Below are 54872 nucleotides of genomic sequence, written 5' to 3' on the forward strand. Positions count from 1 at the left end.
GGTCGAACATCTAAAGGGCATGAATGGTGTCCTTTTTTGGTGTTCTTAAATGGTTATTACTAATAAATGGTATACAAAAATAAAGTTGATGGCAAAATACCTATCAACTTTATTTATCGTACAGCCAGAAAATTGGCTCAGATGTGAAATTATTCTTAGCAATTTATTGCTTAGAATAAGGCCGAACTTTAAGCCTTTTCCCGAACTTGGAAAAGGCTTAAAGTCGTGCCCACAACGTTTTCGCCAAATTTTCTTTGCTATGGAGGACGGCATACTACACTAACTTTTACTTAACGATGTTAGTTTCAATTCTATCTAAAGGAATACTTCTAGTAACGAGTTTCTCATTAGTTTGACCTAAAGTTAACGCGAAAACAGCTTTAAATCCGCTTGGTAAAACGCCACTAGGGATTGAACCTAAGCTGGACATATTATAATTAGCACCTAAACCTAAATTTTCAGCAGCTAATTCCATATTGTGAACGATTGCTCCGGCTGAAACATCTTCCATGGCTTCAGGATTCTTAGCAGAAACAACGATTACAGTTGGGGCGTCGTAAATACCGCTCATTTTATTGAGAACATCAGCCTTTTGAATAACTGTTAGACGATAGTTCTTGTATTCCCCCATACCGACAGGACCAGCGTTAGCAGCAGTTAAAATTTCATTCAATTGTTCGTCAGTGATTTGGCCACTGTATTGACGAATTGCTTTACGTGATTTGATTAAATCATATGCTTCCATAAATAAAACCTCCATTACCTTTGATATTTTAATCATAATCCAATCAATCAAAAGATGCATAAAGAATCATAAGCCTTTAAGAAGATATTTTATTGCCAAAAGTGCGATAATGTAATCGGAAACAATAATATTTCTATGAAAGGGGTTGATGTGATGGCAGGAAAACAACTGACTGTTGAGGAATTAAAAAAATTTAACGGGAAGGACGGTAATCCAGCTTATGTTGCAATTGATGGGATTATCTATGATGTTACTGATGTTGATCCTTGGAAAGGTGGAGAACACCATGGTCATGTCGCCGGTCAAGATCTATCGGAAGTAATTGATCATGCTCCACACAAGCGTTCTGTTTTAGCAGAGTTGACTGAGGTAGGAACATTAAAATAGATCATAAACAAAAAACATGAATTGAACTTTTGATTCATGCTTTTTTTGGGGGTACTTATATGGCAACAACAATTGTATTTGGCGCAGACAGTGGCGTCGGTTTAGAAATAGCAAAGGAATTTGGTCACAACAAGCAAAGAATCATTTTAGTAGCCAGAGATCAAGCAAAATTGACTAAGGCAACTGATGATTTAACAATGGATGGCATTACCACAACTAATTATGCTTGCGATGCTAATGATTTTTCAGCAATCAAAGAAATGATGGACGATTTGACCAAGCGTGACCGCAATATTGAAAATTTAGTATTCAATGTTGGCGATAAACACTTGGACGATGCATTATCAAGCGACACTGATTTGATTGAAAAAATCTTTAAGACCAATGTTCTTAGTGCAATTTTTACAGCCAAAGAATTTTTATCCCAGACTGATAAAAAAGCTCAGCGTTCTATAATTTTCACTGGTGGTGGCGCAGCGATTCATCCTTCTCAAAAAGCTTCAACTTTATCATTAACTAAGGCAGCTTTGAGAAGTTATGCTTATACTTTGCATGAAACAGTCAAAGATCAAAATGTTTACGTCGGATTAGTAACGATTCAAGGCATTATTGGAGATAGTCCCGAAATGGCACCAGAAAAAATAGCCCCAGTTTATTGGGACTTGCTTAAAAAGCGTGACGATGTTGAGGCTCTCTATCCGGAAAAGATATCTAAATCGGAATTTGATTAAAAGATAGTTTTAATAATGTCATTAATAATAGTAGAAACTTCCTGATCGGTTAAAATGAATTTTCCATTCAGCCAATCAGTCAAAACGCCAATGATCCCAGAAACCGAAAATGAAACAAAGGCACGATAGCGTGTATCTTTTTCATCTCCTTGTTCTTCGATCATTATTTTTTTGATAAAAATGTCTTTGATTGAATTGATGATGTCGCGTCCATGAGTATCGCGAATCAACAATTGAAAGACAGTTTTATGAGTCGAGATATAGCTGATTAGACTATTAGAGAGCGCTTGAAAATTAGGACTGTCCTGAGTATCAGGGTAATTTTCATCAAAAAGTTCGGTTAAATCATTGATGATTTTTGAGATGAGCTGATCATAAAGATCATAAGTATCTTTATAGTGAATATAAAAGGTGCCACGGCCAATATTAGCCTTGCGAGTAATTTCGGCAACAGAAATTTTGTTCATCGGTTTCTCTTTTAATAAATCAATAAAAATATTTGTAATGAGTTCTTGGGTCTTCTGGGTTCTAATGTCGGTCATATTAACTCCTGAACAATTTTAGACAAAGTGTCAATTAATGAACACTTGGCACTAAATTGTATATTGTCACATTAATTTTTTAATATTATAGTAGAGTATGCTGATTTTATCAACAGGTGTTCAGTAAAATAAAAATATTTATGAATTGGGGTCTTTATATTGAAATCTTTTAAGAATCCACGTCATATCTTAACGTTAATAGCTTGGATAATAATTGTCCTTGTAGCAATTTTTGCATTGCCAAATATTAGCCAGCTAGTTAAGGAAAACGGACAGATCACTGTTCCGGACTCTTATGAAAGTGAGGTAGCCAGTCGTGTAGGGGATAAATATTCCGGTACGAAAGCTACTCAACTGACACTGGTCTATCACAGTGATAATGCTTTAACTAATGGACAAAAGCATTCAATTAATAAAAAGGTTCATAAACTTAATAATAATAAGGGGAATCTACATATTGATTCCATTACTTCCGTGGCTGATAGTCCCGAAAGCAGTGCGCAATTAATTTCCAAAAATAAGAAAACAGAATTAGTTTTAGTGAATGTTAAGGGACGTTCTAATTTACAAACTAAAGCTAAAAAAATTGAAAATAAGGCTAAAGTATCCGGCTTAAAGACTTATACGACCGGTGAAGACCTACTTTCTGATGTTTTCTCTGATACAACTGAAAAGGGACTGCAAAAGACTGAGATAATTGCGGCTATCTTCATCTTTATCGTTTTGGTCTTAGTCTTCAGATCAGTGATTATTCCTATTATATCGCTTCTGACAGTAGGAGTTTCATTTATTGTATCTTTGAGTGTCGTTATGAATGCGGCTCAATACTTTAATTTCCCAATTTCTGACTTCACGCAAGTCTTCTTAGTTGTTGTTCTCTTTGGTATTGGTACTGATTACAATATCTTGCTATACAACAAGTTCAAAGAAGAACTAGCGACAAATGATGATGCAGATGCGGCCGCGATAACGACTCGTAAGACTGCTGGTAAGACTTTGCTTTATAGTGGTCTTTCAGTTCTAATTGGTTTTACAGTTCTCTCGCTTGCTAAATTCTCATTCTATCAATCAGCTGTCGGCGTTGCTATTGGTATCGCTGTCTTGATTCCAGTCTTGTTGACTTTGAATATCTTCTTCATGTCAGCTTTAGGCAAAAAGATGTTTTGGCCATCAAAGAACTGGGCTGAAAACAATAACAGTAAGTTATGGCATGGCCTATCCAGTGCTGCCATCGCTCGTCCAGTTATTTTAATGGGCTTGATTTTAATCATCGGAGCTGCTTTTGCTTTGACGAACAGTTCACAGCTCAATTTCAATACAGCTGATGAAGTTCCAAATTCTGACCCTGCAAAGCAAGGCTACTTACAAGTTCAAAAGGACTTTTCTAAGGGTATGGCTGGTCCAACGACACTTTATATCAAGAGTGATAAATCATTGGCTAACCAAACTGATTTGGGCACAATTGATGATTTAACTAGTTACATCAAAAAAGAACCCGGTGTTAAAAAGGTTATGTCTGTGACACAACCAATGAATAAGAAAATTGATGCTTTATATTTGAAGGATCAATTAAAGACGGTCAATTCTGGTTTGGCCAAATCTCAAAAAGGTTTGAAACAAATTTCTACTGGCTTGAACAGTGCTAACCAACAATTGACGGCTGCTGATGTTTCTGGCAACTTGTCACAAGTTCAAACTTTGGCTGATGGAACGCAACAATTAGCTAGCGGTTCAGCACAATTAGATTCTGGTATCGGTCAATACTTGAATGGCTCGACTCAAGTAAACTCCGGCTTAACGCAATTGCAAGCTGGTTCTGGTACTTTGCAAAGTTCAGTTAGTCAAATTGCTTCAGGCAGCAACCAACTAAACTCACAAATGTCTTCTGTTACAAGTCAAATCAGTTCATTGACTAGTTTGATGAGTCAGATGGAACCATTGTTGGCTCAATCTGGGTCTTCAGTTAACACAGCTCAAATGGCTCAATTGCCAAGCATGATCAGTCAATTCGAATCAGGCGTTTCACAATTGAACTCAGCTATCAATCAGTTGAATGCTTCGGTTCCAACTTTGACTAGCGGAATCGACCAAGCTGCTGCTGGTAGCAATCAATTAGTTGCTACAAATTCAGAGTTATCCAGTGCTTCTTCACAAGTAGCTAGCGGTGCTTCCACTGTTAATACTGGTGTTCAAACAATGAATACTCAAATGCAACAACTTGGAACACAAGTTACTCAATTACAAAGTGGCTTAAGTTCAGCTGTTGATGGTATCAACCAAGTTCAACAAGGTTCACAAACTGTTTCATCTTATCTAACAGGTTTGAAGAATTCTTACTTAGGCGACAAGCTTTACGTTCCTAAGGCACAAATCAAAGATGGCACTCTAGATGAATCATTCGACAATTACTTATCGAAGAATAAGAAGATTGCTCAAGTAACAATCGTCTTGAAAGATGATCCAGCTAGTCAGTCTGCTACTAAGGTTATGAGAAGACTTCGTTCAGATGTTAAATCGAAAGTGAAGAATACTTCATTATCAGATGACCAAGTTGTCTTTGGTGGACAAACTTCTTCAACAACTGACCTAGAAAAATTATCTCAATCTGACTTTAAGAGAACAGCTGTCATTATGATTATTGGTATCGGAATTGCTTTAATCTTCGTTACAAGATCGATTATGCAACCATTCATGATTATTTTGACTCTCTTGATTGCTTATATCACATCGTTAGGAATCACTAGATGGTTATCTGGCTTGTTCATCGGTAAGTCATTATTGACTTGGAATACGCCATTCTTCACCTTTATCATGTTAGTTGCTTTAGGTGTTGATTACAGTATTTTCTTGATGACGAGATATCGGGCTGAGTCGGCGAACCTGAATATGAAGGCGCGTGTTGCATGTATCCTTTCTGCAGCTACCTTCATTGGTACGGTTGTTATCTCAGCGGTAATTATCTTGAGTGGTACTTTCGCTGCTTTGATTCCATCAGGCGTTATGACTTTGATTCAAGTGGCAATCGGTGTAATTGTTGGTTTGATCATTATTCTTTTGACCTTGCCAATTATGATGTCTGCTTATATCAAATTGACTTACATGCCAGGTGGCAATAAGAAACAAAAGAAATCTAAGGATAATAGTTCTGATGTTTCTGATACTGATAAAAAGGTAACAGATTAAATTCCGTCCTCCGCAAGAAAGCCGATTTGGCTGGAGCGTAGTGGGCACGACTTTAAGCCTTTGCCAAATACAGGCAAAGTCTTAAAGCTCGGCCTTCTTCTAAGCAATAAATTGCTAAGAAGAATTTCACTACTGAGCCAATCGGCTTTCTTGCTCCGGACTGGTGAACTGGTTATTATCTGGATTTTTTTAAAGATAAGTTCATAAAAGATTTAAAAATATAGCATCTATTTAGAGTTCATTAAAATTCTGAATAGATGTTTTTTTGTTGTGTAGAATAAGTTTTTATTTTAGGTTTCTGCCATAAACTGCTTTGAAGGTTAAATCGTCCATTTTATAGATGTCGTCTTTGTGGTCTTTGATTAGGACTACTAGCCATTCGTTTTCTTGGAAATCTTGTGATTCGATGTATTCTTTGGCTGAATTTTGGTCATAATCGGTGCAGGTTACTAGTAGGTCGATTAGTTTTTTAGTGTTTCCATTTTGATATTGAGCGGCGAAGTATTTTGGTTGGTTATTTTCTGACATTTTTTGTCCTCCGAATATTTTTGTTTAGTTCTTCTCTTAATTGTATGCCAGTGTTATTTTAGTTCAAATCGCTTCCTTTTTATTGAAACCTTGATAACGTTAAGATTATAATTAATTAGAAGTAAATTAAAATATAATTAAAAGGGGAACTTATGACTGAAATAAAACGTTTTTATGATAAATTTCAACCAAGTCGCTATGATATTTTTCTTGATATCGATCGTGGTACTAAGAAAATTACTGGTAAAACAGTTATCGATGGTGACGCTAAAGAAGAATCCATTTCAATTCACCAAAAGTATTTGAAGATTGAAACTGTTCAAGCTGATGGCAAGGATGTTCCATTCACTACTGATGATGACAATGATGCTATCAACATTGAGTTATCTAAAGCGGGTGACACTACTTTAGCAATTACTTACCATGCTGCTTTGACTGATTCAATGATGGGTATTTATCCTTCATATTATGAGGTTAATGGCGAAAAGAAGCAGATTATCGGTACGCAATTCGAGACTACTTTTGCTCGTCAAGCTTTCCCTTGTATCGATGAACCTGAGGCTAAGGCTAAATTTGATCTTGCTATCAAGTTCGATGAACAACCTGGCGAAACGATTCTCGCTAACATGCCTGAAATCAGAACTGAAAATGGTATCCACTATTTCGATACAACTGTTAAGATGTCAACTTACCTTATTGCTTTTGCCTTTGGTGATCTTCAAAGCAAGATTACTAAGACTAAGAGTGGCGTTGAAGTTGGTGTCTTCGCAACTAAAGCTCATAAAGCAAATGAACTCGACTTCGCCTTAGATATTGCTAAGCGTGCAATCGAATTCTATGAAGACTTCTATCAAACACCTTATCCACTAGCACATTCTTGGCAATTAGCATTACCTGACTTTTCAGCCGGTGCCATGGAAAACTGGGGTCTTGTCACATATCGTGAAGCTTACTTGATGGTCGACCCTGACAACACAGCCCTTGATACCAAGCAACTCGTTGCCACAGTCATCACCCACGAATTAGCTCACCAATGGTTTGGTGATTTAGTAACCATGAAGTGGTGGGACAACCTTTGGTTAAATGAGAGTTTTGCTAACATGATGGAATACGTCGCTGCCGATGCTTTGGAACCTGACTGGCATGTTTGGGAGATGTTCCAAACATCTGATGTTCCAGCCGCTTTGCAACGTGACGCTACAGATGGTGTTCAATCGGTTCACGTTCAAGTTAATAACCCTGCTGAAATCGATGCTTTGTTCGACTCTGCTATCGTCTACGCTAAGGGTGCAAGAATGCTAGTTATGGTTCGGGCCTTGTTGGGTGACGACAACTTACGTAAAGGTTTGAAGAAGTACTTTGAAGCTCATAAATACAGCAATGCTCAAGGTGATGACCTTTGGGATGCCTTAGGCGATGCATCAGGTATCGACGTTGGTTCAATCATGCACTCATGGTTGGAACAACCTGGTTATCCAGTAGTTAACGCCAGTGTCGTCGATGGCAAGATTAAGTTGTCGCAACAACAATTCTTCATTGGTGAAGGCAAGGATAAAGGTCGTCAATGGCAAATTCCTTTGAACAGTAATTATGGTGCTGCTCCTAAGATTATGGCTGATAAAGAAGTTACCATCGATGACTATAAGAAATTACGTCAAGATAGCAATGAACCATTCCGCTTGAATGTCGGCAACAATTCTCACTTTATCGTTAAATACGATGATACATTGATGAAAGATATCTTAGATAATCTTGATTCAATTGATGCCATTTCACAATTGGGAATCTTGCAAGATCTTCGTTTGTTGGCTGATGCTCGTGAAATCTCTTATGCTTCGATTGTTCCATTGTTAGCTAAATTTGCTCAAAGTCATTCAACTGTTGTCAATGCAGCTTTGTATCGTGTTGCTAACAACTTGAAGAAGTTCGTCAAACCTGATTCTGCTGAAGAAAAAGCTTTGAGAGAACTCTTTGACAAGTTGAGTGCTGACCAAGTAGAACGTTTAGGTTGGACTCAAAAAGATGGTGAATCTAACGATGACCAATTGACTCGTCCTTATGTTTTGAATGCGGCTCTTTATGCTCAAAATAAGAAAGCTATCTCTGATGCCCATGATTTATTCACAGCTAACAAGGATAATCTTGGCGGCATTTCAGCTGACGTTCGTTTGTTGATTCTAAGAAATGAAGTTAAGAATTACGGCAATGCTGACTTATTCGACCAATTGTTGTCAGATTACCGCAAGTCATCAGACCCAAGTTATAAAGCTGATTTATCCGTAGCTTTGACAAGTACGCCTGATGCTTCGTTGATTAAGAAATTAATCAGCAAGTTTGAAGATGCCGACACGATCAAGCCACAAGATTTGCGTTCATGGTATCGTGGAACTTTGGCTAACGACAAGGCTCAACAAGCTGCTTGGGACTGGATTAGAAATGACTGGTCATGGCTTGAAGATACTGTCGGTGGAGACATGGAATTCTCAACTTACATCACAGTTACTTCCAATATTTTCCATACACCAGAACGTTTGCAAGAGTTCAAAGACTTCTTTGAACCTAAGGTCAATACACCTGGACTAACTCGTGAAATTCAAATGGATATTAGTATTGTTGAAACTAATGTTAAATTGATTGAAGACGAGAAAGACGCTGTGAATGCAGCTGTCAGTTCTGCTATCAAATAATTTATAAAATTATTAACCTCTGGGATTGCTAAATGGTTCTTTTATAAGTTAGGTTAGTGTAGGATGCCGTCGTCCGTTCTGCTTTGTGGACGCTGGAACGTACTGGACGCAACTTTAAGCCAATTCCAAAACCGGGAATTGTCAAAAAGTTCGGTCTTGTACTAAGCGATAAATCGCTAAGTACAATTTCAGTACTGAGCATCCACAAAGCTGCCACTCCCGACTGGATAACGTCATTTATTGTTTATTTCAAATAATTTTAAATCAAAATAACCTCCATTTAGATAATAGTTTATCGACTATATCTAAATGGAGGTTTTCTTTTTTTTTACTTGAGATGTTAAAAATAAAACCACAATTCAGTCCGGAATAGCAAAGCAAATTGGCTCAGATGTGAAATCATTCTTAGCAATTTATTGCTTAGAATGAGGCCGAGCTTTAAGACTTTTCCCGAACTTGGAAAAGGCTTAAAGTCGTGCCCACATCGTTCCAGCCATGCTATGGAGGACGACATATTACACTAACTCAGCTTAGTAATCCCAAAATTTCTTCATTAAATAGGTGTTTAAACAATATAGACAAAAAAAGGTAATCAAGGGGTCAATTCTCGGAATGAAAGCGTTCATATTATTTATTAATATATAAATAGGAAATAAAGTATCATTTATATATTTTTTATAACTTTAAGGGGGCGGGTACTATCAAACGTAAATTGGGATTAAATATAATTTTTATTTTTGGTAGTTTGTTATTTTTATTAGGTTTTAATAATTATACAGTCAAAGCAGCTATCGATGATCAGTCACCTTTGAGTACCGTCCTTTCAAACGATGCTAATAAAAATGGCGTCGATAGAACTGTTCCCAATGGATTGACTGATATTACACAGTGGTTCAATATCGCTGACGTAAAAAATAATAATGCGGTAATTTTACCAGCCAATACTGGTACTAATAAGGGTAGTTCTGATGTTATCAAATTGACTGAATTTGGCTCCACTCAAAAATCTGGCGCTATTTGGTCGAAGAGAAGTCAAAGCGATGCTAAAAACCAAAATTACATCGATATCAATAAGCAACAAACGATGTCGATGTGGATGTTCTTTGGTGGTGCCTATACTACTGGTGGTGCTGACACAGGTGACGGGATGGCTCTTGTTTTGCAAAATGTTTCCGACAATGCTTTTACTCAAATTTCAGGTGACAAGAGTGCTGGTGAAAGTCTCGGCGTTTGGGGCTCACCAGTTGATCCTGTCGATATCCAACCAGAAATCATGGCACAACGGGCTATTCAAAATAGTTGGGCTTTGGAATTTGATACTTATATGAATGCTGATGATAGTTACAACAGTAATTTTGATGCTAATGAAACGTCTTTGAATCATATTGCAAGTAACTATCCAGCCTTAGCCAGCACTTATTTAGCTAATAATAAAGGTCTTATTTTAAATCATGAAAATTCTATTACTAGCATGTCAACAACTGGTAAATCGAAGAACTTTTTAACTGATGATAGATGGCACCACATAACTTTAACTTGGGTCCCAGCTGCAAGTGGTTCAACTAAAGCCAAAATGATTTTAAATTATGACGACAAAAATCTCGATGGTACTCCTAAAATTGATAAGAATACTGGCAAAATCAACACTAAAGAAATGGAAGTCGATACCAGCAATTTCAATTTGAAGGACAGCAGTAAATTATACTGGGGCTTCACTGGTTCAACTGGTGACAGTTCAGAAAATAATTTGATTATCTTCGAATCGATTCCTTCAATCGCTGAAGCTGATGCTAAAGCAAGTATCATTGATGAGACTTCAGGCAATCGTGAATTGATCGAACCAACGACTGACAATCCTAATGCGAATGTCGTCCACAATAATGACAAATTAAGCGTTAATTACAATCTTTCTTATGACAGTGGTTCACAACCTTGGCAAGACATTGAGGCTAAAATTAAATTGCCAGAAAATATTGATTATCAAAGTGCTTTGATTACTTACACTGATGACAATGGCAATAAATCAACTGAGAATATCGATGAATTCTCTGGTATGACTGACAATGAAATCACACATAAGTTAGCTAAAGAACTCTATTATGATAGCAATAACCAAAACGGCAATATTAAATCTGCGAAAATAAGTTTCGAGGGCAGCGCTAATAGCAATACAAAGACGGATACTAATGTAGCCAGTGAACATGCAAGTTTTGATGGATCTAATTTGCAAAAAGATGTCATGACACAAGCTTTTGTAATCAAGCAACCTCAAGGTATTACTCTAGCAAAAACGGGTTCCGATGTTTCTATCAATACTGGTGCGACAGCTGATTTGACGGGGAAAATCAGTTACAGCGACTCCAGTACCGTTGACCCTACGAATCTCAGCGTTTATGCCAAAGTTAATAACGGTTCATCGACAATCGTTCAAAATCTCAGTGCCAATCCTTTTACGCTGTCAATTTCATCAATAAAAGGTGCTAATGGAAGCGGCAATGACCTAAATGAAGGCGTAAATACTGTGACGCTTTATGTGATGGATAATACAACTTATGAAGTATCTAATGAAATCACTTATACAATTACAGTTTTAGGTTCATTAAAAGTAGATGCTCACGACAGCAGTTTCCAGACTATTCAAAGTATGGAAAACAAGCAAATGATCAAACGTGAAGACAACTGGTCAGTTGACGTAATCGACAGCCGTCAAAAAGGATCCAACTGGTATCTATCAGCTTCAGCCACACCATTAAAAGATGGCACGAAAGAATGGCAAGGTGGAATGGTCTATGTAGATAGCAACGGCAACGAAGCAAATCTGACAAACGAACAAGTTTTGGTTGGAAAAGGCGTTAAAAGTAAAGATGGGGAAGAAACGACCGATATCGATCAAACATGGACTAAAGATTCAGGAATATTGTTGAAGCAAACGGACTTTGAGAATGCAGGACATTATAGTTCCACGATTACTTGGACAGCTAAAGATTCATTATAGAGAGCGCAACAAGCCCGCTTAGACATCGAGGATTAAGGCAAATATCTCTAATTGGCTGCGAAGCAGACAATAGAGATATTAGTCTTAACCGGAAATGTCTGGCTTGTGGAGCTCGTTTCAAAAAGAGAGTGAAGGAAGGGCGTCCAGCCCATGAGGATTAAGGCAAATATTTCTAATTGGCTGTGAAGCAGACAATAGAGATATTAGACTTAACCGGAATGGGTTGCCCTTCCGTAACTCGTTTCCACTATATAGCCAGAACGAATGGTTATTCAAAATAATAACTCTCCAAATAATCCCCCACAAAAAAATAACTACCACCAATATCCAAAAATATACAATTTGTAAAACCAACTCAAACTAACAAAAAAGACTCAAGCCAAAATCTCCAAAGCACCAATGGCAAGGGTCTTTTTTATATCCAAAAATCATACCAAAAAACAATTTTAATAAAACTTTAAAACAACAATTAACCGAACCTAACTTTTTCATTGCTACTACATGAAGTATATGCTAATCTGAAATACAGAAGACGAGATGTACTATTTCGTCTGAAAGAAATGGAGGCTCTTTATGCTTACTGTTAAGAACCTCACTGTCGCTTACGATGACGCACCAGTGTTTTCTGATGTAGCCGTTAAATTTAACGCAGGAAAAATAACTGGAATTATCGGGCCGAACGGTGCGGGTAAATCAACACTCATTAAGGCAATGCTAAATCTGATCAAATCTCGACAAGGTAGTGTCGATTATGATGGTCAGTCGATGAAATCAGTTCAACAACAAGTTGCATATGTTGAACAACGAAAGGATTTGGATTTAACTTTTCCAATCGATGTTTTTGACGTCGTGCTTACAGGAACTTACGGCGAATTAGGATTATTTAAAAGTGCCGGTAAAAAAGAAAAGCAAGCTAGTAAGGATGCTTTGAAACAAGTTTCTCTAACTGAATTTTCAAAACGACAAATTGGAAACCTTTCTGGTGGTCAATTGCAACGTGTCTTTGTTGCGCGAGCAATCGTTCAACAAGCCGATATTATTATTTTGGATGAACCATTCGTAGGAATCGATTTGCAAAGTGAAACTGCGATCATGAAGATTCTTAAACAATGGCGTGATGAGAATAAAACTATCATCGTAATCCACCATGATTTGAATAAAGTTACGAATTATTTTGACGATTTAGTTATTTTAAACCACGGAATCGTTGACTACGGTCCAACCAATGAAGTTTACAACCCAAAGAATATCGAACGAGCCTTTAGTGCAGATCTTTCTTCAGTGCTGTTTGAGGGAAAGGAAGGTGCGCAGTGATGACATCATTAGTCGAATTCTTTAACGCCCTTGGCAAATATGATTTCCTTCAAAGTGCTCTTTTAACCGCCGTTATGGTCGGAATAATGTCAGGAATTATTGGTAGTTTCATTATTTTACGAGGAATGTCTCTGATGGGAGATGCCATTTCTCACGCGGTTCTACCTGGGGTAGCCGTAGCTTATATGTTAGGAATCAATATCTTAATTGGAGCATCGATCTTTGGTGTTCTAGCAGCCTTATTGATTGGTTTCGTGGCTGCTCGCAGTAAAATCAAGACGGATACCTCAATCGGGGTCGTCTTCAGTGCTTTTTATGCCTTAGGATTCATCTTGATTTCAATGGCTGAAAGTTCCACTAATTTGCACCACATTCTGTTTGGAAATATCTTAGCCGTTAGCGATTCCGATATCATGACGACTGCAGTTGTCCTAGGAATCGTTATCCTCTTCGTGGTAATTTTCTATAAGGAATTATTAGTAACATCTTTTGACGCCACTTATGCCAAAACTTATGGACTAAACGTGCAAGTTATCCATTACACTTTGATGTTAGTTCTAACTTTGGTAACAGTTTCTGCACTACAGACCGTTGGGATTATCCTGGTAGTTGCCATGCTTATCACGCCTGCTGCAACAGCCTTTTTATGGACTGACAAGTTAGATGTCATGTTAGTTCTTTCCGCTGTAGTTGGAGTTGTTTCCTCAATTACTGGTTTGTACTTCAGTTATACTTTCAACTGGGCATCTGGTCCGGCAATCGTTATCGTAGCAGCCTTGCTATTCGCCATATCATTTGTCTTTTCACCTAAACAAAACTTCTTTAAATTACAAAGGAGCGTAGCCAAATGAAAAAGATAATTATCACTTTAGTTGGCGTGATAGCAATGATCAGCGGAGTTTATTTTTTCTTGCACAGTCGTGAAAACAACTCTCAAGAATTAGCTGACGGCGATAAATTGCGTGTCGTTACGACTAACTCGATTCTAGAAGATATGGTTCATAATGTCGGAAAAGACCGGATTGAATTGTACAGTATCGTTAAACGTGGGACCGACCCTCATGAATATGAACCACAACCAACTGATGTTTCAGAAACTGTTGAAGCTAACGTTATTTTCCACAATGGTTTGAATTTGGAAACTGGTGGTAATGGTTGGTTCAAGAAATTAGTTAAGACTTCACACAAGAGTTTTGATGAAGATGTCTTTTCAGCTAGTAAGACAGTCGTACCAAAGCATCTGACAACTAATGTCAATGAAGAAGATCCTCATGCTTGGCTGGACTTAGCTAATGGAATCAAGTACGTTCAAGTAATTACCAAAGTTTTAAAAGATAAAGATAAGAAGAATGCTAGTTTCTATCAAGCAAATGCGGACAAGTACATTGCTAAATTAGAGAAGCTGCACAAAACAGCTCAATCAAAATATTTAGGAATTCCAGAAAGTCAACGTCTCTTGGTAACTTCTGAAGGTGCCTTCAAGTATTTCTCAGCTGCTTATCACGTAACGCCGGCTTACATTTGGGAAATCAATACTGAAGCCCAAGGAACACCTGAACAAATGCAATCAGTCCTTGCTAAGATTAGAAAAACTGATGTGAAGCATCTCTTCGTTGAATCATCAGTTTCACCAAAATCGATGGAAAAAGTTTCTAAAGAAACAGGTATCGGAATTTACTCGAAAATCTTTACAGATTCTCTAGCTAAAAAAGGCACTGATGGCGATACATACTATTCAATGATGAAATGGAATATTGACCACATCTATGATGGGTTAGCTAAATAGAAAATTCCTTAAAACCAATTAGTCTGGTTTTAAGGAGTTTTTTTGTAAAATGGCAATTCAATTTTTTGAATAATGAAAAAATTGTTATACTTAATTGTGTAATTTCATAAAGGTTTAAGAAACAGGGGGAATAATTTTATGAAAAAGTGCAAACATTGTGGGGCTCCTTTGAAGCCAGGAGACAAATTCTGCGTAAAATGTGGAACCCCAGTTGAGGACGATACAGTCGAAAGAACAGTCACTGACAATCCTTCTAATAACAGTACAAGAAGAACGATTGATGACACGGTTCAAAGCGTTCATAGTGCCACTGCTGCAGCAGCGGAAAATATTAATTCTAACGAAACGTTTCAAACTATCAAGAAACATTCGTTAAACTATTTTTCATGGTACAAAGATTCTATTATTAATCCATCAAAAGTGAATTATGAAAATAAATATTATGGGTTAGTTTCGCTATTGCTTAATGTGATTTTGGTTTCATTTGCAATTTATATCATTGGAAATAGAATTTTATCATTTGTTTTTGAAAGTTTAGAGACAGCTTTTAATTATTTAGGTTCTGATAATAGTACTTCAACTAGTATTCCAACGGGAATGTTTCTTTATTCTAGATTATTTTTTATAGTTTTAGTTTATTTTGCAATCTTTTTGTTAGTCGGATTTTTATGTAAGAAGTATTTGGTCAGTCAAAAGACGGATTTTTTCAATTATTCGAATCAATTAGCAAGTTTTAGTAATGTAATGATTATTTTAGAATTAATTTTGAGTCTTTATTTATTAGTATCTGTACCTAAAGACTTTTCCGGTGTAACTGGAGCAAGTATCTTAGGAATTCTCAAATTTGTTGCTGTAATTATAGTATTGATGTCGAGTGTTTGGATGGTAGCTTATATTTCATCAATCGTTTCCGATTATGGGAAAATGAGATTGGATAAAATTTATGTTGCCGTAATTACGACAATTTTATGTAATATCGTTTTGTATTTTGTCTTTAAGATGGTTTTTGCTTCTATTCAAGCAAATTATTCAAGTATTGGTCAAAATATTATTAATGGAGTAATAGGATAATGATCAAAAAAAGATATCTTCTAGTAGCAATCTTGGTATTGCTAATGGTAGTAGGTGTTGGCTGTGGTCAAGAACAAGCAACTAAATCAAAGACCACCAATACTAAAACAGAACGCCAAGAGAAGAAATCGCCAACAAAGAAAACTACGAAAAAGAACACTAAAAAAACAATGTTAATTGATTTAAAAGATTCTAAAAAAGATAAATTGGTTTATTATGCATTAGGTGATTCTTTGTCAGTCGGATTATTTTCTAATAACCAAAATAGTCGTTTTACGACGCTCTTTAAAGATAAACTTCAACAAGGAACTGGGAAGAATGTTACGGAAATTAATAATTCTTCAGTTGGTAAGACCGTGACTAATTTTGGCTTACCGAATGTGCAAAGTTTGATTGACCAGAATCCAGATATCGTTACGATTGAATTTGGAACTAATGATTCGGCTTATGGCATCGATTCAAAGAACCTAGGCGACTTTACAAATAACTTGGATACGTTAGTTCAAAAAGTTCAATCACAGACTAAAGCTAAGATTTTATTGATGACGACTTGGTCACCAAGTGATGGTCAATATATCGATAACGATGCAGTTTATGATCGCAAAATTAAAGAAATCGGTCAAAAATACAACATCCCAGTGATCGATTTAGCAACGATTTGGCGCAACAATCCAAAAGTCACGGAAAATGATTTGAATTACAGTCAAGTTTACAATCGAACGAAAGACAATTTCCATCCTAATCAATTAGGACATGACAAGATTGCACAACTTTTATATCAAACAGTCAAAACAAAATAGAGGTTTTTAAATATGAAGACGTTAGAATATTGTCCCAATTGCGGAACCCATTTGGATAAAGAAAATCAGGGTGGTTTTTGTCCTAATTGTGGATTTAATTTAAAGAAGTACTTGGAAGAAAATGCAGATGAAACTGTAGAAGAGCCTGAACCTACACCGGCACCTAACAATCCAGAGGCTGAAAAAAAAGTTGAACCGAAAGAACAAGCAGCTGAAAATGTTCAAGAAACTCCACAAGAAAGTCAGCCAGTCGAACAAAGACAACAAGCTTCTCAACCAACTCAGTCCACTCCACCAGCTCCAAAGCGTAAAAAGGGACACGGTAAGATAATTGCCTTAATAATTTTGATAATCATTTTGATTGGTGGATATTTTGTCGGCAATATGTATTACAGTCAAGCTCGACAAACACAATCGCTACAAGATGAGGTTACTAGTGGGACTACTTCAAAAATGAAGGATGCCTTGATTAATGAGGACGGCGACCAATTTTCAACTGACCAGATTGGTGCTTTGAAGCGACTTTATTCAAAGAGTAGTTCGGCGATTAAAGATATTGAAGCACAAATTAGTGAGAATCAATCTAATAATACTTTTTATATCAAACAATCTGGCAAATACTTCTTGCTCTATCCTAAGTATAAAGTTGTGATGAAGACTAAGACCTTGAATATTGATACTAATATCAATAACCCAACTTTCTCAATTGATGGGAAGTCAGTTGCAGCAAGGTCAGCCAATGGCGAGTATCGAATCGATGATATGTCAGCTGGCGTTTATGACTTGAAAGTTTCAAGCAACAAGAAATCGAATCAGACTAAGTCTAAGCAAATCAGTATTAGTACTGATAATGAAGAGACTGATATTTCAATGAATGTTCAAAAGCCTAAGAAGTCGAAGAAGACAACTAAGAAGGCTGATAGTGATAACGAAAAATCCTCAGAAGATTCAGATAACGATTCTGATTCCGATATTGATTCAAATGATGACTCTGACAGTGATTCCGATGAAGATAGTGATGTTGATGATTCTTCAGACGATACTTCAGATGATTCATCGGATGACTCAATTGTCGGTCAATATAGCGGTGATCCTGATTTGTCGCTTTACTCAGATGGAACTTATGATTTGGGCGACCAAACAGGTACTTATAAGATTGTTGAAAATAATGATGGACATGTCAAAATCCAATACAATCGTGATGGCGGCGGTTCAATCACTGAATCTTATGATTACAGCGATGGCGAATTGCATTCATCTAAGTATGACCAAAGTTGGTATAAAGATTAAATAATCCATAAATTCGAAAAAGCATACTAATCTGCAAAGGATTAGTATGCTTTTTTTGCTTTATAAAATAAAATTTGGAAAGATATAATAATTCAATTGTAAATGATATTATAATGATGAAAGAGGGAGAAATTAATTTGAGGGGTAACGAGATGAAACGTCGGATTATTAGTATTCTATTTTTTACCATAGCGATATTATTAGCAATTAGGATTGGAGAGATTCCAACTTTAGCTACCGAACAGACTGATGCTTTGAGTGAGGCTCAAGCTGGTTTAAGTTCTGCTCCTGAAAATTTGGGATTGAATAGTACACAATTTACTGTTGGTGATTTTTCTAATTATAACGGGGCCAAAAATAATGCCTTATTGGAAACTTCAACTATGCACACGACTGGAAGTACTTATGATCCTTTGCGGGCAATTCGGATGACCTATTATAAGAACGAACAAGGTGCCATTTGGTCAAATGTTGACGGCGGGAATTATGTTAATATCAATCAAAAACAGACTTTATCTCTTTGGATGTATTTCGGTGCTGTCAAGCATAAAACTGCAAATGCCAGCTTTGGGGATGGTATGGCTTTTGTCTTGCAAAATCCCGCTAATGGAGTAGGTTCCTTCGCGCATAATGGCAATTCGATTGGTACCGGTGAGACATTAGGCGTCTGGGGAATTGACACGGATACAAGTGTTAAAGATCCTGCAACAATTGCCGCAACAGCCATTCCCAATAGTTGGGCACTCGAGTTTGACACCCATGCTAATAATAATGAAACGACAAACGATGGCTTTGATGAAGGTATTGATGGACAACATATCGCCTATGCAAATCCTTCTAGCCCAGATACTTATAAAGAAAATTCATATGGCTTTTTAAACCTTAATCATTATTTCTCCATGAATCATGCCAATGTCCAAAATGTTGATTTACATGATGGATCTTGGCATCATGTGACTATTTCGTGGAATCCTAATACTTACAAAATCACTTATAAATTCAATGATAAAAATGTCGATGGTTCAAAAGGTACGAACCCAATAGAGGTTACAACTGATAAGATTCAGGCCACTGAATTTGGTGGTCATGATGCCCTAAGCACTGGAAAATTACAATGGGGTTTTACTGCAACTAATGGTGAGGCCTATGAACCTAATCTGATAGCCTTTGAATCAATTCCTTCTTCAGTTGAAGCTGAAGTAACTTCAGATATTAATGATGAGACGCAGAATAAATTGATTCAAACTGACACTAATGATAAAAACGTTAGTTCTGGCGATAAATTGGCTATCAATTACCATCTGAAGTACGATAGCGGAAATGATAAGTGGAAAAATGATGTGGCTACTTTGCAATTGCCAAGTGATGTTACCTATATCAATGGCAATCAAGAGATTGGTTATATTACTTACGACGACGGTAGCGACGAACCTATCTATGCCAGTGAATTAGATACATCCACTAATACTTTGACGCATACGATTGGAAAAGATTTATCCAGCAGCGCACCAACGAAGGCAACTATTACGATTTACGGTATCGCAAATGATGTTACCGCTAACACTAAGGTAGCTTCACAACGTTCTAAGTTTGAAAGCGACAATTTGATTACGAATGCCGATACGCCTGAATTCACTATCAAAAAAGTCAAACCAATCAATCTTAGTTTGACTCAAAATAATATATCAGTGGGAAATGACCAAGATGCCGGTATTTTAGGTAACGTTACGTACACCGATCAAAGTACCGTCGATAATTCACAAGTTACGGTTCATGCAAAGTTGAATGGAACAAATTTAGACGATTTCTTGTTGAGTGATAGTACTAATTTGAATAATGCGACAAGTGGCAGTTTAAACTTCAAGATTCCTTCTGCTGAATTGACTAAAGAAACCAATACTTTGGAAGTTTACGTTGAGGACAGCGATGATAATCAGTCGACCACTTCAACGGTCATTATCACTAAAAAGGGAGGTTTAGCCTTAGCTGTTGATGATTATTCTTTCGGCAGCATCAACCAGGTGACAGCTTCTTCGTTGATTCCTCGAAAAGGCGTTTGGAACATTTTGGTAAAAGATAGTCGTAAAAATGGTACGAAGGATGCTTGGAATTTATCCGCTCAAACTTCGGGACTATATTCTGGCAGCAAGCCTTTCAAGGGAAATATCGTTTTTAAAAAATCTAATGGAATTGAAAATCTTTTGACTGACCAAGGTAAAATACCAATTGCCAATGGCTATAAAACCCAAGATGGTGAGCAGACGACTAATGTTGGCCGTTCGTGGAATGATTCGGAAGGTCTGATGTTAAAAACTAATGGCGTCAATGCAGTTGGTCAATACTCTGGTGAAATGAACTGGACTTTGTCAGATTCCGTATAAAACAAAAAAAAGCTTGAAAACATAGCATATGAGGGCTTACGTTTTCAGGCTTTTTCCGTTGAAAGGGTAATACTACTAGTATTTTTGATTTGAAGCAATTGTTTTGCTCAAATTCGATTAAGACTTGGCAGCAATAATTTTATTTAATTTTAAGTTGATTACTAAAGCAGCAATAGCAAAAATTGAACTACCAATGCCAACAGGTGACAATCCCCAATTGCCGACGATGACAGAGCCGACCGCTGATCCTAGTGAAATCCCAATATTTGAGAAGACGGGATTGAGTGAAGATGCTAAAGTTACAGCTTGTGGATAAGAATCCTTAGCCGTGTTTAAAAAGTGAATCTGGATAGGCGAGTTGATGAGATACATGATTACGCCGACCATCAACAAATTGATAATGCCAAGATACTTGTTTTGAATAAAGAATGGCAAAATCAAGAAGACGACGATTTCAAATAAGTAAACTTTAGGCATAATTTTCAAACCGCCGTGATCAGAAATCCGTCCTGATAGTTGGTTGCTGATAAGTGAAGTCACACCGAAAATAACTAAGAATACTGATAAGCTCTTAGCTGGAAATCCGAGAGTGCCATACATTGGTTGCAAGTATGTGTAAGTTACATAAATTGCCGACATAGCGAAGAATGGCAATAAGATTCCAAAGGAAATCCTCGAATCCTTGAGTAATTCAAATTGACTGCGCAAAGGACTAGTTTGTCCCTTGAAGTCTTTTGGCAAAGAAACCATCATCAAAATTAATGTAATGATGCTGACGCCAGTAATCAAGAAAAAAGTAACTCTCCAATCAAAGACTGAACTGATAGCCGTACTCAAAGGTACTCCGATAACTGAGGCAATACTGAAGCCGGAGAAAATCCATGATACGACGAATCCCTGTTTTTCCTTAGGTGCGATTACGCTGGAAAAAGTCATGGATAAAGAAATAATAGCACCAGCCACTGAAGCGGAAATCACTCTTGAAATTACCAGAATAGGATAATTTGAAGCAAAACCGCTGAGCGTGTTTCCGAAAATAAAGATAATCGTTAAAACTATAAGAGAATAGTAGCGATTAAAATTACCAATCAGAGAAGTTATGATTGGAGTACTAATAGCATAAATAATCCCGAAGGCAGTTACTAGTAGACCAACATTTGCGATTGAAACATGATAGGTTTGGGAGATATTTGAAAGAATCCCCATAACTAAAAATTCATTATTACCTAGAATAAATGAAAGTAAAACTAGGATAATTGTTTGAGCTTTAAAGTTACGCATAGTTTGCCCGCTTTCCGAGAAATTTAATCCCCTTATTTTTTTATAAAATGCTTTATGGCTAAATATTAGCCAATAAGCAAACGAGAACTAATATATCATCAGACAACGACCCAAGTCAAAGAAAAAAGTCCTGCTGAAATTTTTAATAATTCCAGCAGGACTTTTAAATTTTCTAATTGCTATCGCCAAACAATTGCAAGATACTCAAGAACAAGTTAATGAAGTCAAGTACGAGGTTGACTGAAGCAAACAAGGCAATAGCGCCAAGACTTTCAGAACCAGCATTGTTTTGATAAATCCGTTTGATATTTTGTGAATCAAAAGCAATGTAGAACAAGAAGATAATGATGATTGCGGCACTGATAAACATCATCAATGGAGCACTCTTAAATAAGAAAATATTTAAAGCTTCAACAACGATAATTGAAATAAGTCCAATCATCAAAGTTCTGCTCCACTTCGTTAAATCCTTTTTCATTGTGAAACCAACTACTGCGGAAACCACGAAGATAGCTGATGTCACGGTTAATGTTTGAATAATACTCTTAGCAGAATAAATGTAAAAGATTGGTACACCGATAAACGATAGGGCAAACAAGAATCCTAAATAACTAATAAAAGTTAAGAAGTATGATCTTGCTGCGAATCTTCCACATAAACTAATGAAGGCGATTGGCACACCAATCATTAAAATCATCGAAATAATTCGGTGATTTGCCATGCCTTGGAATAAGGCCATCGAAAGGCCAGTATTCTTGGCAATTGCTTGGGCGCAAATCATCCAAAAGGCAATTCCTAACCCAGTGTAAAGATAAACTAGGGAAGTGAACTTAGCCAAACCTGCAGATTTTACTTTATCTATAGATTGCATTTATATTCCTCCTCATTTTAATATCTAACATTTATTGTACAATATAATAACATTTCTCGCCTAATCTTTACCATTAAACGTTTTTTAGTTTATCATCGAAGTGTAACAGAAAGGAGTATCGTATTGATGACAATTCTAGTTGATAAGAAGAAAAAACTTTTTACGTTGCAAACTAAGAACACTACTTATCAAATGAAAGTAGGAAAATTTGATCATCTTTATCACATTTATTATGGGAAGAGAATTGACCATCAAGATTTATCGTATCTAATGTATAACGGACCATCGCATTATGTACCGTACCCTCACGAAGCCAAAAACAGAGTTGGCTCATTGACCTTGTTATCTCAAGAATATCCAACAGTCGGTACTGGCGATTTAGGTAGCGTTGCCTTAGACTTGGAAAATTACGACGGTACTCGAGTTGTTGATTTGAAATATAAGAACTTCGAAGTAATCAATGGTAAATATAGTCTTGAAAAATTACCAACATTTTATGCTAATAATGGCGAAGCTCAAACTTTAAAAATTACTTTAGTCGATGATTTGACTGGCATCGAAGTTGAATTGTTCTATGGCGTCTTCGGCAATAACGACGTTATTACTAGAGCGGCAAGAATGAGCAATTTAGGCAAGAAACCAATCAAGATTCACAAGATGCAATCAATGTCTTTGGATTTAATTTTTGGACAGTACGGATTTAGTCCACTTTCATGGACGTTGGGGTGCTGAACGTAATTATGAACGTTTGCCACTATCGCATAATGTAACAAGTTTTGGTTCTAATTACGGAGTTTCTAGCTCAAAAGAAAATCCCGGGTTCTTGTTGGTTGGCAAGAACACTAATGAAACTGACGGTTATTGCTACGGTTTTAATTTGGTTTATAGTGGAAACTTTCGGGCCACTGCTGAACAAGGAGCTTTGGGGCAAAGTCGTGTCACTTTAGGCTTAGGCGATGACCAATTTTCATGGAAATTAGAGCCGGGTGAACTATTCGAAAGTCCAGAAGCTGTCATGAGTTTCTCAGGTTATGGGATGACGAACTTATCGCATAATTTCCACGATGTTATTCGTAATAACCTCTGTCGCAGCAAGTATGAAAAAGCTAGACGGCCAGTTTTAGTCAACAACTGGGAAGCTACTGAATTTGATTTCACTGGCAAGAAGCTTTTGCAGATTGCTAAGGCTGCTAAAGGTATCGGCGCTGACTTGTTCGTAATGGATGACGGCTGGTTCGGCAATCGTTACGATGATAATCGAGCTTTGGGCGACTGGTTCGTCAATGAAAAGAAGCTTGGTTGCAGTCTCAATGAATTAGTTAAGAAGATAAACGCTATGGGGCTCGACTTTGGTATGTGGTTCGAACCGGAAATGATCAGTGAAGATAGTGAACTCTATCGTCACCACCCAGATTGGGCTTTGAACTTCCCACAACGTAAAGCCTTGTTGGACCGGAATCAACTAGTCCTCGACCTGTCTAGAGAGGAAGTTCGTGATTACTTATTCGAACGTATCTCAGCTGTTTTGGACAGCGCCAATGTTAGCTATATCAAGTGGGATATGAATCGTCCCATCACTGATTGGTACTCAAAGAACTTGACTAAGGGCCGTCAAGGCGAATTGCAACACCGTTATATCCTTGGCTTGTACGAATTGTTCGGTCGAGTAACGAGAAAGTACCCTGACGTTTTGATTGAAGGCTGTTCAGCTGGCGGTGCTAGATTTGATTTAGGGATGTTATCATATGAACCACAAATTTGGACATCTGATAACACTGATCCAATCAATCGTCTTGGCATCCAATACGGAACTAGTTTCTTCTATCCAGTTTCTGCCATGGGTTCACATATTTCCGACAGTCCTAATCAACAAAACGGTCGTGTAACGCCATTTTCAACTCGGGCAGCTGTAGCGATGTGTGGAACCTTCGGCTATGAATTGGACATCACTAAATTTAGCGACGAGCAAAAAGAACAAGCTAAGAAATACACCAAACTTTATAAGAAAGTCCAAGACATGACGTGTAATGGGGATTATTATCGTTTAGCTAGTCCATTTGACCGCTCAAATGATTTAGTCGCTTGGCAAGTCGTCTCTAAAGATAAGTCGGAGAGTTTCTTGACTGTTGTAGTCACGAATGTTGTCGCCAATGCTTCATTTGTCTACGTTCAATTACGGGGACTCGAGGCATCTGACAATTATGAAGTTAATGGAGAAATTTATTCTGGAGCAGCCTTGATGAATGCTGGCTTGAAGTTAGGTCGGTTCAAGGGTGATTATCCTTCACAACAAATCTATATTAAAGAAGTTTAAATTTGAAGATAGCTGGACCACAGTTGTTCAGCGAATAGATCTAGCAGTCAATTCTGATGCTAGGTCTATTTTTTACCACTTGGGATTTTAGTTTGACCGCTTAGGCAAATAAGCTATACAGAGTTACTGGAATGTGGTGTAATACTTTTAACGAAAGGTGGCGTTGGTCGTGAAAATCAGGTTGGATATTTCTGCAGGATATCCCGAAAAAGAAATAGTTATCAAAGCTAATAAAAAAGATGCTGAAGTGGATGAAATAGTTAATACTTTGCAAAATATCGCGAGTAAATTCAATCAGCTGACTGGATTTATTGGTGAGACAGCTTATTCTTTGGAATTAAAGGATATTCTGTTCTTTGAAACCAATGATCGTAATGTTTATGCGCACACGATCGACAATGCCTTTTTGATTCACTATCGTTTGTACGAATTGGAGGAGAACCTGCCAGATAACTTTTTGCGAGTTTCAAAATCTTCTATTTTAAATGTAGATGAAATCTTGTCCTTAACCAGTTCAGTGACTGGGAATCTGATACATTTTAAAAATACGTACAAGACGCTTTATGTTTCGCGAAGATTTTTAAAAAATTTGAAAAATAAATTAAATCGAAAGAGGGTTTAAAGATGAGAAATAGAAGTCGAATCTTTTGGGGTTTATTTCTACTAGTAAGTGCAGCTATTTTAATCGTCAGCCAGTTGCATTTATTGACCTACACATTTACTTTTTGGACGATTGTCGCAACCATTATTTTGGTAGCGTTCTTGATTAAGAGTCTGACGTATTTTTCCGTTTCTGGAACAGTCTTCTCCCTAGCGTTTTTAGCAATTCTTTATGCTAAACCATTAGGAATCGCTAGTTTGAGTGCTTGGACGATTCTTGGTGCCGCATTACTGATTTCAATTGGATTGTCGCTGATTTTTCGCCCTTTTTTAGCTAGGCACCGCCCCTGGATGAAAAAAATTTATAAGTATAAATATCAATGGAACGGCAAAGGTGATTTTAACTCCGATGTAAAAACAGTCGATGACCCCGATGTTGAAGTGGATGTCAAAATGGGCAATAGCACGCGATATGTGGAATCAAATGACTTTAAGAGTGCTGATATCAATGTCGAAATGGGCAACGCTAAAATTTATTTTGAACACGTCAACGTCCAAGATACAGCAGTTATCAACGTCAACGTTTCCTTAGGTGCAGCCGAGTTATACGTACCGCGTGATTGGAATATCATCAATGGACTGGATAATAATTTGAGCAATATCTCCGAAAATGGTGTTAGAAAAGTTGATGTTGATAGTCCTAATGTTACTGTGCAGGGATTGGTTTCCTTGGCTAATTTGAAGATTACTTATATTTAATGGTAGGAAATTTCCTCTTTGATGTCCCTTTTGAGATATTTTAGGGGAATTTTTAAATTTATAATTGCTAGATTTTGTTGCTAGTTTTTTTAGAATAATAGATAATTCATTTATCATCAAACTATTCAAAAACATCTAGTAAAGGAAAATAAGTCAGATGGAAATGTTGGAACCTATCAATACAGATTACAGTTATGGCCATTTAACGAAAGTTCAAAGAGCAGAGATTATTAAGAAGTTAACAGAATCTCAAAAACAAACTATTGAACAATATAAGAGATATAAAGTTAATTCGATGTTACTGAATCAATTCAATAAAACAGGAACAGAATGGAAATTTTTAGAAGAAAAGATTAATTGGAACTTTAACCAATCTAATCCAAATGAATCTAATTTACATTGTTCATGTGGACGAGGAGTTAAATATCTCTATGTTTGCAAGTCAAAAAACAATCAAGAAATAAAGTGTTTTGGTAAAAACCATTTAGAACAAGAAGCTGGCATTGGATCAAATGTGTTGCAAGATATAAGGAAAGAAAAGCATAAAATTGATCGTGGTTTAGATGAAATAGTGATTCGAGTTGATGGAGATGTATTCTTTCCCACAGAACCATATGAGTTTCTTAAAAAGAATAGAATGTTGGATATTCTTTTTTCAAAAGAAAGGATGGAATATCTGAAAGAATTTAGTCGTGAAGGATTGCCTATTTATCGCGAAGATGAGAACAAGATGATTAAAGAGTTTAATCGAATTCTAGAAAAAGTTAAGGAACAAAAGCATCAAAAGTGGTTAAAGACTACTGAAGGTATTCAATATTTAAAAGAACAGGTAATTAAGAAAAAATATAATGAAGAACAAGAAATAATACGAATAGAACGCCAGAAAATATGGTTAAATAATAATGATTGGTTTAACGAGCAAAAAAATTTTGAAAGAAAATCAGATAATAAAGAAACAACAATATTCACACTAAAAAAACGAACTATCGATAATGCAAAAGTGACATTTAACCAGGTACTTATCCATCATAATGACGTAACTGAAAAATATTGTATTGAAAGTAATTGTGATATGGATGCTTTGATTATTAATGGAATGTTTGATGGTGGATCCGTTACTAATGGAAAAACGATTATTCCCCAAGAAACTGTGATTAGATTGTTAAAAATGCTCAATAAAAAATTTGAATATGATATAAATGGGCTTGAAAAAAGAGTCGATGAAATATATGGAATTTTAGAACATGAGGGTATTATTAAAAAAAGCAAAAATAGATTCATAGCAAATTACTAGAGATTTTTGAAAGAATATATACTAATGAAAATGGTTCTAAACGACAGAAAATAAAATTGCAAAAAAAGGCATGATTCAGATTGAACACCTGAATCATGCCTTTAAATTTAAAAGCCTATATTGTTAGGAGATAACATATTATCTATTGTTTTTTTGAAAACATTAAATTTTATAGTAAGTGAATACCGTTAGCATCGCATTTATCACGTAAGTCTTGTGGCCAAACTGCAGCTTGGACTTCACCAACGTGAGCTTTGCCTAATAACAACATGCAAAGACGTGATTGTCCGATACCACCACCAATTGTGTATGGTAGTTCGCCAGCTAGTAACATTTTGTGGAATGGCAATGTCGCACGATCTTCAGCATGTGCCATCTTCAATTGTTTCTTCATTGATTCTTCACTGACACGAATACCCATACTTGAAATTTCTAGGGCGTGTTGGAGAGGTTCATACCAGAACAAGATATCACCGTTTAATTTCCAGTCATCATAATCAGGGGCACGGCCGTCGTGACGTTTACCACTCTTCATAGGTCCACCGATTTGCATTAAGAAGACGCAGCCAAGTTCTTTACAGATAGCATCTTCACGTTCCTTAGGTGTCTTATCGGGCCAACGGTCTTCTAGTTCTTGAGTTGTAACGAACTTAATCTCATCAGGTAGATGGTGAACGGCTTTAGGAAATTTATACCAAACTTCGTGTTCCATGTGTTTGATAACTTTGAAAATTTGTTTAACAGTACTTTCGAGTGTTGCGGTTGTTCTTTCATCCTTAGCAATAATTTTTTCCCAATCCCATTGGTCAACGTAAATTGAGTGGATGTTGTCGAGATCTTCATCTTTTCTGATGGCGTTCATGTTTGTGTAAATGCCTTCGTGCATATCAAAGTGATAACGTTTCAAGGCAAGACGTTTCCATTTAGCTAGAGAATGGACGATTTCAATAGTTTCGCCGGGAATTCCTTTCATGGTGAAGGAAACAGGTGATTCGACACCGTTTAGGTTATCATTCAAACCAGTACCTTTTTCGACCATCATTGGTGCTGACAAGCGTGATAAATTAAGTTCCTTACCAAATTCATCTTGGAAAGTTTCACGGATGTATTGGATAGCTTTTTGTGTTTCTTTAACAGATAGTTTTGGATCGTAGTCCTTAGGTATAATTAGGTTCATAGTATTTTCCTCCATTTTTGCCGACCTTTGGTCAACCATATTCATAGCAAAATAAAAAAAGTCTTTCATCTCAGTTATTAAATTAATAATAACTGGGACGAAAGACTTTTTCGCGGTACCACCCAAGTTGCCTATTTAAAAAAATAGACCACCTCAATAAGAGCACTAACATGCTCCACCGTTGGTAACGTACCGGTTAACGTCTGTACTTACTTTGACAAAAGTCATTTTAGCCAGAAACATAAGAAAGTGTTTTTCAGAAATTCCATTTACTAATTGGGTTCTCACCATTCCCAACTCACTGTCAGTGTGAAAAAACTTACTCTTCTTTCTTGTCGTTTTTATCTTGTGACACCTATATTAGCATGTTTTACAAAAATGTAAATAATTAAATTTGATTTTTATTAATTTTGGCATTCTTTATGAGACGGCTCTTAATGAAGAAAAAAGAAAATAAATTGTTTAAAAAAGAACATACGTTCGTGTTAAATGATATAATGAATTCAACTTCAAATAAAGGACCAGACTGGTATGGGAGTATCTAATTCACAGAAATATACGATTACTAAACATGCGGCTAAAAGAATTCACACTCGCTTTAATATTTCCTCAACTCAAATTAGAGGTTGGGTATCAAATTTTTTAAGTGAAGCAACCTTTTTTCAATATTCTGATGAAGAGTCTGATAAATCTGTTCAAATTTTTAAAAAGGGTGATGTATTAGTAGTTTTAAATGTTGAAAATTTTACTATTATTACGGCTTATCCGTATAATCCATTTAATAAAACAAATGGATTGAGTAAGGATACAGTAGATAAACTGCAACCGTCATTGGATAAAATTGTTGCAGAGGAAAAAATTCGATTGCGAAATGATTTAGATGGGATGATGATCGATTTACAATTATCATTTCAAGCTTTTCAAAATCATCCTAAATCTGAAGTTTTGCTAAAGAAATATATCCGTTCCTTGAAAAAAATTAATTCACGAATTGAGACTAGTAAGGCTCTGATTGGTGATATTGAAGGACTGAAGGAATAATAAAAACTGGCTAATAATTACTAACCAGTTTTGCTTGATTTATTCTTCTGTTAAAGCTCTATATAAACTTAAATTGACTTCATGTTCTAATCTGATGGTAAATTCAATTAGTTTAGTTATTTTTCCATCAGTATTTTTTGCGGTTGTATTTTCGGCTGTAAGAACTTTAGCAGAACCCAAATAGTAAAAATCATTGCCCTCACGCTTATCGTCATCAGATTTCTTAACAAATAGTTGAATCATACCGAATTCTTTATGTTCAATTACTTTATGTTCGGTAGCGCTTGAGGTGGAACGACCGCTTTTTGAAAACCAACGCATGGTTGAACGATCAAGAAAAGCATCCTCATATGCTAATTTATTTGAGAACTTTTCAGTTTTTTCCAATGCTATAAATACAGGAAGAAATTTACCATCAGGACGCATGATGTAACCACCGACATTTTGAGGATTTTGTTCATTTTCCCAATTCAATAATTTAATGACATCGGATCGATAATATTTTTCTCCAATTTTGAATCGTTTTATGTAGGCAGTATCTTTTTTGTTAAGTTCCAAAAGATTAACATCAATAGCGTCAATAAAGTACTTGGTAAATGCTTTTGACTTTAAAGCAGATTCAAATTTAGGAGTAAATTTCCAACAATGATTATCGCGGTTGATTATTGAGATTTGACCATATTTCTTTTGATTTTTCTTCATGAAGTACTCTAAGTTAAGAATTCTTTCAGCATTATTTAATGAGTCGCCATCAAAGAAAATATTTTTTGATTTAAGTTCTGAAATAATGCTTTCATCGGTTAAGAAGGTATTATTTAATAAATCCCTTAGTATCAAGGCTTCCAAGGGACGCTTAGATACGGTTATTTCTTTAGAAATAAATTTTAAAAAGATGGATTGTTCTTCATTAAGTGAATCAATAGGATTATTTTCAAATTTTACTTGCATATAATACAAACTATCAAATTTTCGTATTATATCTGGTACAGCAATATTTCCCATTTTGTAAAAATCAACCAACATAGGTGGGCGTAATCCAATTTTATCTTTAAGATTGTTGTACGCATTTTTAAATCTTTTCATTTCGTTTAAACGAACATTAGAAACAGCTTTTAAAACACGTTTTCGGGCAATTTCTTCAAAATTTATTGTCGAAACACCAGAAATACTGGGACTGATAATTTGTTTTCGAATTTTTTCTTTATTACTTGTGTGAGAACGATCAAATGCCATTGGGATCATATAATTTTCATCATAATTTCCAATGAAATCTAAAATTGTAACAGATTCTTTTCCTACGTATTTTCGTAAACCTCGACCAAGTTGTTGTAAGAAAATGATACTAGATTTAGTAGGACGCATCATGACGATTTGATTTAGACAGGGTATATCGACACCCTCATTAAAAATATCGACTGTAATAATGTATTGTAGTTCACCATCAGTTAACTGGCTAACAGCATTTTCTCTAGTCTGGACTGTATCAATAGCTGATACAAACTTTGTTCTAATTCCACGAAGATTAAGCTTGGTTTCCAATTCACGTCCTTCTTCGACACGACTAACAAATATTAATCCATGAACATTGTCATCTCGAGGACCATAATATTTAGCTTTAGCAATTATATAATCCACACGTTCATCGGAAACAAGGTAACGTAGAGTAGTTTTGTCATCTATAATTTGACCATCTTTTTCATAATCAGTTACTCCAATATAGTGAAAAGGTGTCAACAAATCGTTATCGAGTGAATCTAATAAAGAGATTTCGTATGCTAAATGATAATTAAAATAAGCATAAACATTTGTTCCGTCAGTTCGTTCAGGTGTAGCCGTCATGCCAAGCATAAATTTAGGCTTGTAAAAATCCATTAACTTTTGATACATACTTTGTTTTTTACCAGGTAGATTTTGACTAACACGGTGAGCCTCATCGATAATAATATAATCAAATCTTGTTGCTCCCAGTTGTTTACAAATTGAATCTTTAGAAATCATATTAACTGTTGCAAAGAGGTAGCGAGCATCCAAATCTTTTTGGCCACCGCTTAGAATGCCATAATCACTATTAGCACCGCCTAGAATTTCCTGAAAACTAGTCATTGCTTTACGAAGGATTTGTTCTCTGTGAACAACAAATAAAACCTTTTTAGGATTACATTGTTGAACATCAAACGCAGCTAAGTAAGTTTTACCAGTACCTGTTGCGGCCACAACTAATCCTTTTTTAGCATGTTCTTTTTCACGAAGATGCTTTAACGCTTCTAAAGCAGGCTTTTGCATATCATTTGGAGTAATTCCACTTGGCTCAGAAACTTTTGTAGTAGTTGGTGATAATGTGTAAGTTCTAGGTTGCCAATTATCTCGATAGTTATTTATCCAACTTGGTGTTAATGGAATTGCTTGATTCCAAAGGCTGTCTAATTCTCTTTTGACATCATGAACAATATCTCCTTGGTCAGTAGAAGTTACTCGTAAATTCCATTCAAAATTTTTCTTCAAAGCATTTTGAGTTAAATTGGCGCTTCCAATAAGAATACTTTCATATTCTGCATGATTGAAATAATAAGCTTTGGTATGAAATCCGCTTTGCTCGAGGACTCGTACGTCTAGATTTGGAATGTGCAATAAATCGTCAAAAACATCAGGATTATTAAATTCCAAATAAGTTGAGGTAATTAGTTGACCCTTTATTCCATGGGTTGATATATCAGCTAATGTACTTTTTAGATCTAATAAACCGCCTAAAGTAACGAATGCGACGGCGATACGAAAAGATTTGGCACTACGAAGTTCTTCTTCTAACGTGTCCAAGATAGTACCATTGTGGTTAGTAACTAGTGCCGGCTGATATTGCTCTAATGCTTGTGTCGAATTATCAATGAATCCGAAATTAAGACCTTTAGAAATTTCCTTATCAGTATTCATAGTTAAAACCAGTCTTTGCCAATGCTTTAATTACAGAAACGTCACTTGGAGCCCATGATAGTTCAAGAGCCTCCCTTGGAGAAACCCAACGTAATTCATCATGAGCGATAGTTTTAGTAATATCACTATCCAAGCGGACATAATAACAATGTAGTACGACCTCACCAAATTTTAATTCAGCGATTCCATCGATTGAAAATTTATCAAACACAGTTGCTTTTGCACCAAATTCCTCTTGAAGCTCACGAGCCATAGCTTCCTTAGGAGTTTCTGATGGTTCAATTTTACCGCCAGGAAATTCCCAGTACCCACCTAAAACCCGATTAGATGCACGTTGGGCGGCAAGTAATTTACGGTCTTTAATAATAATTGCCCCAACAACTTGAATTTTACTCATACGACCACTCCTAATTAATGATTATTCAATAACTCAAGTATATCAAAAGTGAAGAAAACAGCTTTAGAAATCAGAATAAATAAAAGTTAAAATATGCAAAAACCTCAAGCTCACATTGAACTTGAGGTTTTTGCATTATTAACGATACAGTGAAATCACAGAATAATTTTTAAGATAGAAATTGATGAATTCATGAAATATGGATACTTACGAAAATTATTTTTAATAATATTTCCTTAATACCTAAATTTAAGGCCCTAAATCCCTTGTCTCACGCCGTATTTTGTAAGATCATATTATATAAGTGAAAAATAATAATATAAAATATACAAATTTAGCTCGTCAATTCTGAAAACTAATTGTAATAGAGCTTTTGGGGATAAAAATATGTCTAGTTTAGAGAATTTAATTCATGCTTATACAAAAAATTTAGATAGTTACTTAAAAATAGAAACGGGAAATATATATACAATTCCATTTTCTCAAAGGAAATATGAATGGCGTAAGCAAGAAGTTTCAAGATTATTTAAAGATTTAACCTCTTTATATGAAACTACAGTGAAGAAATGCATATGCTTAACTTTTTTACATTTTCTAAGGATGATAATGGGGATCTTAGAATATTTGATGGTCAGCAAAGAACTGTAACATGTATGCTCATCTTGGCTGTTATAGCTCAAAAAATTTATAGAAATGGAAAAGTTGATGCCGCAAATCAGATACACAGCTCTTATTTTTATAAAGAAGATGCTTTACGTAAAATAAAATCACAAAAGAAATTAAAGTTTGACTCTGAAGATGATGATGATTTCTTTTATAAAATCACGGAAAAGGATTTTGATATTAGTAAAAATATCTCAACCGTATTAAATACCAATAAACTATATGGTAATAAAAAGAATATGGCTGTAAATATTGTTTACATAAATGATTTATTAGATGATTTCATTAAGGACAATAGTAATGTCGATTTGATTGATTTAAGTACTTCAATAACTGATAAAACTTTTTTAGTTGAATTTATAGCTGATACTGAAGAAATTGCGTTAAGTATGTTTGAATCATTAAATAATACCGGAAAGAGTATTGAAAAGTATTATGTATTAAAAAATGATTTGGTTAAGTGTTTAGGTGAAGATGAAGTTAAGAACAATTGGAATCAAATTGACTTTAACTTGAGTGATCTAAGCACTAATTCATTCTTAATATCAGTTGCGACTTTATTTGCTGGTAAAACCACATCAAGTAAACTATTAGATAATTTGTATAAGGATGTAGATAAAGATTCAGCTTCTGAAATGAAGGAATTGTTGAGAAAATTAAAAATAGCATCAGAATATTTTTCTGAAATATGTAATCCTAGTCAAATGGAACATCCAGATAAAAATGTTCTGAAAAAATTTAGGAGTTTATCAGATCACATATCTTTATTTGGTATGAGGCAGCACAGGCCCATTATATTAGCCATGCTTATGAAAAATTTTGATTTAGCTGAGGTAAATAGCGTTCTTGATGCTGTATTAAAATTAACAATTAAGAATTTTTATTTTGATGAGAGAAAAGCAAATACGATTGAGAAGAAATTTGCAGACTTAGCTAAAAATGTATATAACGATGATATTGCGGTTAATAGTATTATTGAAGCAATTTCGAAGTTATTCATTGATGATGGTGAGTTAAAGAAAGCTATTTTAAGGAAAAATATAGTTCAAAATAGAAAAATTTCTTATATCTTAAGAAGAACCTATAATTATGGGCTTAAAAAAGGGGAGCTAGAAGTTAGTTCTGAAAATAATGATGTCGAACATATTATGCCTCAAAATCCCAAAGCTAATAGCCAATGGATCAAGTGGTTCCCTGAAGATGACGTCAGGGAAAGATATACTTATTCAATTGGTAATTTAACATTATGGTTGGATTCAGATAATCGTAGAGTCAAAAATGCAGAATTTAGTGCTAAGGCTATATCTTACAAAGATAGTGCTTTGCCAGAAAACAAAGTAATTGCTAAGAATTCCAAATGGACTGAGTCTGAAATAGATGAACGTTCAAATAGAATGGCAGATGCAATAATAAAAGCTTTAAATTAAATTACGCAAGAAGTCTACCCTAGTAGCAAATCAAAAAAATTAAACAACAATTTTCCACCATATAAAATAATAATCACGCCACAAATTAAATTAATAATTCGCAGAACTTTTGCATTAAATTTATCTTTAAATTTAGAAACAATAAAACTTAAAAGAATAAACCAAACTGCAGAGGCAATCCCAACTCCAGCGATAAAGATTGGATAACTGTAATTAGGCAGAGTAACTTGAAAGGCGCCAAGCATCATCGAACCATCAATAATAGCCTGTGGATTGAACCAAATAACCACAAAAGCTGAGGAGATAGTTTTAAAAATGGTCATTTCATTTTGAGAACTACTGATATCGTTAGTTTGTGATCTAAGCAAATTAATACCCATGAAAATTACGATTAAACTGCCAACCAATAAAATAATCAGTTGTAGCCATTCAAACTTTTTCATAATAGCGCCAATTCCAAAAAAACAGGCAAAAGCCAGCGTGACGTCAAAAAAGATAATAATTAAAGCGGTTAATAATGATTTTTTCCGAGACTGTGTTAAAGCAGCGTTTATGACAAATAAATTTGCTAAGCCAATTGGTGCATCATAGGCTATCCCCATTGTTAGTCCTTGTAAGAAAAAGTTCATGATTAATCTCCCTCATCAATCAAAGTAAACACACAATATTAATTATATCGGTTATTAGGATTAAATGTGGATGAGCTAAATAAACTATAAGTCAAAGATCAATAATTCAAAGATAATTATTGGTCTTTTAGTTTTCTAAAATTTAACCCTCAATAAGGCTTTTAAATTTGACGAAATGAATCCGCTTGAATTAAAATTTTAGCTAGTGTAATATTTTTTTAATAATTCAAATTAATTTAATTATTCATCGGAGGGTTTGATATTTTCAGACCGGATAAGATGCTATCCAGCCTTGGCTGCTTAGCGTCTTTTTTTAACTAGATGGATGAGAACAAGAGGGGGTTCTAATGAAAGTATTAATGCCGTATCTTAAGCGCTATCGCAAAGATGTTTATATTGCTTTGATATCTATTGTTGCTTTAGTGTTTGCAACGCTTTGGCAACCGCGTTTATTGCAGGTGGTCATGAATGCAATTTTGAAAGGTGACAAAGCTACCATTTTTCAACAAGGCATCTTTTTGATTGGATTAGCTGTGATTGGGATTATTGCGGGGATAATCAATACGATTTATTCAGCTCGGTTGGCTTTAGGCGTAGCAACGGACTTGCGAAGCGACTTATATAATCAAGTGCAATCATTTGCTTATGCTGATGTTGAAAAATTCTCTGCATCTAACTTAGCAGTGCGGATGACTAACGATATTAATCAAGTTCAACAAATTGTGATGGCAGGATTTCAACAAATTAGTCGGATTCCACTGTTATTTTTAGGCGCATTTATTTTGGCAATGGTCACCATGCCACAACAATGGTGGATTCTTGTAGGAATGATGATAATTGTTTTCGCTGTTACTTGGTATTCATATCAAAAAATGAGCGATTATTTCACGCAGACGCAAGAAGATATCGATGACGTCAATACGGTAGCACGTGAAAATCTAATGGGGATTCGTGTTGTTAAATCATTTGTCCAAGAACCAAACGAGATTTCCAAATTTTCTAAAGCTTCTGATAGATTGACTGGTGTTACAGCAAAAATAGGTTACAACTTTGCTATTTTAATGCCAGCTTATTTCCTGACAGCCAATATTGCTGTCGTCTTATCAGTTTATCTAGTTGGACAAAATTTGACCACGCATCCAACCTATTTAGCTGCTATCACAAGTTTTATTTCATATGTTATGCAAATTCTATTTGCCGTAATCAACGGTGGTTTCTTAATGATTGCTGCTTCAAGAGCTAATATCTCGTTGGGCAGAATTGGCGAAGTTTTAAAAGCCAAGCCAAGCATGACTTATGTAAAAGGCGACCGTGGTCCTGTGGAAGGCGATGTTGAATTTGACCATGTTACTTTCACTTACCCTGGAGATGACGCGCCAACTTTGAAAGATATTAATTTCAAAGTGAAGGCCGGAGAAATGATTGGCGTTGTCGGGGCAACTGGTTCAGGTAAAACAACTTTGGCACAGATGATTGCTCGTTTGTACGACCCCGATGAAGGTTCTGTAAAAGTTGGTGATACTGATGTACGGCAGCTTCCAGAAAAATCTTTACTTGAGACGGTTGCTTATGTATTGCAACGATCGACTTTGTTTTCTGGTACCATCTCTGCCAATTTACGGCAAGTGAAAGCTGATGCCACGTCAAATCAAATGCAATGGGCAGCAGGAATCGCTCAAGCTTCAGAATTTATTGAACGATTGCCATTGACTTACGATGCACCGGTCGAAGAACGTTCATCGAATTTCTCTGGCGGACAAAAGCAGCGTTTATCGATTACACGTGGCGTGATTGCTGAACCCAAAATTCTAATTTTAGATGATGCGACATCTGCCTTAGATGCGAAATCTGAAAAATTAGTTCAAGAAGCGCTGGATAAAGATTTGACCAAAACGACAACAATTGTGATTGCTGAAAAAATCTCGTCAATTATGCGTGCTGATCGAATTTTGGTATTGGATGATGGTCGTATCGTTGGCAATGGTACTCACCAAGAGTTAGTCGCCAATAATGCGGTCTATCAACAAATTTATCAAACGCAAAAGGCTAAGGAGGGTGTAAATCATGGGTGATTTAAGAAATGCTGGAAAATATTATTGGCATTACCTAAGAAAATATTGGTTTGGATTCATTATGACGGCCATTCTAATCGGTATTTCGACTGCTTGTATCGTTATTGCCCCCCACTTATCTTGGCCGAGCGGTTTCGGAATTGACGACCTATTTGCAGCAGTGGACTAATGAAGCAACCCGTCAAAATGCCAGTTTAGGAACATTCCATAAGACTTTGTGGATCTATCTTGGCTTATACTTTGGCGATGCTAGTACTTTATTGATAGCTAGTATGATTTTGGCTCGGATTACCGCCTACTCAACAGGTACGATGCGTGTCGGGTTATTTCGCAAGATGCAACGGATGCAAGTTCGTTATTTTGATTCCCACAGCAATGGCGATATTCTTGCTCGGTATACTTCTGATTTAGATAATATTTTTAACGCTATGAATCAAGCATTAATTGATATTTTCTTGGCAATTGCCCAATTTATTGGAATACTGATCGTTATGTTCGACCAAAATACCACGATGGCCTGGGTCACAATGGGAACAACTCCCATCGCTTTGATAGTTGCGGGAATCGTGATGCAAAAAGCTAGCGTAGCGGTCAATCGTCAACAAGATGATGTCGGACAATTGAACGGTTATATCAATGAGCAAGTTACAGCTCAAAAGGTGATTATCACTAATGGTCTTCAAAAAGATTCAATTGCTGGTTTCAAAAAGCATAATCAAAAAGTTCGTAAATCAGCTACTTCTGGTTTGATTTGGTCAGGAATTTTGAATCCATTGATGCAAGGGATGTCGCTACTAAATACAGCAATCGTTATTTTCTTTGGTTCTTGGTTTGCTCTAAATGGAACCTTATCAACTGGAGCTGCCTTAGCATTGGTCGTAGTGTTCGTAAATTATGCGCAACAATATTATCAACCAATCATGTCATTGACGAGTCTTTATGGAATGATTCAGTTGGCAATTACTGGTGCCAGACGAGTGGATGAAGTTAGGAAGCAGCCTGATGAAATTGAGCCGGTTTCCGGAAAAACTTTGCCAGGAATTAAAAAAGAAGTTCAGATTTCGGATGTTCACTTCAGTTATTTACCAGGAAAAGAAATTTTGCACGGTGTCTCGATTTCGGTTCATAAGGGCGAGATGGTAGCTTTAGTTGGACCAACGGGCTCAGGTAAAACAACGGTCATGAATCTTTTGAACCGCTTCTATGATGTTGACAGTGGGAAAATCACGATTGATGGAACCGATGTTCGAGAATTTTCTTTAGATGAATTACGAAGAAATGTCGGAATCGTGTTACAAGATCCACAACTATTTTCAGGTACGATTGCTGATAACATTCGTTATGGTGACCCAACTGCGAATATGGAACGTGTGATTGATGCTGCTAAGCAAGCTAACATTCACGATTTCATTGTCAGTCTTCCAAAGGGTTATGAAACACTGGTGTCAGATGAACAAAGTGTTTTCTCAGCTGGCCAAAAACAATTGATGTCAATTGCTAGAACGATTTTGACTAATCCACAGTTGTTGATTTTAGATGAGGCAACCTCTAACGTCGATACGGTTACGGAAGCTAATATTCAAGCAGCTATGGATCGTGTGATTCAAGGACGGACTAGTTTCGTTATTGCTCACAGATTGAAGACTATTTTAAATGCCGACAAGATTGTCGTTTTAAAAGATGGATCAATTATTGAACAAGGCAATCATGAAGCTTTGTTAGCAGAAAATGGTTTTTACGCAGGTCTTTATCGTGATCAAATGGTGACAAATTAAATAATTAAATGACATTCTCTTTTGAATGTCATTTTTGTTATATCTCTGATTTGAGGGGATAATATTTTTATGAGGAGGTAACGATGAACTTATTTGAAAAAGAATTGATGGATAAAAAGACGAATTATTTCATCATAGATTCTAGTTCCAGTGCTGAACACAATGATGTTGATTTCAAGTATTACAGTTATCAAAATCGTAATAATAATCAGCTCCATAAAAACGATTTGATAATTTATCGTCGTTCAGGCAGTGGATCTGAATGGGGTAATGAATTTTACTTGTATGGTGCTGGTAAATTTGGGGACGTTATTGCTAAAGATCCTCAAAGTGGCAATGACATCGTTGCTATCGAACAACCATATTTGTTTTCGCATCGCTTGATGAAGCAGAATCTTCGTACTTTTGACTGGAAGTTTCGAAAATTTAAAGGCAAGTGGTCCAATTTTTTCAACATGAATGGTATTACTAAAATTACGAAAGATGATTTTGTCGGATTGTTAAGTCGTCAACTTGATATGTCCAAAGAAACAAGCAATTTGTCTCTAGCTGAAGAATCGATTGCTGTTAAATGTTATCAAGCTGAAAGAAAAGAAGCTTATTTTATTGGCGATGAAGTTAAAGGGACTCCGTCTCGAAGAGCTGTTGATAAATTTTTTACCGATAAAGTAAAATTTATTTATCATTATAAATCTGCTTTGACAGGTGATACTGATGAAGACAATTTAGTGGCTGTAAGAATTGTTCCTTGGGAAGATGACCCTAAGATTCGACTTGACCCCCGAAATGGTATTTGTTTAACAAAAAAATTAGCTAAAGCCTTTGTTCAAGGCTATTTCACCTTGACTGATGATGGACGTATCACGCTATCTAATTTGGCATCTGCTGAACCAATAATCAATAAAACACTAAATAAATATAAAAATAGAAAAATATATATGAATAAGCAATACTCTCCTAATAAGAAATATTTAAACTACCATCGCGAACATATTTTTAAAAGATAGAGCTATTGACTTATCAGTGAACGCTTTGTATTATATGTACAACAACTTTTAATTAAGTCCAGCGAGGCTTAGAAAGTAAACAAGTATAGAGAGTAATCTCTAAAACAAAAACTTTCTTTGTCAGCTGGCAGAGAAAGTTTTTTTATTACTATATAATTAATCAACTTAAATTAATTTAATAAAATAGTTGTTTATATTAAAATTATTCTAATTTTACCATTGACGAAGTGCTGAGATGTTTGTATTATAAGAGCAATAACTTTTAAGAAAGTCCAGAGAGGCTCAAAAGCGAATGATAAACGGAGAGGATTCTCCCAAGCTTCGCGTACTGGTAAAAGTTTTAATATTTGAATTTTTAATTGGATCCAGTGAGGTCCCAAAGGTTCAGTCTAAATCAATCGTCAGAGACAAAACTTTAGGGATGCTGGTAAGCATCCCTTTTTATGTACCAAATTTTATCAATTCGGAGGACAAACATGAAAAGATACCTAGTTTTTGAAGATGGAACATACTTTGAAGGTACGGCTTTTGGCAGCGACACAGAAACAATCGGCGAACTTGTTTTTACAACAGGGATGAGCGGATATCAAGAAACGATTACCGATCAATCATATAACGGACAGATTATTAACTTCTGTACCCCAATGATCGGTAATTACGGTGTTGCTGAAAAATTTAATGAATCACAAAAGCCTACTATAAAGGGCGTATTAGCCCGAGAAATAACCGATGTCACAGGAAACTATCAAAGTGAAATGACAATCGATGAATTCTTGAAACAAGAAAATGTCCCCGGTATCCGACGAATTGATACACGTGCAATAACGTTAAAAATAAGAAAAGCTGGCTCTTTAAAAGCCGCAATTGTCGATGATTTAGATTCAGGTCTAGTAGATCAAATCAGTACTTGGAAATTAGACGATAACCAGTTACAAAAAAGCATTAACCCCACACCAAAAAGTTTTTCAGGTAGCGGCAAGCATGTCGTAGTCTTGGATTTTGGATACAAAGAAAGTATTGTATCGGAACTGACTAAACGGTGCTTGAAAGTTACAGTTGTACCCGGAAATACTTCTTTAGAAGAGATTGAAAATTTGAAACCAGATGGAATTATGTTGAGCAATGGACCTGGAGATCCAACTCGTCATATGGATGTTTTGCCAAATATCGTTGCTTTGGAAAAATGTTATCCAGTCTTTGGAATCTGCATGGGACACCAATTGTTGTGTTTAGCTAATGGTGCCAAAACTTTCAAAATGAAATTTGGGCACCGTGGCTTCAATCATCCCGTGAAGGATTTAGCGACAGGTCAAATTTACTTTACATCACAAAATCACGGTTATGCTGTGGATGAAAAATCGGTTGAACAAACTGATTTGAAGATTACTCAAATTGAATTGAATGACCAAACAGTGGAGGGCGTGGAACACAATAAATATCAAGCCTTCTCTGTTCAATTTCACCCAGACGCAAAACCGGGCCCACACGATGCTGATTTCTTATTTAATAAATTCTGGGACATGATTAATAAATAATTGGAGGGGAATTAAATTGCCAAAAAGAACAGATCTTAAAAAAATTATGATTATCGGTTCTGGTCCAATTATTATTGGTCAAGCTGCCGAATTCGATTACTCAGGAACACAAGCCTGCCTAGCATTAAAATAAGAAGGCTATGAAACAGTTTTAATCAATTCCAATCCTGCAACGATTATGACTGACAAGCATATTGCTGATAAAGTTTATATCGAGCCAATTACGTTGGAATTTGTGGAAAAAGTCTTAGTTAAAGAACATCCTGATGCCATTATTCCGACATTAGGTGGTCAAACAGGTTTAAATATGGCCGTTCAATTGAAACAAGCGGGAATTTTGGACCAGTTAGACATTGAAATCATTGGAACAAAATTAGATACCATCAATGAAGCTGAAGATCGTGAAGAATTTAAAGAATTAATGAAGCAGTTGCACGAACCAGTGCCAGCCTCAAAATCGACTCACAATTATCCCGATGCTAAAAAATTCGTAGATAGCATTGGTTTTCCAGTTATTATCCGTCCTGCTTTTACCATGGGTGGAACTGGTGGAGGAGTTGCTCATGATTATCAGGAACTCGAAGAAATCGTTGAACGTGGTCTAAAAGCATCGCCATCGACAGAAGTATTGATTGAACAAAGTATTGCTGGCTTTAAGGAAATTGAATTTGAAGTTATGCGAGATAGTGCCGACAATGCCTTGGCAGTTTGTCATATGGAAAATGTTGACCCCGTAGGAATTCATACAGGTGATTCGATTGTTGTGTCACCAATTCAAACTTTGACAGATCCCGAAGTCCAAAAATTGCGTGATGTCTCATTAAAAATTATTCGAGCTTTAAAAATTGAGGGTGGCTGTAATGTGCAATTAGCTATCGATACGAAGACTAGCAATTACTTCATTATTGAAGTTAATCCTCGTGTCAGCCGTTCTTCAGCTTTAGCTTCTAAAGCAACTGGTTATTCGATTGCTAAAATTGCGGCTAAAATTTCGGTTGGTCTAACGCTTGATGAAATCGTCAATCCTATAACAGGTAAGACTTTTGCTCAATTTGAACCAGCATTGGACTATGTCGTCTGCAAAATCCCACGCTGGCCGTTTGATAAATTCTCTAAAGCCGACAGAACCATTGGAACGCAGATGAAAGCAACTGGGGAAGTTATGGCCCTTGGTCGCAATATTGAAGAAGCTTTCCAAAAAGCAGTTCGGTCACTAGAAATCGACCAATCAGATTTGATTATGGATTCATTATCTGACAAACCGTTGGATGAATTGGAAGAATATGTTCAGACTCCAACTGATGATCGATTGTTCTATATTGCCGAATTGTTGAGAAGGAATGTTTCTTATGAAACTATTAATCAGCTAACAAAGATTAATCCTTACTTCTTAGCTAAATTGAAGAATATTATCAATTATGAAAAAGTCCTAACTGGAGGCACCCTAGATAAAGAAATCGTTGTTGGCGCTAAGCAATTAGGCTATTCAGACAAAACCATTGCCCGTTTGAATAATCTAGATGAAGATATTATTCGTCATTTCCGTATTCAAAGCGACATTTTACCAACTTATAAGACAGTTGATACTTGTGCTGGCGAGTTTGCAGCGGAGACACCTTATTTTTACAGTACTTATGAAACAGAAAATGAATCGACCAAGATGTCTGACAAATCAGTTTTGATTTTAGGTTCTGGTCCAATCAGAATTGGTCAAGGAATCGAATTTGATTATTCAACTGTTCACTGCGTTAGAGCTGTTCAACAAATGGGTTATAAAGCAATCGTAATCAACAATAATCCAGAAACTGTTTCAACTGATTATTCAGTAGCTGATAAATTATATTTTGAACCATTGACATTAGAAGATGTTTTGAATGTTTGCGACCTAGAACAACCAATCGGAGCTATTGTTCAATTTGGTGGTCAAACTTCAGTTAACTTGGCTGAACCATTGAAAGAAAATGGCATCAAAATCCTTGGTACGCAAGTTGAAGATATCAATCGTGCTGAAGACCGTGATTTATTCGATCAAATCATCAAAAAGCTACAAATTCCACAACCTGCTGGAGGCACAGCTACATCGCAAGAAGGCGCTCTAGAAGTTGCCCATAAAATTGGTTATCCAGTTTTGATTCGTCCTAGTTATGTTTTAGGTGGTCGGGCCATGGAAATTGTCAGATCTGATGAAGAATTGGATAAGTACATGCATGAGGCTGTCCATGTTTCAAATAATCATCCAGTCTTAATTGATACTTATTTGACGGGACGTGAATGTGAAATCGATGCTTTGAGTGATGGGAAAAATGTTTTATTGCCAGGAATTATCGAACACGTTGAAAGATCAGGCGTGCATTCGGGTGATTCAATGGCTGTTTATCCACCACAAAATATTTCTGATGAAGTGCAAAGTCAGATTGTTGAATATGCAAAACTTTTAGCTAAGGAATTGCATTGTATTGGGATTATGAATGTTCAATTCGTCATTCACGAGAATCAAGCTTACGTGATTGAAGTTAATCCTCGGGCTAGTCGGACAGTGCCTTTCTTAAGTAAAGTTACAAGCATTCAAATGGCTCGAATCGCAACTAAATTAATCTTGGGTGCCAACTTTGATACCTTAGGATTAGAACCAGGCTTGGAACCAGAATCTCGCTTGATTCATGTGAAAGCTCCAACATTCTCCTTTAACAAATTGAATGATGTCGACAGCGCTTTAGGTCCTGAAATGAAATCAACTGGTGAAGTTATGGGTTCAGGCCTGAACTACACCGAGGCACTCTATAAAGCCTTTGAAGCAACGAACCAACACATTAAAGATGCCGGAAATGTTTTGATTACCGTCAACGATAATGACAAAAAAGAGGCTAGTGCTTTAGCACAACGTTTCAGTCATGTAGGTTTCCAAATCCTTGCTACTAAAGGAACGGCAGCTTACTTTGAAAAATGCGGCATCAAAGCTAAAGTTATTCCAGAAGTTGGTCTCGCCAAAGAAGACATTATCTATTACTTGAGCCACAACAAGATTCAACTTTTGATAAATACTTTAGGCGAGAGCAGAAGTCAGCATTCTGATGGCTATATTATTCGTCAAAATGCCGTACTCAATTCAGTGCCACTTTATACGTCGCTTGATACAGCAGATGCCATTTTAAAAGTTTTAGAAAAACGGTTTATTAGTGTAACTCCACTTTAAAAAAATATTTATTGGCTTTAATTGCGTAAGAAAAGCAACCTAATCTAATTTTAGAAAAGGTTGCTTTTTTGCGTATTTAGTTTTCAAGTTTACTTATTGATCAGTTCGATTTTACTCTTGCCATCACCTAATTTTTTGACAAGTAATTGTTGACCGATACTTTGTTTCATAGATTCAATGTGGCTGATGACTCCGACCATTCGATTCTTACCAATATCTTCTAAGGCTGCCATTGCTTCATCAAGCGTTTCTTCATCAAGAGAACCGAAACCTTCATCAACAAAGAGAGCATCAATTTGAACACCATTAGCTGATGATTGAACTACTTCGCTTAATGAAAGAGCAATCGATAATGCTGCAATGAATGTTTCGCCACCAGAAAGAGTGTCAGATGAACGAGTAGCGTCAGTCTCACGGTCATAGACGTTGATATCCAAACCATGATCTTTTTGATGATCAACTGCCTTATCAGAAATGACAAAGGAATAGCGGTTGTGCGATAGACGGTTTAAGAAAGTGGCATTAGCATAAGCAAGAATTTTTTGGAGGTAATTTTGAACGACATAAGTTTCCAGTTTCAATTTATTATCATTACCATCGCGACCATTTACAACATTATATAAACTCGTTATTGCGGCTAGCTTTTTAGCAAAATCGCCTTGCTTTTGCATGATTGTTTTGACCTTTTTAAAGCAAGTTTCTGCATCTGCAAAATCACGACTGGCATTTTCAGCTTGTTTGATAGCTGCTTCATATTCTGCTTGAGCTTTATTTAGAGCTTGCTCTAGTTTGTCCAATTCGGGCTTTTTAACATTTTCCAGTTTTTTGGCAATCTTTTGAATGTTTTCTGTCAGCATTTCCTTTTCTTTTTGGTAACTAGAAATGGCCTCTCTTAAATTAGCGAGTTCATCTTGATTAAGTTCCTTGATCCATTGTTCTAAAATCGTTAAATCATTAGTTTTAGCAGTATCTGAATTAAGGCTCTCATCTAATTTCTCAGTTAAAGTTTTGATATTGGTAGTTTCTTTATCAAGTCGTTCTTGATTATCAGTTAATTTAGTTTGGGTGTTGCTGTAAATAACGTTATTCTTGTTAACTATTTCTTGAGTCGATTTAAGCTCATTTTGGAAATCTTCATAGTCTTTATTTAATTTATCTTTTTTATTGGTCAAATCCTGACTGGAAGATTTTGTGTCGCCAATATTTTGCAATCTTTGCTTTAAATCATTGGAACGTGTTTCAATTGCCGAATTCAATTTTTCGAATTTAGAATTGGCGTCGGTAAAAGCAGTTTGAGCATTTTCTTGTTCTTTTTCTAAATGCTTGATTTCTTGAGTTAATTCTTGTGATTCGGTGATTTTTTGGTTTATTTCTTTTATTTTGTTTTGGAAGACAGTTTTAACTTCTGCTGAATCAAATGATTCAGGTAATTCAATTTTTGAATCAGCAATGGCTTTAGTATATTTGTTAGATAAATTCATCTGTGCACTGACAGCAGATTTTTGTTTTTCATCGAATTCATCAGAAGCATCCTTGATATTTTGTTGGATATTTTTAACTGAATTATCAATTGCAGCAAAAGTTTTTTGCGAGTCATCTACGGCATCCATGGATTTACGCAACTCTTTTTCATCAGCTACGGCAGTGTTTTTTGCATAGGGATGATCAGTTGAACCACAAACAGCACAGGGCTCACCAGATTTTAATTCTTGTCTTAGTTGAGCAATCATCAAAGACTGTCTAGTTTTAATCTTTTCTTGATAATCTTTTTTGGCTTTTTCTAAAGCATTCGACTTGTTGTCTAAATCGTTATGAAGTTCGCCAAGTTTCTTTTGCAGTTTAGCAACCTCAGCTGCTGAGTTATTTCTTTCATTTTCAAGAGGAGAAAAAGTTTCGGTAAAGTTAGTTTGGGCGGTGATTAACTTGTCTTTTGCTTCAGACAGACCGTCAAATTTTTTCAGTTCTTCATTTTTAGTAGCAATTTTTTCTTTGAAGTTATTTAAATCTTGAGATTTCTGATTAGCGGTATTTTCGACTTCGATTAATTGCGGGTTTAAAGAATCGATTTCATGTTTGATTCTTTCAATGTCTTGAACTTTGGTAATCAAGACTGTTAATTCTTGAGCTTGCTGTTTTTTAGTTTCAAATTCGTTTGTCCTGTTATTTAATGTATCAATTTCAGCTTTAGCTTGTTTGAGCTTTTCTTGAGCAGAATCTAGTTGTTCAGAAATTTTTACTCGGTTATTTTTAGTGTCCTTTAAATCGGCTTTAGTTTTGTCTAAATCTCGGACTATTTCTTGAAGTGGCTTAGCCCAAGTCAATTCCATTACATGCTTTTGCTTATCGTCAATAGTGTTTTTTTGATCAGAAACATTGGTTTGATATTCTTTTTTTAATCGAGCTAAATCATCGAAATTATTTTGAATATTTTGAGCAGAGTGGTAATTTTCTTCAGCTTTTTTACGGACGGAGCTAGTTTTTTCTTGAACTGCTTTGGCATTAGTTAAGAGACTTTGACGATTGTTTAAGTATTCGGATAGGGCAGCAGTTAACTGGTCATTAGGAAGTTGTTGAAGATTGTTTTGTTCATCTTCAGTCCAAACAGGAGATTCAATTTGTGATTTCAATTCATTCGTGAAATCAGTGGCTTTATTATTAGCTTGCTTGTAGTGTTCCTTTAATTTGACTGTGAAATCAGTGAATAGTTGAGTTCCAAAGATTTTTTTAAGAATTTCTTCTTTATCAGCTGTATCTGATTTGAGAAATTGGGAAAAATCATTTTGAGGAAGCAGAATGATTTTTTTGAATTGTTCAGCACCAAGATTTAGAATTTCATGAATTGCATGACCAACATCAACCGGTTTACTAGCGATACTTTCACTTTCAACTGTTCCAACATCATCTACGACGGCTAGGTGAGCAGTCGGCTTCTTTTTAGTATTGCCAGTGCCAACTTTTTTAGCTAAATATTGTTCAGGCGTGCGGTCGACTTTATAAATTTTGCCGTTTTGTTCAAAGTAAAAAATAACTTTGGTAGTGTCTTTTTCAGTAGCAAATTGACTACGCATTTCCTTAGCGTCACGGTCAGATCTAGTAGTAGTGTTAAAAAGGGCATAAGTCATGGCATCAAAAATAGTTGATTTTCCAGCTCCAGTATCGCCACCGATTAGGAAAATAGGTGATTCGTCAAGTTTTCTAAAGTCGATAACTGAATGTTGGTGAGGTCCAAAATAATTAATATCTAAATAAATAGGTTTCATTTTTTCTCCCTTTCTACTTCATTGAAGATTGTACTAACGAGTGATTTTTGTGAATTAGATAATTCTTTACCAGTAATCGTTTGGAAAAACTGGTCAACTGTTTCTTCGGGGCTGATTTCATTAATATTAGTCGTCATAGTTTGTAAATCAGCATCGCTTTTATCAACTTGGTAGTCTAATTCAACGATTGTTCCGTAACGCTTCTGTAATTCAGAGCGGATATTAGTTTGAACGTGTTCGCTGCGGTCAAAATTTTGAATCGTAATTTCAAACCAGGCCTTATTAATAGGTTGTTTCTTATAAAAATCGGGATTACATAAAGTTTGCCAATCCTCTTCCAAAACGATTAAGTCAGTCTTTGGAGTCAGTGGCTTAAATTCATGACTTACACCTGTTTTATCGATGGTGACAATGTCGACGCCCTTGCCATTATTTTTAATACGAGCCTCTTTGATGTTGAACTTTACAGGGCTTCCAGAGTAGCGAATGTTATCGCTTGGTGAAGCAAATCTAGTGTGGATGTGGCCTAGCATCACATAGTCAAAGTCCTTGAATTGGTCAGAAGTGACAGTTGCCAAACCTCCAACTTGCGAAGTAGTTTCGCTGGTGAGTTCTAAATCATCATTTTGATTAGCAGAGACAGCAAAGTGGGTCACTAACAGATGCTTTTTGTTTGGGTCAAATAATTTCACCATATCGTTGACTACTAATTGCATCGCTGTACCAATAGTAGTGATTTTTTTGGCTTCATCTTCATCCATGCCGTGGTTCTTGTAGTAAACTCGTGCATCCAAGGGATCAAAGAATGGCAATAGGAAAATTTGAACATCAGCTGTTTCGATGGGCTTGAAAGCTTCACTTAATAACGTGTTCAAAAAGAAGCTAGTGTGTTCCATCCATTCACGACCATAATTGAGGCGCTGGGCACTATCATGATTTCCAGAGATTGCGTAGATAGGAATTTTATTCTCTAAATTGATTTCCCGTAACATTTTATCTAAAGCTGTAACTGCTTCGGGATTAGGAACGGCCCGATCATAAATGTCTCCAGCAATCACTACGCCATCGACTTTTTCATCTTTAGCAATCTGCAAAATTTGTTTAAAAGTATGTTCTTGTTCATCTAAGAGTGAATAACCATTTAATGTTCGTCCAATATGCCAATCGGCAGTATGTAAAAATTTCATCGCAAAGCCTCCATTTGAATTAATTGTATCAAAAGTGAATTATCCTGAAACTAAGATTTAATAAGAGTATAGCATTTATCTAGAACGTATGTTCGCAAAAACGATAAAAAAAAGACGATAAATAAATTATCGCCTTTTTTAGTAAATTTAGATTAATCATTTAAATTGTAACGTAATTTCATATGTTCAGAACCCATAGTTACCATATCGCCGAGTAGTTTTGTTTGTAATTCAAAAGCAGTGTCAGCAAGTTTTGCGTTAGCTTCTTCCAAATACTTCTTAACTTTCTTTTGATTCTTGAGATCACGGTCAGTTTCATTTTGAATCTTGCGATAAGCACTCATAGCATCGAGTTCGTAGTCATTTCTCATATCAACGTACAAATCATAGTCAGTATCGCCAAGTAAAGCAGTCGTACAACTTAACCAGTACATATTATTCATATCGAATTTGCCAGTAGCGTTCTTATATTGAGCCGGTGTGTCCTTAACGTTGGCATAGAATGGAACAACTGTGTTAAATGTGTTGGCGCCATAAGCAAGCCAGTGGATACCTGCAATTTCTGCTGGGACGTTATTTCTGATTTGCAAGATGTGGACGTCGTGATTTCTATTGATACCAATTGGTCTGAAGAGTTTCTTTTCAGCTTCAGTGCCATTTCCATAAACGTCGTACTTAGTATTCTCAAAGTGAGAGCTCAAAACAAATTTAACATCTTCAATGGAAATTTTGCGGTTGGCGTGACAAATGAATGGCAAATCTTGTTCCATTGGATTATCGGTCGTGTCGTCGGGACTGAAGAACTTTTGACCATACCAAGCACGAGGATTGTTATAAACAGTGTCTTTGATTGATGCGCTACCTAAGATATGTCTCAAATTGTACTTCTTGAAATCTGGATTCAAGTTGTTCTTATCAATCATTTTCTTCAAATCAGCTGAACAAAGCGTGTCATCTGAATCGAAATCGAAATTGTCGATGTTCATGCGATTAGGTGCAACGACATAAGCATCGTCAGGAATACGAACGGCTGCCCAGTGGTGTCCACCGATAGTCTCTAACCACCAAACTTCATTGTTGTCAGAAAATGCAATCCCGTTTGGTTCGTATGTTCCATATTCTTCAAGCAATGCTCCCAAACGTTTAACACCGTCACGGGCGCTTTGAATATAAGGGAGGACAACTGTAACGAGATCTTCTTCTCCAAGTCCTCCTTCAACAAATGGGTCCAAACCTAAAACGCGTGAGTTCGTCGTAATAGTTTCAGTTGCTGACATGGCGACATTTTCACTGTTGATACCAGCAGCAGGCCAAATTCCGTTACTCAAAATAGAGTTAGGGATTGAAGTGTAGCGCATTGGCTTGTCAGGCAAGTCAACTTTGACTTTACTGATAACTGATTTATAAGTTTTTGGTTGGTCTTCAGGATTAACAACGACAAAACGTTGTGGGTCCAAAGCTTCGTGACCATCATCATTTCTTGAAATAATAGTTGAACCATCGATTGAAGCCTTTTTACCGACTAAAATTGAGGTACATGAACCTTTGATTCGCTTTTCCATAGTAATAGCTCCTTTATATGAATTCTAATAACTTAATTATAACTGCTTTGATGACTTAAACCAATGGGTTGGGGGACTACTATAGGAAGAAAAAACACAGCCTTCGTTTTTAAGCGAAAGTTGTGTTTTCTATTTAGGTAAATTAATTTTATTTTCTTTAATGGCTGATAAGTATTTTTGTAGCAAAACATTTCTGACATGGAATTGAGCACCTGGTTTAGTATAAGCAGCGACTTGCAAGACTAAGGTACCGTCATTTTGGTTGGAAAATCCAACGATGTAAGGGCGTTTAGTAATCTGCATTTTTTCCATATCAATGTTTTTGTTGATTTCACCGATGATTTTTGTGATTTCTTCAAAAGGAGAATCATTAAAAATTGGAATTTCCATCAGTGCTTGCATACTATTGCGCGACTTATTGCTAACGATAGTAATATTTCGGTTGGGGATGTAATTCAATGTTCCATCGATACTGCGAACTTGGGTCGTTCTAATACCAACATATGTAACTTGACCTTCGATACTGTTGATTTTTATCATATCGCCAACGCTGATCTGCTGTTCTAAAAGGATGAAGAAGCCATTGACCATATCGGAAACGAATCCTTGAGCACCAAGACCAATTGCCAAACTGAAGATTCCCGCTCCAGCTACTAATGTTCCAACAGGAATACCTAAAGCTGAGAGGACGGCGTAAATCCAAAAGAACATCAGGACATATTTAAAAATGTTGAGAATCAAAGTATAAATCGTATCTAATTTTTGCGGAGCAATCGTTTTATTAGTTCTGCGAAGACTAGTTTTGAAAATATGACGGATGATTTTTTTACCAATCCAGTTAATCAATAAAAGGACGATTGTTAATAGGATCAATTGAATTGCAACTGTTGCGATGTGTTGCAAGACGCCTTCCCAATCTACTTTGAGAAAGAGTTTTTTTATCAGGGCGTTGGGATTTAGGTTCAGGGATGTGTTCAAGGTGTTAGTTCCTTTCGTGAAATATGCTGAAACTATATTATCACAAATAAATGGGGGATTGGTATTGGAAGGGTTCTGGTGAAGGTAATAAAAAAGCCCGGAATCTGATTTGGGCTGGATTCTGGGTTTGTGTAATGTATATTTTTTTTAGATAACCATTGGTTTTCTGCTGCATAGTGGAAACGAGCTCCACAAGGGCAACTCCCTACACCTAAGGCTATTTCCCAAATTGCTCGTAAAGTACGCGAGCAATTCGTGAAATTGTCTTAGGCTCCGGGAGCTGGGCGCCCTTGTTGCGCTCTCTGTCTACTTCATATAACTACCCGGTACAAAATCTTCCACTGCAACATACAATTTATCTGATAATTCTTTATACAATTCGTGTTCGCCTGTTGCTAGGGTGAAGTTTAGGTTGTCGCATGATTCGATCAATTTGATTGCGGCAGCAATTTTTAGGTCGTCATGCGAGTAGTCTATCTTACTTTTTCCGGTCACATTAATGTCTAAAGTTGGTTCATTTTTTCCTAATGTGTAGTCTTGAATGTTTTCTGTTATCAATTAAAAATCTCCTTTTTGAAACTTCCTCAGGTCTTGATGGATTCTTAAATTAACATATCATGAGGTACTTTTAAAGTATCTTGTACTAATCGTCGATTTTTTTGAAATGAAACCTGTTTCTTCTATAAAGGTTGTATTTATATATAAGTGATTTGGTGTATCTTATATAGTAATAATAATAAAGAGGGTTTGTTTATGGCTTTAATTTATATGAGAAAAGGTGTCATGGATGATTTAGATGCCATTATGGAAATAATTGATTCAGCTAAGGCACTCTTAAAGGCTGATGGCAGTACTCAATGGCAAGATGGAACTCCTAATAGAGAGATACTTTTAAATGATTTACGACATGGTTATGTGCGCGTTCTAGTTGTTGACGGTAAGATTGCTGGTACGGCAACGTTGATGACGCAGAAAGATCCGCATTACACCAAGATTTATGACGGAGAGTGGGACGATAATAAGGATAGGTATGCAACGATTCACCGCATCGCACTCTCAACTAAATATCGTGGAATGAAGCTCAGCAAATTTTTCTTTTCTAATTTAATCAGTGATACCTACGCACAAGAAATCTATCATATGCGTATTGATACACACGAGCTCAATTTACGAATGCAAAAATTGGTATCCTACTTCGGGTTTAATTATCGTGGCATCATCTATGTTAAGACTGGTTCTGAGGGTAAACGATTGGCATACGAGCTAAATATGGTACAGTAAGATTACTTATATAGAAGGGAACTACAAAATGACATACCCACAATTAGATTTAGAAAATGCGACAGGTAGCATGGCTACTATCAAAACTAACCATGGAGTTATCAAGATTCAATTATTCGACGAACTCGTACGTAAGACAGTTAAGAATTTCATCGAGTTGGCTCAAAAAGGTTATTACAATGGAATCATTTTCCATCGTGTTATCCCTGACTTCATGATTCAAGGTGGCGACCCAACTGGAACTGGTATGGGTGGCGAAAGTATTTATGGCGATAGTTTTGAAGATGAATTCACTGACCAATTGTTCAATTTGGATGGAGCTTTATCAATGGCTAATGCCGGCCCTAATACTAATGGCAGTCAATTCTTTATCGTTTCAAACCAAAATATGCCGAAGAGAATGATTAAAGAAATGGCTGGCACTGGATACCCAGAAGAAATCATTGCTGCATACAAGAATGGTGGTACTCCTTGGTTAGATCACAGACACACTGTCTTTGGTCAAGTTGTTGAGGGAATGGACGTTGTTCGTGAGATTGCTCGTGCTAAACGTGATGGCAATGACAAACCTAAAGAAGATATTACTATGGAAAGTGTTGAAATTGCCTAGTTATAGATAATAGGTAGTTAATTATATAGTAGATAGTTTAAAGCTAAGTTAACTGAGGGATGGGATGAAACTCAGATGACTTGGCTTTTTTATATTTATATATGAAGCTAAAAATTTGCTAGGAGGGTATATGAAGCGTTAGAGTAATGTTCTTGCTGGTAAAATTATGTACAATTAATAAAGGGTATTTTAAAGCAAGGTAATTGGTGTTATAGTATTAACCAATAAAGATATAACGAGTTCAATTAGTAAGGTTAATTCTCCTATTCATTTAGGAAGCAAAGAGTCGTAAAAGCTTTAAAATTCAATTAATTTAATCAATTTGAAAAAAATGTAAAAAAACACTTGCATCGGAGTATCTTTAAAGGTAATATATTACCTGTTGTCACGACAGAGGCAATAGCGACAAGGCTTTGCGAGTTTATCTCTTAGGTTTATCGCTTCAAATAATTTTAAAAAAGTTCTTGACTTGGTCTTGTAACTTCGATATGATTATTAAGTTGTCTGTTAGACATCACCTAACATCTTATCAATTCGTTGATATCTTGTTAGAAAAATTATTTTAAAAAGTTCTTGACATTAACTTGTCGG

Annotated in this window: 39 protein-coding genes, 2 pseudogenes and 1 other annotated feature; of the genes and pseudogenes, 26 read left to right on the forward strand and 15 right to left on the reverse strand. The window is 36.0% G+C overall.

The window, feature by feature from the left end:
• Nucleotides 1-286: 286 nt before the first annotated feature.
• Nucleotides 287-745 (reverse strand): nitroreductase family protein, encoded by a 459-nt coding sequence (locus tag FHL05_RS05610; RefSeq protein ID WP_153385611.1) that lies wholly within the window; start codon nucleotides 743-745, stop codon nucleotides 287-289.
• Nucleotides 746-898: 153 nt separating this feature from the next.
• Between FHL05_RS05610 and FHL05_RS05615 the strand changes: the two genes are divergently transcribed.
• Together FHL05_RS05615 and FHL05_RS05620 are read left to right on the forward strand one after the other, a co-directional pair.
• A complete protein-coding gene (locus FHL05_RS05615) occupies nucleotides 899-1132 on the forward strand; it encodes a cytochrome b5 domain-containing protein (RefSeq protein WP_153385612.1) in 234 nt (77 codons plus the stop codon).
• A 59-nt stretch (nucleotides 1133-1191) separates the two neighbouring features.
• Complete coding sequence (locus FHL05_RS05620) at nucleotides 1192-1863, forward strand: SDR family NAD(P)-dependent oxidoreductase (RefSeq protein WP_153385613.1); 672 nt, start codon at nucleotides 1192-1194, stop codon at nucleotides 1861-1863.
• On the opposite strand, the gene FHL05_RS05625 is transcribed toward FHL05_RS05620, so the two are convergent.
• A complete protein-coding gene (locus FHL05_RS05625; RefSeq protein ID WP_153385614.1) occupies nucleotides 1860-2405 on the reverse strand; it encodes a TetR/AcrR family transcriptional regulator in 546 nt (181 codons plus the stop codon). The genes FHL05_RS05620 and FHL05_RS05625 overlap by 4 nt on opposite strands.
• A 159-nt stretch (nucleotides 2406-2564) precedes the next feature.
• Between FHL05_RS05625 and FHL05_RS05630 the strand changes: the two genes are divergently transcribed.
• Nucleotides 2565-5588: an MMPL/RND family transporter gene (locus FHL05_RS05630; protein ID WP_153385615.1), complete on the forward strand. Its 3024-nt coding sequence runs from the start codon at nucleotides 2565-2567 to the stop codon at nucleotides 5586-5588.
• A gap of 285 nt (nucleotides 5589-5873) precedes the next feature.
• Here the strand turns inward: FHL05_RS05630 and FHL05_RS05635 are convergent, their stop codons facing one another.
• Nucleotides 5874-6116, reverse strand: coding sequence for a hypothetical protein (locus FHL05_RS05635; RefSeq protein WP_153385616.1), 243 nt, complete (start codon nucleotides 6114-6116; stop codon nucleotides 5874-5876).
• A gap of 152 nt (nucleotides 6117-6268) precedes the next feature.
• Here FHL05_RS05635 and FHL05_RS05640 point away from each other — a divergent pair, with 152 nt between their 5' ends.
• Nucleotides 6269-8803 (forward strand): M1 family metallopeptidase, encoded by a 2535-nt coding sequence (locus tag FHL05_RS05640; RefSeq protein WP_153385617.1) that lies wholly within the window; start codon nucleotides 6269-6271, stop codon nucleotides 8801-8803.
• 28 nt (nucleotides 8804-8831) lie between these two features.
• Here FHL05_RS05640 and FHL05_RS05645 read toward each other — a convergent pair whose 3' ends face one another.
• Nucleotides 8832-9005 (reverse strand): hypothetical protein, encoded by a 174-nt coding sequence (locus tag FHL05_RS05645; protein ID WP_153385618.1) that lies wholly within the window; start codon nucleotides 9003-9005, stop codon nucleotides 8832-8834.
• A 543-nt stretch (nucleotides 9006-9548) separates the two neighbouring features.
• Here FHL05_RS05645 and FHL05_RS05650 point away from each other — a divergent pair.
• From FHL05_RS05650 to FHL05_RS05685, 8 genes are all read left to right on the forward strand, one after another.
• A complete protein-coding gene (locus FHL05_RS05650) occupies nucleotides 9549-11798 on the forward strand; it encodes a hypothetical protein (RefSeq protein WP_153385619.1) in 2250 nt (749 codons plus the stop codon).
• A 573-nt stretch (nucleotides 11799-12371) separates the two neighbouring features.
• Nucleotides 12372-13112 (forward strand): metal ABC transporter ATP-binding protein, encoded by a 741-nt coding sequence (locus FHL05_RS05655; protein ID WP_153385620.1) that lies wholly within the window; start codon nucleotides 12372-12374, stop codon nucleotides 13110-13112.
• Nucleotides 13112-13963, forward strand: coding sequence for a metal ABC transporter permease (locus FHL05_RS05660; RefSeq protein ID WP_153385621.1), 852 nt, complete (start codon nucleotides 13112-13114; stop codon nucleotides 13961-13963). Before FHL05_RS05655 ends, FHL05_RS05660 begins: the two co-directional genes overlap by 1 nt.
• The gene (locus FHL05_RS05665; RefSeq protein WP_153385622.1) at nucleotides 13960-14898 is read left to right on the forward strand and encodes a metal ABC transporter solute-binding protein, Zn/Mn family; all 939 of its coding nucleotides are present in this window, start codon (nucleotides 13960-13962) and stop codon (nucleotides 14896-14898) included. Before FHL05_RS05660 ends, FHL05_RS05665 begins: the two co-directional genes overlap by 4 nt.
• 138 nt (nucleotides 14899-15036) lie before the next feature.
• Complete coding sequence (locus FHL05_RS05670; protein ID WP_153385623.1) at nucleotides 15037-15969, forward strand: zinc ribbon domain-containing protein; 933 nt, start codon at nucleotides 15037-15039, stop codon at nucleotides 15967-15969.
• Complete coding sequence (locus FHL05_RS05675) at nucleotides 15969-16769, forward strand: SGNH/GDSL hydrolase family protein (protein ID WP_153385624.1); 801 nt, start codon at nucleotides 15969-15971, stop codon at nucleotides 16767-16769. Before FHL05_RS05670 ends, FHL05_RS05675 begins: the two co-directional genes overlap by 1 nt.
• Nucleotides 16770-16781: 12 nt before the next feature.
• Nucleotides 16782-18059 carry a zinc ribbon domain-containing protein gene (locus tag FHL05_RS05680; RefSeq protein ID WP_153385625.1) on the forward strand — a complete coding sequence of 426 codons (1278 nt, stop codon included), beginning with the start codon at nucleotides 16782-16784 and terminating at the stop codon, nucleotides 18057-18059.
• 152 nt (nucleotides 18060-18211) lie between these two features.
• Nucleotides 18212-20440 carry a hypothetical protein gene (locus tag FHL05_RS05685; RefSeq protein ID WP_153385626.1) on the forward strand — a complete coding sequence of 743 codons (2229 nt, stop codon included), beginning with the start codon at nucleotides 18212-18214 and terminating at the stop codon, nucleotides 20438-20440.
• A 117-nt stretch (nucleotides 20441-20557) separates the two neighbouring features.
• Here FHL05_RS05685 and FHL05_RS05690 read toward each other — a convergent pair whose 3' ends face one another.
• Nucleotides 20558-21721 (reverse strand): MFS transporter, encoded by a 1164-nt coding sequence (locus tag FHL05_RS05690; RefSeq protein ID WP_153385627.1) that lies wholly within the window; start codon nucleotides 21719-21721, stop codon nucleotides 20558-20560.
• 172 nt (nucleotides 21722-21893) lie between these two features.
• Entirely contained in the window at nucleotides 21894-22592 is a 699-nt protein-coding gene (locus FHL05_RS05695; RefSeq protein WP_153522235.1) for a Bax inhibitor-1 family protein, read from the reverse strand.
• Between the two features lie 126 nt (nucleotides 22593-22718).
• Between FHL05_RS05695 and FHL05_RS12700 the strand changes: the two genes are divergently transcribed.
• From FHL05_RS12700 to FHL05_RS05720, 5 genes are all read left to right on the forward strand, one after another.
• Nucleotides 22719-23324 carry a glycoside hydrolase family 36 N-terminal domain-containing protein gene (locus FHL05_RS12700; protein ID WP_153522237.1) on the forward strand — a complete coding sequence of 202 codons (606 nt, stop codon included), beginning with the start codon at nucleotides 22719-22721 and terminating at the stop codon, nucleotides 23322-23324.
• Nucleotides 23278-24906: an alpha-galactosidase gene (locus tag FHL05_RS05705; protein WP_153522239.1), complete on the forward strand. Its 1629-nt coding sequence runs from the start codon at nucleotides 23278-23280 to the stop codon at nucleotides 24904-24906. The genes FHL05_RS12700 and FHL05_RS05705 overlap by 47 nt, the downstream gene beginning before the upstream one ends.
• A gap of 169 nt (nucleotides 24907-25075) precedes the next feature.
• Nucleotides 25076-25528: a LytTR family transcriptional regulator DNA-binding domain-containing protein gene (locus tag FHL05_RS12760; protein ID WP_162000227.1), complete on the forward strand. Its 453-nt coding sequence runs from the start codon at nucleotides 25076-25078 to the stop codon at nucleotides 25526-25528.
• A gap of 2 nt (nucleotides 25529-25530) precedes the next feature.
• On the forward strand, nucleotides 25531-26265 hold the full coding sequence (locus FHL05_RS05715; RefSeq protein ID WP_153385631.1) for a LiaF transmembrane domain-containing protein: 735 nt from the start codon (nucleotides 25531-25533) through the stop codon (nucleotides 26263-26265).
• 157 nt (nucleotides 26266-26422) lie between these two features.
• Nucleotides 26423-27559, forward strand: coding sequence for a hypothetical protein (locus FHL05_RS05720; protein ID WP_153522241.1), 1137 nt, complete (start codon nucleotides 26423-26425; stop codon nucleotides 27557-27559).
• A 169-nt stretch (nucleotides 27560-27728) separates the two neighbouring features.
• On the opposite strand, the gene asnA is transcribed toward FHL05_RS05720, so the two are convergent.
• Nucleotides 27729-28736 carry an aspartate--ammonia ligase gene (gene asnA, locus FHL05_RS05725; protein ID WP_153385633.1) on the reverse strand — a complete coding sequence of 336 codons (1008 nt, stop codon included), beginning with the start codon at nucleotides 28734-28736 and terminating at the stop codon, nucleotides 27729-27731.
• Nucleotides 28737-28826: 90 nt separating this feature from the next.
• Nucleotides 28827-29081 (reverse strand) — a binding site (T-box leader).
• Nucleotides 29082-29267: 186 nt separating this feature from the next.
• Here asnA and FHL05_RS05730 point away from each other — a divergent pair.
• Complete coding sequence (locus FHL05_RS05730; protein ID WP_153385634.1) at nucleotides 29268-29777, forward strand: DUF4258 domain-containing protein; 510 nt, start codon at nucleotides 29268-29270, stop codon at nucleotides 29775-29777.
• A 39-nt stretch (nucleotides 29778-29816) separates the two neighbouring features.
• On the opposite strand, the gene FHL05_RS05735 is transcribed toward FHL05_RS05730, so the two are convergent.
• Both FHL05_RS05735 and FHL05_RS05740 read right to left on the reverse strand, forming a co-directional pair.
• A complete protein-coding gene (locus FHL05_RS05735) occupies nucleotides 29817-32705 on the reverse strand; it encodes a DEAD/DEAH box helicase (RefSeq protein ID WP_153385635.1) in 2889 nt (962 codons plus the stop codon).
• Complete coding sequence (locus tag FHL05_RS05740) at nucleotides 32695-33102, reverse strand: (deoxy)nucleoside triphosphate pyrophosphohydrolase (protein WP_153522243.1); 408 nt, start codon at nucleotides 33100-33102, stop codon at nucleotides 32695-32697. The genes FHL05_RS05735 and FHL05_RS05740 overlap by 11 nt, the downstream gene beginning before the upstream one ends.
• Nucleotides 33103-33674: 572 nt before the next feature.
• Between FHL05_RS05740 and FHL05_RS05745 the strand changes: the two genes are divergently transcribed.
• Nucleotides 33675-35192, forward strand: coding sequence for an HNH endonuclease family protein (locus FHL05_RS05745; RefSeq protein ID WP_162000228.1), 1518 nt, complete (start codon nucleotides 33675-33677; stop codon nucleotides 35190-35192).
• Nucleotides 35193-35206: 14 nt separating this feature from the next.
• Here FHL05_RS05745 and FHL05_RS05750 read toward each other — a convergent pair whose 3' ends face one another.
• Complete coding sequence (locus FHL05_RS05750; RefSeq protein ID WP_153522245.1) at nucleotides 35207-35821, reverse strand: LysE/ArgO family amino acid transporter; 615 nt, start codon at nucleotides 35819-35821, stop codon at nucleotides 35207-35209.
• Nucleotides 35822-36168: 347 nt separating this feature from the next.
• Here FHL05_RS05750 and FHL05_RS05755 point away from each other — a divergent pair, with 347 nt between their 5' ends.
• The 5 genes and pseudogenes from FHL05_RS05755 (at nucleotide 36169) to carB (ending at nucleotide 45403) form a co-directional block, all read left to right on the forward strand.
• The gene (locus tag FHL05_RS05755) at nucleotides 36169-37893 is read left to right on the forward strand and encodes an ABC transporter ATP-binding protein (protein WP_153385639.1); all 1725 of its coding nucleotides are present in this window, start codon (nucleotides 36169-36171) and stop codon (nucleotides 37891-37893) included.
• Nucleotides 37886-39668: pseudogene (locus tag FHL05_RS05760) on the forward strand (ABC transporter ATP-binding protein). Before FHL05_RS05755 ends, FHL05_RS05760 begins: the two are co-directional and overlap by 8 nt.
• 83 nt (nucleotides 39669-39751) lie before the next feature.
• Nucleotides 39752-40675, forward strand: coding sequence for an HNH endonuclease (locus FHL05_RS05765; RefSeq protein ID WP_153385640.1), 924 nt, complete (start codon nucleotides 39752-39754; stop codon nucleotides 40673-40675).
• A 476-nt stretch (nucleotides 40676-41151) separates the two neighbouring features.
• Nucleotides 41152-42210: a carbamoyl phosphate synthase small subunit gene (locus tag FHL05_RS05770; protein ID WP_153385641.1), complete on the forward strand. Its 1059-nt coding sequence runs from the start codon at nucleotides 41152-41154 to the stop codon at nucleotides 42208-42210.
• Between the two features lie 16 nt (nucleotides 42211-42226).
• A pseudogene (carB, locus tag FHL05_RS05775) lies at nucleotides 42227-45403 on the forward strand (carbamoyl-phosphate synthase large subunit).
• A gap of 89 nt (nucleotides 45404-45492) precedes the next feature.
• On the opposite strand, the gene FHL05_RS05780 reads toward carB, so the two are convergent.
• From FHL05_RS05780 to FHL05_RS05800, 5 genes are all read right to left on the reverse strand, one after another.
• Nucleotides 45493-48663, reverse strand: coding sequence for an AAA family ATPase (locus FHL05_RS05780; protein WP_153385642.1), 3171 nt, complete (start codon nucleotides 48661-48663; stop codon nucleotides 45493-45495).
• Complete coding sequence (locus FHL05_RS05785) at nucleotides 48660-49850, reverse strand: exonuclease SbcCD subunit D (RefSeq protein ID WP_153385643.1); 1191 nt, start codon at nucleotides 49848-49850, stop codon at nucleotides 48660-48662. Before FHL05_RS05785 ends, FHL05_RS05780 begins: the two co-directional genes overlap by 4 nt.
• A 152-nt stretch (nucleotides 49851-50002) precedes the next feature.
• Nucleotides 50003-51412 carry a C69 family dipeptidase gene (locus FHL05_RS05790; protein WP_153385644.1) on the reverse strand — a complete coding sequence of 470 codons (1410 nt, stop codon included), beginning with the start codon at nucleotides 51410-51412 and terminating at the stop codon, nucleotides 50003-50005.
• 129 nt (nucleotides 51413-51541) lie between these two features.
• The gene (locus tag FHL05_RS05795) at nucleotides 51542-52315 is read right to left on the reverse strand and encodes a mechanosensitive ion channel family protein (protein ID WP_238333979.1); all 774 of its coding nucleotides are present in this window, start codon (nucleotides 52313-52315) and stop codon (nucleotides 51542-51544) included.
• Between the two features lie 381 nt (nucleotides 52316-52696).
• On the reverse strand, nucleotides 52697-52948 hold the full coding sequence (locus FHL05_RS05800; RefSeq protein ID WP_153385646.1) for a hypothetical protein: 252 nt from the start codon (nucleotides 52946-52948) through the stop codon (nucleotides 52697-52699).
• Between the two features lie 195 nt (nucleotides 52949-53143).
• On the opposite strand from FHL05_RS05800, the gene FHL05_RS05805 reads away from it, so the two are divergent.
• Both FHL05_RS05805 and FHL05_RS05810 read left to right on the forward strand, forming a co-directional pair.
• A complete protein-coding gene (locus tag FHL05_RS05805; RefSeq protein WP_153385647.1) occupies nucleotides 53144-53671 on the forward strand; it encodes a GNAT family N-acetyltransferase in 528 nt (175 codons plus the stop codon).
• A gap of 28 nt (nucleotides 53672-53699) precedes the next feature.
• Nucleotides 53700-54281 carry a peptidylprolyl isomerase gene (locus FHL05_RS05810; RefSeq protein ID WP_153385648.1) on the forward strand — a complete coding sequence of 194 codons (582 nt, stop codon included), beginning with the start codon at nucleotides 53700-53702 and terminating at the stop codon, nucleotides 54279-54281.
• Nucleotides 54282-54872: the final 591 nt, after the last annotated feature.

Source organism: Companilactobacillus halodurans, from assembly GCF_009600995.1.
Classification (GTDB): domain Bacteria; phylum Bacillota; class Bacilli; order Lactobacillales; family Lactobacillaceae; genus Companilactobacillus; species Companilactobacillus halodurans.

What these genes read in the sequence shown, in the direction of transcription:
- FHL05_RS05730 (WP_153385634.1), top strand. Translation starts at nt 29,268, where the DNA reads ATGGGAGTATCTAATTCACAGAAATATACGATTACTAAACATGCGGCT.
- FHL05_RS05765 (WP_153385640.1), top strand. Translation starts at nt 39,752, where the DNA reads ATGAACTTATTTGAAAAAGAATTGATGGATAAAAAGACGAATTATTTC.
- FHL05_RS05750 (WP_153522245.1), bottom strand. Translation starts at nt 35,821, where the DNA reads ATGAACTTTTTCTTACAAGGACTAACAATGGGGATAGCCTATGATGCA.
- FHL05_RS05745 (WP_162000228.1), top strand. Translation starts at nt 33,675, where the DNA reads ATGCTTAACTTTTTTACATTTTCTAAGGATGATAATGGGGATCTTAGA.
- asnA (WP_153385633.1), bottom strand. Translation starts at nt 28,736, where the DNA reads ATGAACCTAATTATACCTAAGGACTACGATCCAAAACTATCTGTTAAA.
- FHL05_RS05655 (WP_153385620.1), top strand. Translation starts at nt 12,372, where the DNA reads ATGCTTACTGTTAAGAACCTCACTGTCGCTTACGATGACGCACCAGTG.
- FHL05_RS05670 (WP_153385623.1), top strand. Translation starts at nt 15,037, where the DNA reads ATGAAAAAGTGCAAACATTGTGGGGCTCCTTTGAAGCCAGGAGACAAA.
- FHL05_RS05770 (WP_153385641.1), top strand. Translation starts at nt 41,152, where the DNA reads ATGAAAAGATACCTAGTTTTTGAAGATGGAACATACTTTGAAGGTACG.
- FHL05_RS05735 (WP_153385635.1), bottom strand. Translation starts at nt 32,705, where the DNA reads ATGAATACTGATAAGGAAATTTCTAAAGGTCTTAATTTCGGATTCATT.
- FHL05_RS05790 (WP_153385644.1), bottom strand. Translation starts at nt 51,412, where the DNA reads ATGGAAAAGCGAATCAAAGGTTCATGTACCTCAATTTTAGTCGGTAAA.
- FHL05_RS05625 (WP_153385614.1), bottom strand. Translation starts at nt 2,405, where the DNA reads ATGACCGACATTAGAACCCAGAAGACCCAAGAACTCATTACAAATATT.
- FHL05_RS05645 (WP_153385618.1), bottom strand. Translation starts at nt 9,005, where the DNA reads ATGCTCAGTACTGAAATTGTACTTAGCGATTTATCGCTTAGTACAAGA.
- FHL05_RS05660 (WP_153385621.1), top strand. Translation starts at nt 13,112, where the DNA reads ATGACATCATTAGTCGAATTCTTTAACGCCCTTGGCAAATATGATTTC.
- FHL05_RS05810 (WP_153385648.1), top strand. Translation starts at nt 53,700, where the DNA reads ATGACATACCCACAATTAGATTTAGAAAATGCGACAGGTAGCATGGCT.
- FHL05_RS05680 (WP_153385625.1), top strand. Translation starts at nt 16,782, where the DNA reads ATGAAGACGTTAGAATATTGTCCCAATTGCGGAACCCATTTGGATAAA.
- FHL05_RS05675 (WP_153385624.1), top strand. Translation starts at nt 15,969, where the DNA reads ATGATCAAAAAAAGATATCTTCTAGTAGCAATCTTGGTATTGCTAATG.
- FHL05_RS05615 (WP_153385612.1), top strand. Translation starts at nt 899, where the DNA reads ATGGCAGGAAAACAACTGACTGTTGAGGAATTAAAAAAATTTAACGGG.
- FHL05_RS05640 (WP_153385617.1), top strand. Translation starts at nt 6,269, where the DNA reads ATGACTGAAATAAAACGTTTTTATGATAAATTTCAACCAAGTCGCTAT.
- FHL05_RS05740 (WP_153522243.1), bottom strand. Translation starts at nt 33,102, where the DNA reads ATGAGTAAAATTCAAGTTGTTGGGGCAATTATTATTAAAGACCGTAAA.
- FHL05_RS05635 (WP_153385616.1), bottom strand. Translation starts at nt 6,116, where the DNA reads ATGTCAGAAAATAACCAACCAAAATACTTCGCCGCTCAATATCAAAAT.
- FHL05_RS05715 (WP_153385631.1), top strand. Translation starts at nt 25,531, where the DNA reads ATGAGAAATAGAAGTCGAATCTTTTGGGGTTTATTTCTACTAGTAAGT.
- FHL05_RS05755 (WP_153385639.1), top strand. Translation starts at nt 36,169, where the DNA reads ATGAAAGTATTAATGCCGTATCTTAAGCGCTATCGCAAAGATGTTTAT.
- FHL05_RS05665 (WP_153385622.1), top strand. Translation starts at nt 13,960, where the DNA reads ATGAAAAAGATAATTATCACTTTAGTTGGCGTGATAGCAATGATCAGC.
- FHL05_RS05690 (WP_153385627.1), bottom strand. Translation starts at nt 21,721, where the DNA reads ATGCGTAACTTTAAAGCTCAAACAATTATCCTAGTTTTACTTTCATTT.
- FHL05_RS05695 (WP_153522235.1), bottom strand. Translation starts at nt 22,592, where the DNA reads ATGCAATCTATAGATAAAGTAAAATCTGCAGGTTTGGCTAAGTTCACT.
- FHL05_RS05785 (WP_153385643.1), bottom strand. Translation starts at nt 49,850, where the DNA reads ATGAAATTTTTACATACTGCCGATTGGCATATTGGACGAACATTAAAT.
- FHL05_RS05610 (WP_153385611.1), bottom strand. Translation starts at nt 745, where the DNA reads ATGGAAGCATATGATTTAATCAAATCACGTAAAGCAATTCGTCAATAC.
- FHL05_RS05805 (WP_153385647.1), top strand. Translation starts at nt 53,144, where the DNA reads ATGGCTTTAATTTATATGAGAAAAGGTGTCATGGATGATTTAGATGCC.
- FHL05_RS05720 (WP_153522241.1), top strand. Translation starts at nt 26,423, where the DNA reads ATGGAAATGTTGGAACCTATCAATACAGATTACAGTTATGGCCATTTA.
- FHL05_RS05685 (WP_153385626.1), top strand. Translation starts at nt 18,212, where the DNA reads ATGAAACGTCGGATTATTAGTATTCTATTTTTTACCATAGCGATATTA.
- FHL05_RS05620 (WP_153385613.1), top strand. Translation starts at nt 1,192, where the DNA reads ATGGCAACAACAATTGTATTTGGCGCAGACAGTGGCGTCGGTTTAGAA.
- FHL05_RS12700 (WP_153522237.1), top strand. Translation starts at nt 22,719, where the DNA reads ATGACAATTCTAGTTGATAAGAAGAAAAAACTTTTTACGTTGCAAACT.
- FHL05_RS05780 (WP_153385642.1), bottom strand. Translation starts at nt 48,663, where the DNA reads ATGAAACCTATTTATTTAGATATTAATTATTTTGGACCTCACCAACAT.